This window comes from Escherichia sp. R1 (assembly GCF_003000935.1).
GTDB classification, from domain to species: domain Bacteria; phylum Pseudomonadota; class Gammaproteobacteria; order Enterobacterales; family Enterobacteriaceae; genus Escherichia; species Escherichia coli.
In genome coordinates, this window is the sequence record NZ_PSRU01000008.1 from 173015 (window position 1) to 216021 (window position 43007).

47 protein-coding genes, 1 other RNA gene and 1 pseudogene (1 of these 49 cut by a window edge) are annotated in these 43007 nt (G+C 49.8%); 31 read left to right on the plus strand and 18 right to left on the minus strand.

What is annotated here, in order from left to right; translation table 11 throughout:
• On the minus strand, nt 1–645 hold the 5' end (the start) of the coding sequence (uxaC, locus tag C4F37_RS12115; RefSeq protein WP_000187442.1) for a glucuronate isomerase. The gene continues 768 nt to the left of window position 1, outside the view; 645 of the gene's 1413 nt are visible here — the first part of the coding sequence; its start codon is at nt 643–645; its stop codon lies beyond the left edge, outside the window.
• Between the two features lie 482 nt (nt 646–1127).
• Here uxaC and exuT point away from each other — a divergent pair, with 482 nt between their 5' ends.
• The 13 genes from exuT to C4F37_RS12175 all read left to right on the plus strand — a co-directional run bounded on the left by exuT (nt 1128) and on the right by C4F37_RS12175 (nt 9171).
• A complete protein-coding gene (exuT, locus tag C4F37_RS12120; protein ID WP_001226465.1) occupies nt 1128–2426 on the plus strand; it encodes a hexuronate transporter ExuT in 1299 nt (432 codons plus the stop codon).
• 129 nt (nt 2427–2555) lie between these two features.
• The gene (gene exuR / locus C4F37_RS12125; RefSeq protein ID WP_000406488.1) at nt 2556–3332 is read left to right on the plus strand and encodes a transcriptional regulator ExuR; all 777 of its coding nucleotides are present in this window, start codon (nt 2556–2558) and stop codon (nt 3330–3332) included.
• A 239-nt stretch (nt 3333–3571) separates the two neighbouring features.
• Complete coding sequence (yqiM, locus tag C4F37_RS27810) at nt 3572–3655, plus strand: protein YqiM (protein WP_211180508.1); 84 nt, start codon at nt 3572–3574, stop codon at nt 3653–3655.
• 21 nt (nt 3656–3676) lie between these two features.
• Entirely contained in the window at nt 3677–4339 is a 663-nt protein-coding gene (gene yqjA / locus C4F37_RS12130; RefSeq protein ID WP_000422149.1) for a DedA family general envelope maintenance protein YqjA, read from the plus strand.
• A gap of 3 nt (nt 4340–4342) precedes the next feature.
• Nucleotides 4343–4726 carry an EnvZ/OmpR regulon moderator MzrA gene (mzrA, locus tag C4F37_RS12135; RefSeq protein WP_001166760.1) on the plus strand — a complete coding sequence of 128 codons (384 nt, stop codon included), beginning with the start codon at nt 4343–4345 and terminating at the stop codon, nt 4724–4726.
• Nucleotides 4727–4872: 146 nt separating this feature from the next.
• A complete protein-coding gene (gene yqjC, locus C4F37_RS12140; RefSeq protein ID WP_001295543.1) occupies nt 4873–5241 on the plus strand; it encodes a DUF1090 family protein YqjC in 369 nt (122 codons plus the stop codon).
• Between the two features lie 37 nt (nt 5242–5278).
• Nucleotides 5279–5584 carry a DUF883 family protein gene (locus C4F37_RS12145; RefSeq protein ID WP_000031415.1) on the plus strand — a complete coding sequence of 102 codons (306 nt, stop codon included), beginning with the start codon at nt 5279–5281 and terminating at the stop codon, nt 5582–5584.
• 2 nt (nt 5585–5586) lie between these two features.
• A complete protein-coding gene (locus C4F37_RS12150) occupies nt 5587–5991 on the plus strand; it encodes a phage holin family protein (RefSeq protein WP_000785722.1) in 405 nt (134 codons plus the stop codon).
• Nucleotides 5981–6280 carry a YqjK-like family protein gene (locus C4F37_RS12155; protein WP_000096091.1) on the plus strand — a complete coding sequence of 100 codons (300 nt, stop codon included), beginning with the start codon at nt 5981–5983 and terminating at the stop codon, nt 6278–6280. Before C4F37_RS12150 ends, C4F37_RS12155 begins: the two co-directional genes overlap by 11 nt.
• A 185-nt stretch (nt 6281–6465) precedes the next feature.
• On the plus strand, nt 6466–6858 hold the full coding sequence (locus C4F37_RS12160; protein ID WP_000732240.1) for a DoxX family protein: 393 nt from the start codon (nt 6466–6468) through the stop codon (nt 6856–6858).
• Nucleotides 6859–6927: 69 nt separating this feature from the next.
• Nucleotides 6928–7914, plus strand: coding sequence for a glutathionyl-hydroquinone reductase YqjG (gene yqjG / locus C4F37_RS12165; RefSeq protein ID WP_000531213.1), 987 nt, complete (start codon nt 6928–6930; stop codon nt 7912–7914).
• Between the two features lie 293 nt (nt 7915–8207).
• Nucleotides 8208–8573: a DUF805 domain-containing protein gene (locus C4F37_RS12170; RefSeq protein ID WP_000384145.1), complete on the plus strand. Its 366-nt coding sequence runs from the start codon at nt 8208–8210 to the stop codon at nt 8571–8573.
• Between the two features lie 241 nt (nt 8574–8814).
• On the plus strand, nt 8815–9171 hold the full coding sequence (locus C4F37_RS12175) for a DUF805 domain-containing protein (protein WP_001198807.1): 357 nt from the start codon (nt 8815–8817) through the stop codon (nt 9169–9171).
• A 50-nt stretch (nt 9172–9221) separates the two neighbouring features.
• On the opposite strand, the gene yhaJ is transcribed toward C4F37_RS12175, so the two are convergent.
• Nucleotides 9222–10118, minus strand: a complete 897-nt coding sequence (gene yhaJ, locus C4F37_RS12185) for a DNA-binding transcriptional regulator YhaJ (RefSeq protein WP_001041009.1) — start codon at nt 10116–10118, stop codon at nt 9222–9224.
• A gap of 104 nt (nt 10119–10222) precedes the next feature.
• On the opposite strand from yhaJ, the gene C4F37_RS12190 reads away from it, so the two are divergent.
• Complete coding sequence (locus C4F37_RS12190) at nt 10223–10924, plus strand: pirin family protein (protein ID WP_000633576.1); 702 nt, start codon at nt 10223–10225, stop codon at nt 10922–10924.
• A 22-nt stretch (nt 10925–10946) separates the two neighbouring features.
• Nucleotides 10947–11111, plus strand: coding sequence for a protein YhaL (gene yhaL, locus C4F37_RS12195; protein WP_001345966.1), 165 nt, complete (start codon nt 10947–10949; stop codon nt 11109–11111).
• Nucleotides 11112–11244: 133 nt separating this feature from the next.
• On the opposite strand, the gene cyuA is transcribed toward yhaL, so the two are convergent.
• From cyuA to tdcA, 9 genes are all read right to left on the minus strand, one after another.
• Nucleotides 11245–12555: a cysteine desulfidase gene (cyuA, locus tag C4F37_RS12200; RefSeq protein WP_000460499.1), complete on the minus strand. Its 1311-nt coding sequence runs from the start codon at nt 12553–12555 to the stop codon at nt 11245–11247.
• 27 nt (nt 12556–12582) lie between these two features.
• A complete protein-coding gene (locus C4F37_RS12205; RefSeq protein ID WP_000401598.1) occupies nt 12583–13914 on the minus strand; it encodes an amino acid permease in 1332 nt (443 codons plus the stop codon).
• 274 nt (nt 13915–14188) lie between these two features.
• On the minus strand, nt 14189–15553 hold the full coding sequence (gene tdcG / locus C4F37_RS12215; RefSeq protein WP_000622126.1) for an L-serine ammonia-lyase: 1365 nt from the start codon (nt 15551–15553) through the stop codon (nt 14189–14191).
• A 71-nt stretch (nt 15554–15624) separates the two neighbouring features.
• Nucleotides 15625–16014 (minus strand): enamine/imine deaminase, encoded by a 390-nt coding sequence (locus C4F37_RS12220; RefSeq protein WP_000719990.1) that lies wholly within the window; start codon nt 16012–16014, stop codon nt 15625–15627.
• 13 nt (nt 16015–16027) lie between these two features.
• On the minus strand, nt 16028–18322 hold the full coding sequence (gene tdcE / locus C4F37_RS12225; protein ID WP_000861734.1) for a 2-ketobutyrate formate-lyase/pyruvate formate-lyase: 2295 nt from the start codon (nt 18320–18322) through the stop codon (nt 16028–16030).
• A 33-nt stretch (nt 18323–18355) separates the two neighbouring features.
• The gene (gene tdcD, locus C4F37_RS12230) at nt 18356–19564 is read right to left on the minus strand and encodes a propionate kinase (RefSeq protein WP_001295545.1); all 1209 of its coding nucleotides are present in this window, start codon (nt 19562–19564) and stop codon (nt 18356–18358) included.
• Between the two features lie 25 nt (nt 19565–19589).
• Nucleotides 19590–20921, minus strand: coding sequence for a threonine/serine transporter TdcC (tdcC, locus tag C4F37_RS12235; RefSeq protein WP_000107723.1), 1332 nt, complete (start codon nt 20919–20921; stop codon nt 19590–19592).
• A 21-nt stretch (nt 20922–20942) separates the two neighbouring features.
• Nucleotides 20943–21932, minus strand: coding sequence for a bifunctional threonine ammonia-lyase/L-serine ammonia-lyase TdcB (tdcB, locus tag C4F37_RS12240; RefSeq protein ID WP_000548347.1), 990 nt, complete (start codon nt 21930–21932; stop codon nt 20943–20945).
• A 98-nt stretch (nt 21933–22030) separates the two neighbouring features.
• Nucleotides 22031–22969 carry a transcriptional regulator TdcA gene (gene tdcA, locus C4F37_RS12250; RefSeq protein WP_000104211.1) on the minus strand — a complete coding sequence of 313 codons (939 nt, stop codon included), beginning with the start codon at nt 22967–22969 and terminating at the stop codon, nt 22031–22033.
• A gap of 314 nt (nt 22970–23283) precedes the next feature.
• On the opposite strand from tdcA, the gene tdcR reads away from it, so the two are divergent.
• From tdcR to C4F37_RS12265, 3 genes are all read left to right on the plus strand, one after another.
• On the plus strand, nt 23284–23502 hold the full coding sequence (tdcR, locus tag C4F37_RS27815; RefSeq protein WP_001301311.1) for a transcriptional activator TdcR: 219 nt from the start codon (nt 23284–23286) through the stop codon (nt 23500–23502).
• A 255-nt stretch (nt 23503–23757) separates the two neighbouring features.
• A complete protein-coding gene (yhaB, locus tag C4F37_RS12260; protein ID WP_000675733.1) occupies nt 23758–24297 on the plus strand; it encodes a protein YhaB in 540 nt (179 codons plus the stop codon).
• A gap of 21 nt (nt 24298–24318) precedes the next feature.
• Nucleotides 24319–25506, plus strand: coding sequence for a YhaC family protein (locus C4F37_RS12265; RefSeq protein ID WP_001774050.1), 1188 nt, complete (start codon nt 24319–24321; stop codon nt 25504–25506).
• A gap of 500 nt (nt 25507–26006) precedes the next feature.
• Here C4F37_RS12265 and rnpB read toward each other — a convergent pair.
• The 5 genes from rnpB to garP all read right to left on the minus strand — a co-directional run bounded on the left by rnpB (nt 26007) and on the right by garP (nt 30698).
• An RNA gene (rnpB, locus tag C4F37_RS12270) (RNase P RNA component class A) lies at nt 26007–26383 on the minus strand.
• Between the two features lie 32 nt (nt 26384–26415).
• Nucleotides 26416–27561 carry a glycerate 2-kinase gene (gene garK, locus C4F37_RS12275; protein ID WP_001300387.1) on the minus strand — a complete coding sequence of 382 codons (1146 nt, stop codon included), beginning with the start codon at nt 27559–27561 and terminating at the stop codon, nt 26416–26418.
• 96 nt (nt 27562–27657) lie between these two features.
• Nucleotides 27658–28548 (minus strand): 2-hydroxy-3-oxopropionate reductase, encoded by an 891-nt coding sequence (gene garR / locus C4F37_RS12280; RefSeq protein ID WP_001303675.1) that lies wholly within the window; start codon nt 28546–28548, stop codon nt 27658–27660.
• Nucleotides 28549–28577: 29 nt separating this feature from the next.
• Nucleotides 28578–29348, minus strand: coding sequence for a 2-dehydro-3-deoxyglucarate aldolase (garL, locus tag C4F37_RS12285; RefSeq protein WP_001058209.1), 771 nt, complete (start codon nt 29346–29348; stop codon nt 28578–28580).
• A gap of 15 nt (nt 29349–29363) precedes the next feature.
• Nucleotides 29364–30698 (minus strand): galactarate/glucarate/glycerate transporter GarP, encoded by a 1335-nt coding sequence (gene garP, locus C4F37_RS12290; protein WP_000599636.1) that lies wholly within the window; start codon nt 30696–30698, stop codon nt 29364–29366.
• Between the two features lie 374 nt (nt 30699–31072).
• Here garP and garD point away from each other — a divergent pair, with 374 nt between their 5' ends.
• The 3 genes from garD (at nt 31073) to yhaV (ending at nt 33592) form a co-directional block, all read left to right on the plus strand.
• The gene (gene garD, locus C4F37_RS12295) at nt 31073–32644 is read left to right on the plus strand and encodes a galactarate dehydratase (protein WP_001273752.1); all 1572 of its coding nucleotides are present in this window, start codon (nt 31073–31075) and stop codon (nt 32642–32644) included.
• Nucleotides 32645–32792: 148 nt separating this feature from the next.
• On the plus strand, nt 32793–33128 hold the full coding sequence (gene prlF, locus C4F37_RS12300; RefSeq protein ID WP_001307405.1) for a type II toxin-antitoxin system antitoxin PrlF: 336 nt from the start codon (nt 32793–32795) through the stop codon (nt 33126–33128).
• Nucleotides 33128–33592, plus strand: coding sequence for a type II toxin-antitoxin system ribonuclease toxin YhaV (gene yhaV, locus C4F37_RS12305; protein ID WP_000347275.1), 465 nt, complete (start codon nt 33128–33130; stop codon nt 33590–33592). The genes prlF and yhaV overlap by 1 nt, the downstream gene beginning before the upstream one ends.
• Before the next feature lie 54 nt (nt 33593–33646).
• On the opposite strand, the gene agaR is transcribed toward yhaV, so the two are convergent.
• Nucleotides 33647–34456, minus strand: coding sequence for an aga operon transcriptional regulator AgaR (gene agaR / locus C4F37_RS12310; protein ID WP_000072187.1), 810 nt, complete (start codon nt 34454–34456; stop codon nt 33647–33649).
• Nucleotides 34457–34704: 248 nt separating this feature from the next.
• Between agaR and kbaZ the strand changes: the two genes are divergently transcribed.
• From kbaZ to C4F37_RS27550, 10 genes and pseudogenes are all read left to right on the plus strand, one after another.
• Nucleotides 34705–35985, plus strand: coding sequence for a tagatose-bisphosphate aldolase subunit KbaZ (kbaZ, locus tag C4F37_RS12320; protein ID WP_000681933.1), 1281 nt, complete (start codon nt 34705–34707; stop codon nt 35983–35985).
• 22 nt (nt 35986–36007) lie between these two features.
• A complete protein-coding gene (agaV, locus tag C4F37_RS12325; protein WP_001336162.1) occupies nt 36008–36481 on the plus strand; it encodes a PTS N-acetylgalactosamine transporter subunit IIB in 474 nt (157 codons plus the stop codon).
• Nucleotides 36482–36491: 10 nt separating this feature from the next.
• Nucleotides 36492–37271, plus strand: coding sequence for a PTS N-acetylgalactosamine transporter subunit IIC (gene agaW, locus C4F37_RS12330; protein WP_000406209.1), 780 nt, complete (start codon nt 36492–36494; stop codon nt 37269–37271).
• Entirely contained in the window at nt 37261–38139 is an 879-nt protein-coding gene (gene agaE / locus C4F37_RS12335) for a PTS N-acetylgalactosamine transporter subunit IID (protein ID WP_001295548.1), read from the plus strand. The genes agaW and agaE overlap by 11 nt, the downstream gene beginning before the upstream one ends.
• A gap of 17 nt (nt 38140–38156) precedes the next feature.
• A complete protein-coding gene (gene agaF / locus C4F37_RS12340) occupies nt 38157–38591 on the plus strand; it encodes a PTS galactosamine/N-acetylgalactosamine transporter subunit IIA (protein WP_000948824.1) in 435 nt (144 codons plus the stop codon).
• On the plus strand, nt 38588–39721 hold the full coding sequence (gene nagA / locus C4F37_RS12345; RefSeq protein ID WP_001326623.1) for an N-acetylglucosamine-6-phosphate deacetylase: 1134 nt from the start codon (nt 38588–38590) through the stop codon (nt 39719–39721). Before agaF ends, nagA begins: the two co-directional genes overlap by 4 nt.
• A gap of 350 nt (nt 39722–40071) precedes the next feature.
• Entirely contained in the window at nt 40072–41226 is a 1155-nt protein-coding gene (locus C4F37_RS12350; protein WP_001114869.1) for an AgaS family sugar isomerase, read from the plus strand.
• Between the two features lie 12 nt (nt 41227–41238).
• Nucleotides 41239–42099, plus strand: coding sequence for a tagatose-bisphosphate aldolase subunit KbaY (gene kbaY / locus C4F37_RS12355; RefSeq protein ID WP_000022766.1), 861 nt, complete (start codon nt 41239–41241; stop codon nt 42097–42099).
• Between the two features lie 166 nt (nt 42100–42265).
• Nucleotides 42266–42742, plus strand: coding sequence for a PTS galactosamine transporter subunit IIB (gene agaB, locus C4F37_RS12360; protein ID WP_000203711.1), 477 nt, complete (start codon nt 42266–42268; stop codon nt 42740–42742).
• Nucleotides 42743–42780: 38 nt separating this feature from the next.
• Nucleotides 42781–42879: pseudogene (locus C4F37_RS27550) on the plus strand (PTS galactosamine transporter subunit IIC); the annotation flags it as partial.
• A gap of 16 nt (nt 42880–42895) precedes the next feature.
• Here C4F37_RS27550 and C4F37_RS12365 read toward each other — a convergent pair.
• The coding region (locus tag C4F37_RS12365) for an IS1 family transposase (protein ID WP_001691633.1) at nt 42896–43007 on the minus strand (112 nt) is incomplete at its 5' end.

The window sequence follows — 43007 nt, forward strand, 5'->3', positions numbered from 1 at the left end:
AAAGCGGCGAATGTCGGTATCGGAAACTTCGCCCAGCTTCGCCATGTAGTCGTTAAAGGTCGCCTGTTCGATGTTGAAGGCTTTGTCCGGACGCCAGCTCGGCAGCACTTTGATGGTGAAAGAGCCGTCTTTGGCGATCTCTGCGTGATGCTCCAGAGAATCGATCGGGTCATCGGTGGTGCCGACCATTTTCACGTTCATCTGCTGCATGATGCCGCGCGCGGAGAAGTTATCCTGCGCCAGCAGTTCGTTACATTCGTTCCAGATTTCATCGGCAGTTGACGGAGAAAGCAATTTGCCAGTGATACCAAACGGACGGCGCAGTTCGAGGTGCGTCCAGTGGTATAACGGGTTGCCGATAGTGTGCGGAACAGTCGCCGCCCAGGCGTCAAATTTTTCACGGTCAGACGCATCACCGGTACACAGACGCTCGGCCACACCGTTGGTACGCATAGCGCGCCATTTGTAGTGATCGCCTTTCAGCCAGATGTCATACAGGTTTTTAAAACGATAGTCTTCCGCAATCTGCTGCGGCGGCAAATGGCAATGGTAATCGAAAATCGGCTGGTCTTTTGCGTAGTCGTGATACAGACGGCGGGCAAATTCGGTATCTAACAGGAAATCTTCAGTCATAAACGGAGTCATTTTCGTCTTCCTCTCAACGAGTGAGCTAGCTTGCTTATGGTGCGATGCTGACAAAGTTATCACACCAATTTCCAGAGTCCGAAGATATTTTCGTGAGTTAGATCAATAAACGTAGTTAAAAAAATTACTCTCAAAGTGGTAAATCTCGCTGCAGGCCGCGCCAGTACTGGCCTTGCTGTCGTCAGGTAATGTCCCTACAAATATTCCCACATTTGTGATGGCTCTCACCTTTTAAAGTTGTATGACAAGTTATCTTTCTGCCGTCGCAAATCATAAGTCGACGGAATGCAAATTGCCGATTCATTCATTTGTTAGATGAATCGGGTTAACCGGTACGGAAGCCGAATTAGCACGAAACTTTCATGGCAACGTTCGGGGCGTGCCGGTTTTTTTTCGGTTACCCGGTCGTAACTAACATCTTCAGCCTCTGGCGGGATGATGGCCGCGCTTCCTGCGGATATAACAAAACGATGAGGTTTTACATGCGTAAAATTAAAGGGTTACGTTGGTATATGATCGCACTGGTGACGCTCGGCACCGTGCTTGGTTACCTGACGCGTAACACTGTGGCGGCAGCTGCGCCAACTCTGATGGAAGAGTTAAACATCTCCACCCAACAGTATTCCTATATCATCGCAGCCTATTCTGCTGCTTATACGGTCATGCAACCGGTAGCAGGTTATGTACTGGATGTGCTGGGTACGAAAATCGGTTATGCAATGTTTGCTGTGCTGTGGGCCGTGTTCTGTGGTGCAACCGCGCTGGCAGGTAGCTGGGGTGGCCTGGCTGTTGCTCGTGGTGCGGTCGGTGCCGCGGAAGCAGCGATGATCCCGGCGGGTCTGAAAGCCAGCTCCGAATGGTTCCCGGCGAAAGAGCGTTCCATCGCAGTAGGCTACTTTAACGTAGGTTCTTCGATTGGTGCGATGATTGCGCCGCCGCTGGTGGTATGGGCAATCGTAATGCACAGCTGGCAGATGGCATTTATCATCTCCGGTGCATTGAGCTTTATCTGGGCGATGGCATGGCTGATTTTCTATAAACATCCGCGCGACCAGAAGCATCTGACCGATGAAGAACGCGACTATATTATTAATGGTCAGGAAGCCCAGCACCAGGTGAGCACGGCGAAGAAAATGTCCGTTGGTCAGATCCTGCGTAACCGTCAGTTCTGGGGTATCGCGCTGCCGCGTTTCCTGGCAGAACCGGCCTGGGGTACTTTTAACGCGTGGATCCCGCTGTTCATGTTTAAAGTTTACGGCTTTAACCTGAAAGAGATCGCGATGTTCGCCTGGATGCCGATGCTGTTTGCTGACCTCGGTTGTATCCTCGGTGGTTACCTGCCGCCGCTGTTCCAGCGTTGGTTTGGTGTGAACCTGATCGTTTCCCGTAAGATGGTCGTAACGCTGGGTGCAGTGCTGATGATTGGCCCGGGTATGATCGGCCTGTTCACCAACCCGTATGTCGCAATTATGCTGCTGTGTATCGGTGGTTTTGCCCACCAGGCACTGTCTGGCGCGCTGATTACGCTCTCTTCCGATGTGTTTGGTCGTAACGAAGTGGCAACGGCAAACGGTTTAACCGGGATGTCCGCATGGCTGGCAAGTACGCTGTTTGCGCTGGTTGTCGGTGCACTGGCTGACACCATCGGCTTCAGCCCGCTGTTCGCAGTTCTGGCAGTGTTCGACCTGTTAGGTGCGCTGGTTATCTGGACCGTGTTGCAGAACAAACCGGCGATTGAGGTGGCGCAGGAAACACATAACGATCCCGCACCGCAACATTAACGTTTCGTGTAAGTTTTAGTTTCCCTTCAAAGCCGCCTTCTCAGGCGGCTTTTTCATCACTGCGAGTAGAGCTAAACTCGCAAAAGTGGTATAACAAATATAGTCTGCCGTATCATGCCTGGAGCGCATATGGAAATCACTGAACCACGCCGTTTGTATCAACAACTTGCCGCTGACCTGAAAGAGCGCATCGAACAGGGCGTCTATCTGGTGGGTGATAAACTGCCTGCAGAACGCTTTATTGCCGATGAAAAGAACGTCAGCCGTACGGTAGTTCGTGAAGCCATCATCATGCTGGAAGTTGAAGGCTATGTCGAAGTGCGTAAAGGTTCAGGTATTCATGTGGTTTCCAACCAGCCGCGCCATCAGCAGGCGGCTGACAATAATATGGAATTCGCCAATTACGGTCCGTTTGAGTTGCTTCAGGCTCGCCAGCTCATCGAAAGTAATATTGCCGAATTCGCGGCAACTCAGGTAACGAAACAGGACATCATGAAACTGATGGCCATTCAGGAACAGGCGCGCGGCGAACAATGCTTCCGTGATTCCGAGTGGGATTTGCAGTTCCACATTCAGGTCGCTCTGGCGACGCAGAACTCCGCCCTGGCGGCTATCGTGGAAAAAATGTGGACCCAGCGTAGTCATAACCCGTACTGGAAAAAACTGCACGAACACATTGATTCCCGTACCGTCGATAACTGGTGTGATGACCACGATCAAATCCTCAAGGCGCTGATTCGCAAAGATCCTCATGCTGCTAAGCTGGCAATGTGGCAGCATCTGGAAAACACCAAGATCATGTTATTTAACGAAACCAGCGACGACTTCGAGTTCAATGCCGACCGCTATCTATTCGCCGAAAACCCGGTGGTGCATCTCGATACAGCCACCAGCGGCAGTAAATGAAATTCCTGTCCGACAGGCGCTGCAATGCGCCTGTTTGTCTCGTCGGTAAGCGAAAAGTATAAAGTGTCAGCCTGTGTAAATCCTCTCGCCACCCTCCCCTGCATTCAGCAAAATCAGACTCCACGGACATGTAATTTTGATAACGAACAACGTTGACCTTTGTTACAATTAGATTCAATTTGAATTTATGTTTTTGAATGCTTTCTTATCTCACGATTTAACAGGGAATAGTTCAGGCTGTGTTGATGTATCAAACCCGCAGAACATACCAAAACAGCAATAACATTGCGGTAGTGCATCTTTTAAAACCAGCGTGGCGTTAACCGATTCACCAGGAATAATGAATGGAACTTTTGACCCAATTGCTGCAAGCCCTGTGGGCGCAGGATTTTGAAACCCTGGCCAATCCATCGATGATTGGCATGTTGTATTTTGTCTTGTTTGTAATTTTGTTCCTTGAAAACGGCTTGCTTCCGGCGGCCTTTTTACCGGGCGACAGTTTACTGGTATTGGTCGGCGTGTTGATTGCGAAAGGCGCGATGGGCTATCCGCAAACGATTCTGCTGCTGACCGTTGCCGCCAGCCTCGGCTGCTGGGTCAGCTATATTCAGGGGCGATGGCTGGGCAATACCCGCACCGTACAAAACTGGCTATCTCATTTACCCGCGCATTATCATCAACGCGCACACCATCTTTTTCATAAACACGGTTTATCGGCGCTGTTAATTGGTCGCTTTATTGCGTTTGTCAGAACACTGCTGCCGACGATTGCCGGGTTATCAGGGCTGAATAACGCGCGCTTTCAGTTTTTCAACTGGATGAGCGGTCTGCTGTGGGTATTGATCCTGACAACTCTGGGTTACATGCTCGGCAAAACGCCGGTATTTTTAAAGTACGAGGACCAGCTGATGTCATGCCTGATGCTGCTCCCGGTGGTGCTGCTGGTGTTTGGCCTGGCAGGTTCTCTGGTCGTGTTATGGAAAAAGAAATATGGAAATCGGGGGTAAGGGATGCAAATACCTCGCATGTCGCTTCGCCAGCTAGCCTGGTCCGGCGCTGTTTTACTTCTGGTCGGCACGCTGTTGCTGGCCTGGTCCGCGGTTCGCCAGCAAGAGTCTACGCTGGCGATTCGTGCCGTTCATCAAGGCACAACGATGCCAGACGGTTTTTCAATCTGGCATCACCTTGACGCTCATGGCATTCCTTTCAAAAGTATCACCCCCAAAAACGACACTCTGTTAATTACATTTGACTCCAGCGACCAGAGCGCCGCCGCAAAAGCGGTCCTCGACAGAACATTGCCCCATGGCTACATCATTGCGCAGCAGGACAATAACAGTCAGGCTATGCAGTGGCTGACCCGGTTACGGGATAACTCTCATCGCTTCGGATAACTTCCTGTTATCCGAAACATATCACTCACTTTGGTGATTTCACCGTAACTGTCTATGATTAATGAGGCGGTGGTTAACACTACCGCTTCGTTGTCTGGACAATCGTTCCTTTGTAATAGGTCCGAATCACAATGGAAGGTTCAAGAATGAAATACCGCATCGCTTTAGCTGTTTCTCTCTTTGCTCTTAGTGCCGGTAGTTATGCCACTACCCTGTGTCAGGAAAAGGAGCAAAATATCCTTAAGGAGATCAGCTATGCCGAAAAACACCAAAACCAGAATCGTATTGACGGTCTGAATAAAGCCCTGAGTGAAGTCCGGGCCAACTGTTCAGATAGCCAGCTGCGTGCCGATCATCAGAAGAAAATCGCAAAGCAGAAAGATGAGGTGGCGGAACGCCAGCAAGATTTAGCCGAGGCGAAGCAAAAAGGCGATGCCGATAAGATTGCCAAACGCGAACGGAAACTGGCAGAAGCGCAGGAAGAGCTGAAAAAGCTGGAAGCGCGCGACTACTAACTCACAATAGTCACTACTTACTCACCTGGAGAAAACTATGTCGAAAGAACACACTACGGAACATCTGCGTGCTGAGTTGAAATCCCTTTCCGATACGCTGGAAGAGGTGCTTAGCTCATCTGGCGAGAAGTCGAAAGAAGAGTTGAGTAAGATTCGTAGCAAAGCGGAGCAGGCACTGAAACAGAGCCGTTATCGCCTGGGTGAAACCGGTGATGCCATTGCCAAACAAACCCGTGTCGCGGCGGCGCGTGCCGATGAGTATGTGCGCGAAAATCCGTGGACGGGCGTGGGCATTGGCGCTGCAATCGGTGTAGTGCTCGGCGTTCTGCTGTCGCGTCGTTAATTATGGCGGACACTCATCACGCACAAGGGCCCGGTAAAAGCGTTCTGGGCATCGGGCAGCGAATTGTTTCTATCATGGTTGAAATGGTAGAGACACGTCTGCGGCTGGCGGTGGTGGAGCTGGAAGAGGAAAAAGCGAATCTCTTTCAACTTTTACTGATGCTGGGCCTGACGATGCTTTTCGCTGCATTTGGTCTTATGAGCCTGATGGTGCTAATTATTTGGGCGGTTGACCCGCAATATCGCCTGAATGCGATGATTGCCACCACCGTGGTGTTGCTGCTACTGGCACTGATTGGCGGTATCTGGACGCTACGTAAATCGCGTAAGTCTACGTTGCTGCGCCATACACGCCATGAGTTAGCAAACGATCGGCAGCTGCTCGAGGAGGAGTCCCGTGAGCAGTAAAGTCGAACGTGAACGACGTAAGGCGCAACTGCTTAGCCAGATCCAGCAACAACGGCTGGATCTTTCCGCCAGTCGTCGTGAATGGCTGGAGACAACAGGCGCTTACGATCGTCGCTGGAATATGCTGCTAAGTCTGCGCTCCTGGGCGCTGGTTGGCAGTAGCGTGATGGCGATCTGGACGATTCGCCATCCTAATATGCTGGTCCGCTGGGCCAGACGCGGTTTTGGCGTATGGAGCGCCTGGCGTCTGGTTAAAACGACCCTCAAGCAGCAACAGCTTCGCGGTTAACTTCCCTCTGGCCGGAGCCATTCCGGCCTTATCCCTCAAATTTTTTGAAGATTTTTGACAGTTTTCCTTGCTAACAATCATCATTCACCACGTTTATGATTCTCTCCATCGACAGCAACGACGCTAATACCGCGCCATTGCACAAAAAAACAATCAGCAGCCTGAGTGGCGCAGTGGAGAGTATGATGAAAAAATTAGAAGATGTTGGTGTACTGGTAGCGCGCATTTTAATGCCGATTCTGTTTATTACCGCTGGCTGGGGAAAAATTACTGGCTACGCGGGTACCCAACAATATATGGAAGCAATGGGCGTCCCGGGTTTTATGCTGCCGCTGGTGATTCTGCTTGAGTTTGGTGGTGGTCTGGCAATCCTGTTCGGTTTCCTGACTCGCACCACAGCCCTGTTTACTGCGGGCTTTACGCTGCTGACGGCATTTTTATTTCACAGCAACTTTGCTGAAGGCGTCAACTCGCTGATGTTCATGAAAAACCTGACAATTTCTGGCGGATTCCTGCTGCTGGCAATTACCGGTCCGGGCGCGTATAGCATCGACCGCCTGCTGAATAAAAAGTGGTAAGCACGCGCTATACTTAACGATAAAAAACGAGGAGGAAGCTCCTCGTTTTTGCTATTGGAGGAGAGAAAAATGGGTCAACTGATTGACGGCGTCTGGCATGACACCTGGTACGATACCAAATCTACCGGCGGTAAATTTCAACGTTCAGCTTCCGCATTTCGTAACTGGCTCACTGCCGATGGCGCTCCTGGCCCCACTGGCACAGGCGGTTTTATCGCAGAGAAAGATCGTTATCATCTCTATGTTTCACTCGCCTGCCCGTGGGCGCACCGCACACTGATCATGCGCAAACTCAAAGGACTGGAACCGTTTATTTCCGTTTCCGTAGTGAACCCGCTGATGCTGGAAAACGGTTGGACCTTTGATGACAGTTTTCCGGGAGCAACCGGAGACACGCTCTATCAAAATGAATTTCTGTATCAGCTTTATCTCCACGCCGATCCACACTACAGCGGACGAGTTACTGTTCCCGTGCTGTGGGACAAAAAGAACCACACCATCGTCAGCAACGAATCAGCAGAAATCATCCGCATGTTCAATACCGCGTTTGATGCGCTGGGCGCGAAAGCGGGTGATTACTACCCTCCAGCCCTGCAAACAAAAATTGACGAACTTAACGGCTGGATTTATGACACCGTTAACAACGGCGTGTATAAAGCTGGTTTTGCCACCAGCCAGGAAGCTTACGACGAGGCGGTGGCGAAAGTGTTTGAATCGCTGGCACGACTGGAGCAGATTTTAGGCCAGCATCGTTACCTGACCGGCAACCAGCTAACCGAAGCCGATATTCGCCTGTGGACTACGCTGGTGCGTTTTGATCCGGTGTATGTGACCCACTTCAAGTGTGATAAGCACCGCATCAGCGATTACCTGAATCTGTACGGTTTTCTGCGCGATATCTACCAGATGCCGGGGATCGCCGAAACAGTCAATTTCGATCATATCCGTAATCATTACTTCCGCAGCCATAAGACCATCAACCCTACGGGGATTATTTCAATTGGTCCGTGGCAGGATCTCGATGAACCGCATGGACGAGATGTTCGCTTCGGTTAAAAAAAGGCACCTTACGAGGTGCCTCTGATAATTAGCTAAGTGCATGTTGTTCATGTCGGATGTGGCATGAACGCCTTATCTGACATACAAAACATTGTACATTCAATAGATTGCATAACCCGCGCAGACCAGATAAGCGTAGCGCATCTGGCGATTTTGCGCTTGTCATCAGTCTTAGCGCGCCTTCACGGCACTTTATTAATTCCTTGAACGAATATTTACTGCCATTTCATTCACGTCTATTCTTAATTTGCTGCTTTAAAAACAAGTGATTGAGCAAAATTGAGGCAAAAATGGACTGGTATCTGAAAGTACTAAAAAATTATGTCGGTTTCCGGGGTCGTGCGCGGCGCAAAGAGTACTGGATGTTTATTCTGGTCAACATCATCTTTACGTTCGTGCTGGGGCTGCTGGATAAAATGTTAGGCTGGCAACGCGCTGGTGGCGAAGGCATCCTGACGACAATCTACGGTATTCTGGTGTTTTTACCGTGGTGGGCGGTTCAGTTCCGCCGCCTGCACGACACCGACCGCTCGGCGTGGTGGGCACTGCTATTCTTAATCCCGTTTATCGGCTGGCTTATTATCATCGTCTTTAACTGCCAGGCGGGTACGCCAGGCGAAAACCGCTTTGGACCAGATCCAAAACTGGAACCTTAAAACAAATCTGCTCGCCGGATGTCTGACTCATCCGGCTTTTATCATTATGTTGATGAATGAATAATTTACTAATGTTTATTTAAAATATTTCAATGTCGTTATATAAATTACCTATAAAAAATAACCATGTATTTATCTTAAATATCAAAACCTTTATAACATCCGAAAAAGAAAGATACGAATAGCATTTACACAATACCCGGAATAGACTTTCGTCACTTTTAATTAAAGGGATGTTTTTATGCAGTGGTATTTGTCCGTATTAAAAAATTATGTTGGTTTCTCTGGTCGCGCACGTCGTAAAGAGTACTGGATGTTTACTCTGATTAACGCCATCGTCGGCGCTATTATCAATGTCATTCAATTGATTTTAGGTCTGGAGCTTCCATATCTGTCTATGCTTTATTTGCTGGCAACCTTCCTTCCCGTCCTTGCGCTTGCTATCCGTCGCTTACACGATACCGACCGTTCAGGTGCCTGGGCCTTGCTCTTTTTTGTTCCGTTTATTGGCTGGCTCGTGCTTCTGGTTTTTTTCTGCACAGAAGGTACTTCTGGCAGCAATCGTTACGGAAACGATCCGAAGTTTGGTTCAAATTAATCTTAGAATTGGGGCGATATTTCGCCCCTTTTTATTAACAATAATAAATATTATTTTCCGTTAAAAAGTTTGGGAATTTCCCGCAGACACCAGGATTTCGCTTCCCCCATACTGTCACGACGCCAGGCCATAATAATATCGATCTCGCTGGTCGATTCCGGGCTGACGACACGCAACCGCCCTTCCGCAATATCTTTTTCGACCATAGGATACGGCATCGTCGCCACGCCAAGCCCCGCCAGTAATGCCTGACGTTTATCTTCAATCGTGCTCACCGTTAAGCGCGGCTGTTTGTCCAGCAGCTGTACGGTCAACACCGGGCGCTCACGAGCGGTATCCGCCACCGCAATTCCACGATATTTCACACGCGTCACTTCAGATAACGGTTCCGGCTCCTGATGAATCGGGTGATCAGGCGCGGCAACGTAGACGTTCATTAACGTATAGAGCTTGCGCGAGTTGATCTCCGACGAGGAACGAAAATGCATATCCGGCGCGATAACAATATCCGCCCGCCCCTGCTCCAGCCGTTCCCACGCCCCCGCCAGCACTTCTGTGATGATTGCCAGTTGGGTATTGGCTTTTGCCGCCAGTTTGTCGATTAACGGGAAAAAGGCAGGTGTCGGTACCAGCGCTTCGGTCACAATGGTGAGATGCGTTTCCCAACCGCGCGCGAGAGCTTCCGCATCAGTAGTCAGTTTATCTGCGGCTTCCAGCAAAACGCGCCCTCGCTCCAACAACATCCTCCCGACATTGGTGAATTTGGTACGATGGCCCGAGCGGTCAAACAGCACCACATCCAGCTCTTCTTCCAGTTTTTGCATGGTGTAGCTAAGTGCGGAAGGCACGCGTCCCAGCTCATCCGCCGCCGCCGCAAAACTGCCCCGGCGATCGATCGCATCCATAACCCGTAGTGCTTCCAGCGTTAATGCCCTTTCTTTGGCCATTTCGTTCTCATTCAGGAAATTTGAACATACCGGGCAGAATATCTGGCTAACAATGTAGCGTCCAGCCCCTTACCATAAAAGGAAGTAAAGAGAGGTCAAGAATTATGATTACTACCCGAACTGCCAGGCAGTGTGGACAAGCAGACTACGGATGGTTGCAGGCCCGGTATACTTTTTCCTTTGGACACTACTTCGACCCGAAATTGTTAGGCTATGCCTCCCTGCGTGTGCTTAACCAGGAAGTGCTGGCCCCAGGTGCCGCCTTTCAGCCGCGAACCTATCCCAAAGTCGATATTTTAAATGTGATTCTGGATGGAGAAGCAGAGTATCGCGATAGCGAAGGCAATCATGTTCAGGCCAGCGCCGGAGAGGCGTTGCTGCTCTCTACCCAGCCGGGTGTCAGCTATAGCGAACACAATCTCAGCAAAGACAAACCGTTAACGCGAATGCAGCTTTGGCTGGACGCCTGCCCGCAGCGAGAGAATCCGCTGATTCAAAAGCTGGCGCTTAATATGGGCAAGCAGCAATTAATCGCCTCGCCAGAGGGTGCGATGGGAAGCCTGCAATTACGCCAGCAAGTGTGGCTGCACCATATCGTGCTCGACAAAGGCGAAAGTGCGAATTTCCAGTTGCATGGGCCACGCGCGTATTTGCAATCGATTCACGGGAAATTTCATGCGCTTACGCATCATGAAGAGAAAGCGGCGCTGACCTGCGGTGATGGGGCGTTTATTCGTGACGAGGCTAACATTACGCTGGTTGCCGATTCCCCACTGCGCGCTTTGCTGATAGATTTGCCTGTCTAGTTGTTTTTACAGGGAGATGATGATGAGTAAAAAATTGGCCAAAAAGCGCCAGCCGGTGAAGCCCGTGGTGGCGAAAGAACCTGCTCGCACCGCCAAAAATTTTGGCTATGAAGAGATGTTGAGCGAGCTGGAAGCTATCGTCGCGGATGCTGAAACGCGTTTAGCCGAGGATGAAGCTACCGCGTAAAGACAGGTTGCCGGATGCGGCGAAAACGCCTTATCCGGCCTACAAAATCCAACAACATTAACGAATTAAACAACCCGTAGGCCGGACAAGATGCGCCAGCATCGCATCCGGCACGATCCCCAAAACCTGGCGTTTATCTGGCCTTGCTCGCCATAATCTCGATAATCTGCCGATCCGTTTGCTGCATCGAATGGCTTGCTAACGCACACAGGTTGGCAATCGACTGCTCAACATCATGCGCCACAATCCCTTCATTGCCGGTCACGGCGGTATCATCCAGCGCCATTAACACCGCTTTCCACGCAGCCGAAGCACTGGTCGAAACCTTCATCGCGCAGCTGTTCGACGCACCATCGCAAATCATGCCGCTGACATCGCCGATCATACTGCTGATCGCCATCGAGATGGTTTCATAACGCCCATCCACCAGCCATGCCATCCCGGCGGCGGCCCCCATTGCTGCGGTCGTTGCGGCACACAGCGCAGACAAACGCGGTAACTGGTTATGGATGTAAATTGCGCTCAAATGCGAAAGCATCAGCGCACGCGCCAGCCGTTCATCATCCGCTCCGAAGTGTTCTGCTACCACCACCACAGGCATTGTTGCGGTAATCCCCTGGTTACCCGAGCCGGAGTTACTCATAGCCGGAAGCGTAGCGCCGCCCATACGCGCATCGGATGCCGCGCTGGTACGAATCACAATGGATGAAGAGAGATCTTTCGCCAGCAAACCGCGCTCGCACTGTTTTTCCAGCGTCGCGCCAATATGCAGCCCCCACTTACCGCTCAAACCTTCCTGCGATAACGCACAATTTAGCTTCGCGGAATCGAGAATAAAGCGGATCGCCGCAAACGGGACTTCATTGACGAACTTCAGGATCTCAGCCAGCGTCGTTCTGGAAAGCACCGTCAGCGGAGACTCTTGCTCGCCCTCTGCCACACACGCCTGCTGGGTAAACACCACACCATCGTGCGTCTCGATATGCACAATGTTGGTATGCCCGCCGACGATGGTGACACACGCCCACTTCTCACCGTTCCAGACTTTGGCGCGTGAGAAGAGGATTTCATCGCAAGGTTCCTGGATCTTAACGGAGACTTTCCCCGCCGCCAGCAGTGCTTTGGCATCGGCAATTGCCTGCGCTGTTGCGTCTTTCAGCACTTCCAGCCCGGCGTTGGCATTTCCACCTAACGCCCCCAGCGCCGCCGCAATCGGCAGCCCCACCATTCCCGTGCCGGGAACGGTGACGCCCAGACCGTTCTTCATCAGATTTGGCGAAACCCAGGCTTCTACACGTTCAACCGGACCTTCCAGTTCTGCCGCAGCAACCGCCGCCGCCAGCGCCAGTGAAATCGGTTCAGTACATCCCAGCGCCGGTTTTACTTCCTCCTGAACGGCGAGGATGTAACGCTGCCATAACGGATTTAAAGTCGAATCAAACATATTAAAAACCTTAAAATTTCAGGTAAATCAAGAAAATGCCAGGAACGGAGAAACACACAGCAACAAACCAGTGACGATAATCAGGTACAGAGACATCCCTTTGTATTTGTGCAATGCTGGTACTTTGTAAACCAGCCACGCCGGGATCAGGCACCCTACCATGCCGAAAATCGGGCTACAGATAGAGGTGAAGCTCAACACCGGTGCGTTCAGTACGATGGCGCTCCAGGCCAGCAAAATGGCGAAAATCATGATGCCGCGCTGAACGAGATTTTCGTTAATCTTCTCGGCAGGCATCTTGCGACGCAGGATGTTCATTACGATCCCTTGCGTTGCTTCGCGAAAGCCTAAATAGACGCCAAAGAATGCAGTCATGACAGCAAAGATATTGAGAATGACGCTGACCACTTTCACCCACGCTGCGCCGTCACCGCTAATAAACTGTGCGGCAATCGCCAGCGCGGAAATATTCTGCTCATAGGCTTTTACCGCTTCGTCATGTCCCATCGCCAGCGTGAACGACACGGCGTAGAAAAAGACGGTGACAAACAAAATGCCAAACGCGATATTCATTGCCCGCAATGCTTTATGCCGCGCCACTTCAATTGATTTTTCCCGCGAGCGATAAGAGATCACCATCGGACTTAACGTCTGGATAAACAGAATCGACGTCAGGGTAAACGGCAGCGTAATAATGGCGTTTTTCACCAGCAGCCCCAGCGGCGGTAGCGAACCGACGTTATACAGATGCCACATTCCCACCATCGACACGCCCAGCGCCGCGACCACCAGCAGCTTGGTCAGCACCATGCCGGTCGAAATTTTGAATAACAATTTCTCGCCGCGTGAGGAGATCGCCACCAGAATGCAAATCAGTACCAGACCATAAAAGGGACTGTCTGACAGCAACCCTTCCGTCACGCCGAAGGTATGCAGGTAGGAAGCACTATCGTTGGTGATGGCGGTGGAATAGACGAACATCCAAATCACCAGCATTACGAAATAGAGCGCACCTAACAGGATGCCCCAGTTTTTACCTAAATAACCGCTAATGACGCTCGGGTAATCTTTACATTCTGGTGATTCTGCCAGCGTATTAATAAACAATCGCTGAAACAGATACATTGCCGGGTAACCAATCACCGATGAGAGCAAAAATACCCACAATCCCATCAAACCGACCTGCACCGGGAGAAAAACAATCCCCGCGCCAATCGCCATCCCGATACTCATAATCACCCAGCCGGTGTCAGTACTGTCGAATTTGATCGCTTCTCGCCACTCGCTCTCACTCATTCCAGCACGACCCGCCGGGGTCGAAGCGTCTGCAATGACGCCTTTATTCGATGCAATTTCCATAATTTCTCGCTCAATATTTTGTAGGGCTTATTATTTTTTTCCGAGCCGCATCAAGGCGATATGCGGTCTACGTTTTTGCAGGCGAGTTATTAGAATAAAGAAATGATACGCGCGAGGTCAGAGAAAATCTTCACAATCAAGACTTTGAAATAACGGAGATGGATAAGAATTTTCTACTAAATTAATCGCAGGAGAATATTCATTCTCTATTTGCGGCAGATCACAAAAAAAAGGTGCACATTTGTGCACCCAAGGATGAAAGCTGACAGCAATGTCAGCCGCAGACCACTTTAATGGCCAGTCCTCCGCGTGATGTTTCGCGGTATTTATCGTTCATATCTTTGCCGGTTTCATACATCGTCTCGATCACTTTATCGAGTGAAACACGCGGTGCCGAGGTGCGGCGCATCGCCATCCGCGCGGCGTTTACTGCTTTCACGGCATTAATGGCATTACGTTCAATGCACGGGATTTGTACCTGTCCGGCAACCGGATCGCAGGTCAGCCCAAGGTTATGCTCCATCGCGATTTCCGCCGCATTGCATACCTGCGCCGGACTGCCGCCCAGTAGTTCAGTTAACCCTGCCGCCGCCATTGAACAGGCCACGCCAATCTCCCCCTGACAGCCGACTTCCGCGCCAGAGATGGAGGCGTTCATTTTATACAGCGCGCCAATAGCCCCCGCGGCCAGAAAATAGCGGGCAATTGACCGCTCGTTTACCGGACGACGGAACTTATCGTAATAAGCCAGTACTGCCGGAATAATGCCGCACGCACCGTTAGTCGGTGCCGTTACCACGCGCCCGCCAGCTGCGTTTTCTTCACTAACCGCCAGCGCGTACATGTTGATCCAGTCGATGACATTCATCGGATCGTTAGAGATGTTATCGCTGGAAACCAGCTGACGACGCAGCGCTACGGCACGGCGCGGCACATTGAGCGGACCAGGCAGCACGCCTTCAGTGTTCATCCCACGTTCAATACCGTCATGCATCACTTGCCAGATACGGGCAAAACCGGCGTCAATTTCCGCTTTGCTGCGCAGCGCTAGCTCGTTGTGCATCATCAGACCAGATATAGACAGGCCGTTGTAATCACACATTTTCAGCAGTTCACCTGCTGAGTGGAAATCGTAAGGTACGGACGTTTCGACATCGTGCGACAGGCCGAAGTGTTCTTCTTCGACAATAAACCCGCCGCCGACAGAGTAATAGGTTTTACTTAATAGCTCTTCCTGTCCCTTCCAGGCAGTGATCCGCATTCCGTTCTCATGGCGAGGCAACATTTCGGGATGGAAGATAATGTTCTTTGCTACAGGAAAATCAACAATATGCGCACCAGATGCCACTGGCAGCCGCCCGCTGCGCGTTACTAACTCTATAAATGCAGGGATCTCATCAATGACAACATCCTGCGGACTGTTTCCTGCCAGTCCCATGATGATGGCGACATCCGTGGCATGGCCTTTGCCCGTCAGTGACAACGACCCGTACAGATCGACCACAATATGGCTCGTCGCGGTTAATAAGCCGCTACTTTCCAGCCGATCAATAAAACTTTTTCCGGCATTCATTGGCCCCACGGTATGCGAACTGGAGGGACCAATCCCAATTTTGAAAATATCGAATGCACTAATCATATCCACACCCTCGGATTGCCGTTCAGTGAAGTGGAGCGGAACGACCTTACGACCGTCCCGCTCACGAGGCTTTACGCACTACGTACTGCGATGGCTTCAATTTCCAGCTTCACATCTTTCGGCAAACGCGCGACCTGCACACAGCTCCGGGTCGGATAGGTCGCCTGATGCTCATCGAAGAACTGCTTATAGACTTCGTTGATGGTGGCAAAATCATTCAGATCGGTGATAAACACGGTCATCTTGATGATATCGCCCACGCTCAGCCCGGCAGCAACCACGATCGCTTTGACGTTTTCGAGGCTTAAACGCGCCTGATCTTGCACATCAGCCGGGATCTCACCGGTCTGTGGGCAAACCGGTATTTGCCCGGAGGTGAAGACCATGCTGCCTAAATCAACGCCCTGAACATAAGGGCCGATTGCGCCTGGGGCACGTTGCGTTTCGATAATCTTTTTCATACATCCTCCGGCGTCAGAGCGCCTGGGTAAAGGTACGTGAAATAACATCCTGTTGCTGTTCACGGGTCAGTGCGTTGAAGCGCACGGCGTAGCCAGAGACACGGATTGTCAGGTTAGGATATTTTTCCGGGTGCTCGATGGCATCCAGCAGCATTTCCCGATTCATTACGTTGACGTTGAGGTGTTGACCGCCTTCGACATCCGCTTCGTGGTGGAAATACCCATCCAGCAGGCCGACAAGGTTGGTTTTACGTACTGGATCTTCTTTGCCCAGCGCCGCAGGAACGATTGAGAAGGTGTACGAGATCCCATCTTTGGCGTAGGTGAACGGCAGTTTCGCCACCGACGTCAATGAGGCCACGGCACCTTTGCGGTCACGACCATGCATCGGGTTAGCGCCCGGCGCGAACGGTGTTCCGGCGCGACGACCGTCCGGCGTATTACCGGTTTTCTGGCCGTACACCACGTTAGAAGTGATAGTCAGAATCGACTGGGTAGGGACGGCGTTGCGATAGGTTGGCAGCGCTTTAATTTTCTTCATAAAGCGTTCAACCAGGTCGCAGGCAATGCTGTCTACGCGCTCGTCGTTGTTGCCGTACTGCGGATATTCACCGTCGATTTCAAAGTCCACCGCCAGGCCGTTTTCGTCACGGATTGGTTTCACGCGGGCATATTTGATGGCAGACAGGGAGTCCGTCGCCACCGACAGGCCCGCGATGCCGCATGCCATAGTGCGATAGACATCACGATCGTGCAGCGCCATCAGCGAAGCTTCGTAGCTGTACTTGTCGTGCATGTAGTGAATGATATTCAGCGCGCTGATGTACTGCACCGCCAGCCAGTCCATGAAGTGATCGAGGCTGTCCATCACTTTGTCGTAATCCAGCACGTCGTCCATCAGCGGTGCTGTTTTCGGCCCGACCTGAATCTTCAGCTTCTCGTCCACCCCGCCGTTAATTGCGTAGAGCAGCGTTTTCGCCAGGTTAGCGCGTGCACCAAAGAACTGCATTTGCTTACCAATCACCATTGGGCTGACGCAGCAGGCAATCGCGTAATCGTCGCTGTTGAAGTCAGTACGCATCAGATCGTCATTTTCATACTGCAAGGAAGAGGTGACGATCGACACCTGCGCGGCATATTTTTTGAAGGCAATCGGTAATTCTTCCGACCAAAGAATGGTCAGGTTAGGTTCCGGTGCCGGCCCCATAGTGTGCAGGGTGTGCAAATAGCGGAAGGAGTTTTTGGTCACCAGCGTACGACCGTCCAGCCCCATCCCGCCGATCACTTCCGTCGCCCAGATTGGGTCGCCGGAGAACAGCGAATCAAATTCCGGTGTACGCAGGAAGCGTACCATACGGATCTTCATGATGAAGTGATCGATCAGTTCCTGTGCCTGCTGCTCATTGAGTACGCCAGCTTTAAAGTCGCGCTCAATGTAGATATCGAGGAACGATGCCGTGCGGCCCAGCGACATCGCGCCGCCATTTTGCGATTTCACTGCCGCCAGATAAGCGAAGTAGAGCCACTGCACCGCTTCCTGCGCATTCTGCGCCGGGCGAGAGATATCAAAGCCATATTTCGCCGCCATTTCCTGAATCTGCAACAGCGCATGACGATGCTCTGCCAGCTCCTCACGCAGACGGATGGTGGCTTCCAGATCCTCGCCTTTTTCCAGACGAGACTGGAGATCGGCAAATTGCAGTTCGCGTTCACGTACCAGATAACTGATGCCATACAGCGCTACGCGGCGATAGTCACCGATAATGCGCCCACGGCCATAGCCATCTGGTAAACCGGTCAGCACGCCAGATTTACGGCAGCGCAGCATATCCGGTGAGTAAACATCAAATACGCCCTGGTTATGGGTTTTACGCAGATCGGTAAACAGATATTCAAATTCACTGTCCATTTCTCGGCCATAGGCGTGGAATGAACTTTTAATCATATTAATGCCACCGAACGGGTGTAGCGCACGTTTCAACGGCGCATCCGTTTGCAGGCCAACAATTTTTTCCAGCGGCTGGTTAATATATCCCGCATCATGAGCGGTAATTGTGGTGGCAATATTGGTATCGAAATCAACCGGCGCGTGGGTTGCATTTTCGATACGGATGCCTTCCATTACTTTTTCCCACAATTCCGTGGTGGCAGGCGTCGCTTCGGCGAGGAAAGATTCATCGCCTTCATACGGTGTATAGTTATGTTGAATAAAATCGCGGACATTAATTTCGTTTTTCCAGTCCGTACCTTTAAAGCCAAGCCATGCGTCGGCGTACAGCTTATCGCTGGTATCAATATCTACCTTCATGAAAAATAATCTCTCTACAATACTTCAACTAAATTATGCAAATTCTGCGGGCGCGTTAACTTTGCCTAAATGAATGGCATCCAAAGCAATCATTTTTTCTTCGTTAGTCGGAATAACGGCACAAATGACACGCGCATTTTCACTGGAAACAATTCGCTCACCACAGGAGTTAGAGCGATTATTCATTTCTGTATCAATCTCTAAGCCTAATACAGCCAAATGTTCCATGACCAGACGACGAATTAAGCTTGAATTCTCTCCTATTCCGCCGGTGAATATAATTCCATCCAGGCGACGTAATGAAGCTGCGTGTCCGGCAATATGACGGGCAATTCGGTGAACAAAGGTTTTAATTGCCAGTTGCGCGCGTTCGTGACCTTCATGCCAGGCTTTTTCCAGAACACGTAAATCCGAAGAAAGACCGGAAATACCTAATAATCCCGACTCTTTATTCACTACGCGTTCCAGGTCACCCAGGCTCTGGTTGGTTTGGCTGGCGACCCAGGACATCGCACCAAAGTCGACATCGCCACTGCGGGTACCCATCATCAAGCCTTCCAGCGGCGTCATTCCCATTGAGGTATCAACACTCTGACCGTTGCGAACCGCGCAGATTGACGCGCCATTGCCAAGATGCGCCACAACCAGGCCGGAGTCATCTTCCGCCAGATTCAGCAGCGAATGTGCGCGCTGGGAAACATAGCGGTGCGACGTGCCGTGGAAACCATAACGGCGTACACCTAACTCTTCATAATATTTCCACGGCAGGCCGTATAAATAAGCTTCCGGAGCCATCGTCTGGTGGAAACTGGTATCAAATACCGCCACCTGAGTTACGCCCGGAAATAATTGCTGCGCCGATTCAATACCACTTAAATTGGCGTAATTATGCAGGGGTGCCAGTGGAGAAACGCGACGGATATTATCAATGACTTCATCGGTAATAATGGCGGACTCGGTAAAAATACTGCCGCCGTGAGCGATGCGGTGGCCAATTAAGGCCACACTGTCATTTAAATTCCGTTTTTCCAGTTCAAATGCAATTGCCTTCAATGCACCTTCGTAGCTGTGGTGAGCCAGCGGTGCTGGCTCTCCCCCATTTACGGATAAGAATGCATTTTCCGAGTTAATACCGTCGGCAATACCTGACATTAATACTTCACAGTCGCTGGCATCGAGCACGGAAAACTTAATCGAAGACGAACCACAGTTAATAACCAAAACAACCGGAAATTCATTCATCTCTTTTCTCATCCTGAGTTACGGATTAAAACAGTTTGTATACGATGTTCAGGATGGTCAGCAGACCAATCACGGTAACAAACACGTTATCCAGACGACCACGGTATTTCGCCAGAGACGGCGCTTTACGGATGGCATACATCGGCAACAGGCACAGCAGGGATGCGATAATCGGTGCGCCCATGGCTTCAATCAGGTCAAGGATGTTCGGGTTGGCGTAGGCAACAACCCAGGTGGAGCCCATGATGAAGATCATGCTGATAGTGTTCAGTTTACCCAGCGACACTTTAGTTTTGTCGCCTTTATAACCAAACTTCAGGACCAGGCCATTCAGACCTTCCAGCGTTCCCAGATAGTGACCGAAGAAAGATTTGAAGATAGCCACGAGTGCGATGATGGAAGCCGCATATTCCAGTGTAATCGCGAACGTTGTTTTGGTACCGGTCATGGACGCAAAGTGGTTAGCCAGATAAGAAAGCACTGGAATATTCTGCGCTTTGGCTTCCGCCATGTTGGCCGGAGACAGAGTAAACAGGCAGCTAAAGGCAAAGAACATCACCACTGCAACCATCAGCATGCTGGCACGAGAAATGATTTGGGAACATTTACGTTCGGTGAAGTCGCGACCGAAGTCTTTCTCATACTCTTCACGCTTAGAAACCACGAAGGAAGAGACGATTGGCGAGAAGTTAAAGGAGAAAACCATGATGGAAATCCCCAGCCAGACAGTGATCAGGATACCGTCATGACCGGTTAACGACAGCGAACCGAGGTCAACCTGGTCGATAACTGCAGAGTTCCAGTAAGGGATCAGCGACAAAGAAATCAGCACCAGGCTGGCGATAAACGGCCATACCAGGTAGCTCATCACTTTAACCATCAGATCCTTACCAAACCAGATGACGAAAGCCATCAGCAGCAACAGGAACAGCGCCACAAAGCCGCGATTCAGCGGTGCAAAGCCGAGCTGGTTTTCCCAGAACGTCATAAAGGTATTGGTAATAGTAACGCCATAAATCCACAGCAGTGGGCAAATCGCGAAGAAGTACAGGAACGTGATAACCACGCCGCCAGTTTTACCAAAATGCTCTTCCACCGTTTCCGTAATGTTGCCGGAAGGGTTAGAGCCAGAAAGACACAGACGCGCCAGCGCCCGGTGGCAATAAAACGCGATGGGGTATGCCAATACCAACATCAGAAGAATCGGGATCAGTCCGCCAAAACCTGCGCGGATAGGGAAGAACAGCACCCCGGCGCCGATTGCCGTACCAAACAAGCCTAACGTCCATGTGGTATCTGATTTACGCCAGGACGATTGTTTTGTCTGGCTGGATACAATGCTATCTGAAGTACTCATATCCTATCCTCAACGAATTAATTAAGCGTCAACGAAACCGGTGATTTGAGAGACGCGAGAAAGATCGATATTGCCGCCGGAAATAATACTGACGGTTTTTCTGTTTTGAATATATTGGTCTAATTTACCGCTTAATAATGCAGCACATGCCAGAGCGCCTGCGCCTTCGGTGACGACTTTATTGCGCTGAATTAAGGCAATCATACTGTTTCTGATTTCGTCTTCGCTGACCAGCACGATGTCATCGACTAATTCACGAACGATTTCGTAAGTTAAATTACCCGGGCGGGAGACATCACAACCATCCGCCAGGGTGCCGGTAGTTCGGTGCGTGGTTATTTCTCCGGAGTGGAAAGAAGCCGCCATGCCGTGAACGTTTTCAGACTGTACGCCAATAACACGAATGGTCGGGTTAATAGATTTAATTGCCACCGCAATACCAGCAATTAAACCGCCACCACCAATTGGCACAATCACGTTATCGACATCATAGAGATCTTCCATAATTTCCAGACCAATCGTTCCCTGGCCAGCAATCACTTTCGGATCATCGTAAGGTGGGATAAAAATACGGCCTTCCATTTCGACAATTTCGCTCACTTTAGCGATAGTGTCGTTGAAGTTATCACCATGCAGAACGACTTCTGCGGAGTAGTCGCACGTTGCCGCTACTTTGGATTTTGGCGCACCTTTTGGCATCACCACTTTACCGTCGATACCCAGCATCGCGCAGGAGAGGGAAACCCCTTGCGCATGGTTGCCCGCAGAACAGGCCACCACGCCTTTGCGTTTTTCCGCATCGGTCAGTGAACTTAATTTATTAAATGCGCCACGAATTTTAAATGAACCCGTACGCTGCATATTTTCAAACTTCAGGAATATTTCACCTTTGCAACGTTCACTAAAATAGTTGGAGCGAGGCATGCCTGTTTTATAAATTCGCCCAGCCAGTCGTTGTTTCGCTTCAATAATGTCATCAATAGCAACCGGCAGATCGTATGTAATATGCATTATAAAACCTCTTCGCCTGAATTAAATATGTAGGTAACCGTAACCGACACCTGCAAGACAGACAGGTGGATTATTTATGTTTAAATAAAAACAAATAACTAACCAACTTCTATTAATTGCCTTCGTCTACACCCATTATAAGATGAATACTCTTTGGCTAATTCCACCAAAACCGATGCTGCTTTTTTAATACGATAATTTTTCGACCATACCGCGGCATATTGTGCCACAGGTAATGTTTCTTCAACCGGAATAGTAATAAATTGATTAGAACCAAAAGGTGACGTCATATCACAAGGAATTACAGTTAAGAAATCAGCATTGAGAACAAGATTATAAATTGTCACGACTGAGTCGGTTTTAACGATGTTTTCAATACTGATGCCATTTCTTTGTAACGTAGTAAGCAGTTCGCTGTAGTACCCCATATTAGTTTGTGGCAACACCCACTGTTCGTTCTTCAACGACTCCAGCGTGGTGGTGCCGGTGCATGTTCGGGACTTACTGGCTACCAGTACAAACTCGGACTCGAACAGCGGCTCAACATGTAAATCCTGAAGCTTCATTTCTGCACTTAACGTACCAATCGCAAAATCCAGTCGACCGTCGCGGATTGCCGGTAAGAACGAAGACAGTTGCGCTTCATACATAGAAACCTGCGCTTTCGGGAACACCTCTTTGAACTTGTTGATCATCCCTGACATAAAAGTAAAACCAATCAATGAAGGAAAACCAAATGAGACTTCCACCACCGCCTCAGAAGACATACCGCTTATCTCATTAACCATATTTTTCATTTCACGGGTAATGGATTCGGAACGGGAGAGTAACAATTGACCGGCAGGTGTTAATGTTACACCGGTATTTTTCCGCACCACTAATTCCACACCAAAATAATCTTCAATATCGTTAATGATTTTACTGACGGCCGGTTGAGTTAACCCTAATTCTTTTGCAGCCGAGCCGATAGAACCACTTCTAATGACTTCCTGAAAGACTACCAGGTGCTGCGTTTTCGGAAGAAGAATAGTGCTCATAACGACCTACGTTAATTACCTCATTGACGGCATGAAGTGTATCAAAATGAAATGAACAGGATATGTGCGACCACTCACAAATTAACTTTCAATACTTTCCAGAGTATCGTTATTACAATTAAATACCTTTAAATATCAACAAGTTAAAGTATAAAAATCAGCATAACCCCTGATTTTTGTCAAAAAAAATGACGGGGATAACCATATTTTATGGCGATAACATCATTCGTTATGTGGTTAATACAAAAAAGGGGCTGAGACCATATTTCAAGCAATTACCGGATAATTACCAGGCAAAATTTGAGTTAAATTTAATGAGCAAGTTCTCAAATTTTATTATAAATAAACCATTTTCAGTGATAAATAATGCGGCATGTCACATTTTTTCACGCTATTTGTTGGAGAACAAACATTTATTTTATCAATATTTTAAAATTTCGAATACATGTATTGATCATCTCGAACAATTGATTAACGTCAACTTTTTCTCTTCTGACAGGACGTCATTTTGTGAATGCAATCGTTTTCCATAAATTCTTCTCCCCTCATAGGCGACGAATAGCATTTTGTGTTGAGGATCACAAAACGAATAATTGCTGATCGCCGCGATAAGGTCAGACAAAGACAACAAGGGAAATTTTCACAGAGCTTTTGATCGGCGTAGGCCACAGAATGTTGCTTCGTTTACTGTAACGCCGGGTAAATGAGCGTTTTTTGATAGTGCGAAAGAACCCTGCGAGGAAAATAAGCATCTATTATTGTTTGTCATGATGACAAGGCAGGCATCAATGAAAGGCTTCCCAATTGCGCATATTTTTCACCCTTCAATCCCGCCAATGCACGCAGTGGTTAACAATCACAATAGAAATATTGATTATTGGACGGTAAAAAGAAAGTTTGCAGAAATTGTCTCCACCAATGACGTTAATAAAATTTACAGTATAAGTAATGAACTGCGGAGAGTATTATCTGCAATAACTGCATTGAATTTCTATCATGGCGATGTTCCTTCTGTCATGATCCGAATCCAACCGGAAAATATGAGTCCATTCATTATAGATATTTCTACAGGAGAACATGATGATTATATCATACAAACATTAGATGTAGGCACTTTTGCACCTTTTGGTGAACAATGTACTTGCTCAGCCGTCAATAAAAAAGAGCTGGAATGTATTAAGGAGACGATTTCTAAGTATTGTGCAAAATTCACCCGAAAAGAAGCCATCTTAACCCCCCTTGTGCACTTTAATAAAACCAGCATTACTTCAGATTGTTGGCAAATTCTCTTTTTTTCACCCGATCATTTTAATAATGATTTTTATTGATTATTTATAAAGGATAAAATAATGTTCCCTGTTTCATCAATTGGTAATGATATTAGTAGTGATTTAGTCCGTCGAAAAATGAATGACCTTCCTGAAAGCCCAACAGGAAATAACCTCGAAGCACTAGCACCAGGTATAGAAAAACTAAAACAGACCTCTATTGAAATGGTCACTTTACTTAACACGTTACAACCTGGTGGAAAATGCATTATCACTGGTGATTTTCAAAAAGAATTAGCGTACTTACAAAATGTAATTCTTTATAATGTCTCGTCTCTTCGTCTGGATTTTTTAGGTTATAACGCCCAAATTATTCAACGATCGGACAATACTTGTGAACTTACCATTAATGAACCGTTAAAAAACCAGGAAATATCCACAGGTAATATCAATATTAATTGCCCATTAAAAGATATTTACAATGAAATCAGGAGGTTAAACGTAATTTTTAGTTGTGGGACTGGAGATATCGTTGATCTATCCTCTCTGGACTTACGTAATGTCGATTTAGATTATTATGATTTCACAGATAAACATATGGCTAATACTATTTTAAATCCTTTTAAATTGAATTCAACAAATTTTACTAATGCCAACATGTTTCAGGTTAATTTTGTTAGTTCAACACAAAACGCCACAATCCCCTGGGATTATTTACTAAAAATAACGCCTGTTTTAATAAGCATTAGCGATATGTATTCTGAAGAAAAAATCAAGTTTGTCGAAAGTTGTTTAAATGAGCCTGGAGACATTACCGAAGAACAATTAAAAATTATGAGATTTGCAATTATAAAATCTATACCAAGGGCAACTCTTACAGATAAATTAGAAAATGAATTAACAAAAGAAATATATAAAAGCTCATCGAAAATCATCAATTGCTTGAACAGAATTAAATTACCAGAGATGAAAGAATTCTCATCAGAAAAAATATATGATTACATCGATATAATCATTGAAGATTATGAAAATATCAAAGAAAATGCTTATCTGGTCGTCCCCCAAATTAATTATACTATGGATTTAAACATAGAAGACTCTAGCTCAGAAGAGTTACTTTCAGATAATACCCTCGAGAAAGACGAAAATTCTCCGGACAATGGCTTTGAGGTCGGGGAATATAACACATATGAAGCATATAACTCAGAGAAGCAATATTTTACCAGAGAGGACTATACGTATGATTACGACCTTTTAAATGCAATATAGACTTAATAACTTCTTACAAAGTCTATTATTAATACCGTAGATATTTATTCATCTTACCCTGTGCACCAAAAGCAAAAACTCACTGACGCGGGTTTGAAACTGATGGCAACCGCAAAAATGCCTGATGCGCTACGCTTATCAGGCCTACGCCATCTCTGCAATATATTGAATTTGCGTGCTTTTGTAGGCAGGATAAGGCGTTCACGCCGCATCCGGCATGAATAAAGCGCACTCAACAATCTGAAACCCGCCGGAACGGTTTATTACGTACATCAGGTAAAACTGACCGATAAGCCGCTTTCTTTTGGGTATAGTGTCGTGGACAGTCATTCATCTTTCTGCCCCTCCAAAAGCAAAAACCCGCCGAAGCGGGTTTTTACGTAAACCAGGTGAAACTGACCGATAAGCCGCTTTCTTTTGGGTATAGCGTCGTGGACAGTCATTCATCTTTCTGCCCCTCCAAAAGCAAAAACCCGCCGAAGCGGGTTTTTACGTAAATCAGGTGAAACTGACCGATAAGCCGGGTTCTGTCGTGGACAGTCATTCATCTAGGCCAGCAATCGCTCACTGGCTCAAGCAGCCTACCCGGGTTCAGTACGGGCCGTACCTTATGAACCCCTATTTGGCCTTGCTCCGGGTGGAGTTTACCGTGCCACGGACTGTTACCAGCCGCGCGGTGCGCTCTTACCGCACCCTTTCACCCTTACCTGATCCCGCTTGCGCGGGCCATCGGCGGTTTGCTCTCTGTTGCACTGGTCGTGGGTTTCCCCCCCAGGCGTTACCTGGCACCCTGCCCTATGGAGCCCGGACTTTCCTCCCCTCCGCCCGTCTCCCCCGAAGAGGACGACGACGAAGCGGCGACTGTCTGGTCAGCTTCGGCGCGCAGTATAGAGGGTTTGCGCGCCCTTGTCACCCCGCGTTGCGCATTCCAATCGCCAGTGTCGCGGCGATATTACGTGAAGCACGGCAGATATTGTCATAAGCCCCGCGGAATGCTTCGTCCAACGTACCTATGCTGGTCAATACGCTGAAGACCGCATCAATGCCATGCTGATGTACAACGCCAACATCATCGGTCAGGCTACCCGCAATGCCAATCACCGGTTTATGGTACTTCTTCGCCACGTTTGCGACACCAATCGGTACCTTCCCGTGAATACTCTGGCTGTCAATACGCCCTTCACCGGTGATCACCAGCGTACAATCGTGAATATGTTCCTCCAGATTCAGCGCCGTAGTGACGATTTCAATACCACTTTTCAGTTCCGCACCAAGAAACGCCATTAGCGCCGCGCCCATACCACCCGCAGCTCCTGCACCGGGGACATCTTTCACATCAACATGCAGCGCTTTTTTAATGACCTCGGCATAGTGAGAGAGGTTATTGTCCAGCTCAACAATCATCGCTTCACTGGCTCCCTTTTGTGGGCCAAAGATGCGCGATGCGCCGTTATCGCCCACCAGCGGATTGGTGACATCACAAGCGACGCGAATGACGCAATCTTTTAAGCGCGGATCGAGGCCGGAAATATCAATATCATTCAGAGTATTAAGACTACCGCCGCCAAAACCAATTTCATTGCCGTTGGCGTCGCATAATTTCGCCCCCAGCGCCTGTACCATGCCTGCGCCGCCATCATTTGTAGCGCTGCCGCCAATGCCGATAATAATGTTTGTCGCACCGCTCTCCAGCGCCTGCAGGATTAACTCGCCTGTGCCGCGTGAAGTGGTCACGAGTGGATCGCGTTTTTCCGCAGGTACCAGCTCCAGCCCACTGGCCGCCGCCATTTCAATAAACGCGGTTTTGCCATCGCCGGAGATCCCCCAACTGGCATTCACTTTCTCGCCCAGCGGCCCTGTAACCCAGGCGTGACGTTCAGCCCCCTGGGTGGCTGCAATCATCGCTTCCACCGTTCCTTCGCCACCGTCGGCAACCGGAACAGAAACGTACTGTGCATCAGGAAAAATTTCCCGAAATCCTTTTTCTATCGCCTGCGCAACCTCGCTGGCAGATAAACTTTCTTTATAAGAGTCTGGGGCGATTACGATTTTCATACCTATGCCTGTTACCACATGACGCCGGAGGGCGTTTCTCTTATTCGGCCTGGATTCCAGGCCCGGATTGCAATACGCCATCCGGGCACGACGTCATTAACGAGTAACTTCGACTTTCGCCAGTTTTTCGTAGTAGCACGCCAGGGCGCTATGATCCGCCGTTCCTAAACCATCTGCTCGCAGTGCCTGCATCATCTCCATAACCGCAGCTGTGAGCGGCAGTTGTGCGCCGACGCCGTGAGAAGTATCCAGCGCATTCGCCAGATCCTTAATATGCAGATCAATACGGAAGCCCGGCTTGAAGTTGCGGTCCATCACCATCGGCGCTTTGGCATCCAGCACGGTACTGCCCGCCAGTCCACCGCGAATTGCCTGATAAACCAGGTCCGGGTTAACGCCCGCTTTAGTTGCCAGCGTTAACGCTTCTGACATCGCGGCAATATTCAGCGCCACAATGACCTGATTTGCCAGTTTGGTGACGTTACCTGCACCGATTTCCCCGGTATGCACCACGGAACCCGCCATCGCTTTCATCAAATCATAGTATTTGTCGAAAATAGCCTTGTCGCCGCCCACCATCACTGACAGCGTACCGTCGATGGCTTTCGGTTCACCGCCGCTCACCGGAGCATCCAGCATATCAATGCCTTTCGCTTTCAGCGCTTCGCTGATTTCACGGCTTGCCAGCGGTGCGATAGAACTCATATCGATCAATACCGTACCTGGCTTCGCGCCTTCAATAATGCCATTCTCACCCAGCGCCACCTCTTTCACATGAGGGGAGTTTGGCAGCATGGTTATGATGACGTCGCACTGTTCAGCGATCGCTTTAGCCGTAGACGCTGTTTCTGCACCTGCAGCAATCACGTCAGCAATAGCTTCTGGGTTACGGTCAGCAACCACCAGCGAGTAACCTGCTTTCAGAAGGTTTTTACTCATTGGTTTACCCATAATCCCCAGGCCAATAAAACCAACTTTCATAGTCATATCAATCATCTCTCTTGTTGCGGTGGTGGTTATTTTTTAAAGGTATCAGCCAGTTTCTGAGTGGCAGAGCGGAAGACGCCGAGATCGCTGCCGACAGCCACAAACGTCGCGCCCCATTCCAGATAACGACGCGCATCGGCTTCGACCGGCGCGAGGATACCGCTGGGTTTGCCGTGCGCGCTGGCACGGTTAAAAATGTGCTGAATTGCTTTTTGTACATCCGGGTGTGATGCATTGCCGAGATGGCCTAATGCCGCGGCCAGATCGCTGGGGCCGACGAAGATGCCGTCTACGCCTTCGGTAGCGGCAATGGCATCGACGTTATCTACGCCCTGCTGACTTTCTATCTGGACCAGAATAGTGATGTTCTTGTTCGACTGAGCGAAATAATCCGCCACGGTGCCAAACATATTGGCGCGGTGAGAAACGGAGACGCCGCGAATGCCTTCCGGTGGGTAACGGGTTGATGCCACCGCCAGCTCTGCTTCCTCTTTTGTTTCTACAAAAGGAATCAGGAAGTTATAGAAACCGATATCCAGAAGACGCTTAATAATTACCGGCTCGTTGGTCGGCACTCGCACTACTGGCGCGCTGGCGCTGCCTTTCAAGGCCATTAACTGCGGAATAAACGTGGAGATATCGTTTGGCGCATGTTCGCCATCCAGCACCAGCCAGTCAAACCCAGCCAAACCAAGAACTTCAGTGCTAATCGGGTTAGAGAGTGCTGACCAGCAACCAATTTGTACCTGTTTCGCAGCCAGTGCGGCTTTGAATTTATTCGGGAAAACATCGTTATTCATCGCTTATACCTTTGCTTATTTCTGCAATTCCATACGTTTAATGTCGCCAACTACGAAGAGGTAGCAGACCATCGCCATCAGCGCTGAACATCCCACGAAAACCAGTGCTGCATTGAAGGAGTGCAGTTCACTTACCAGGTAGCCAATCACCAGTGGAGTGACAATGGAGGCAACATTGCCAAAGACGTTAAAGACGCCGCCGCAGAGGCCAACAATCTCTTTCGGCGCGGTGTCAGAAATCACCGGCCAGCCCAGCGCACCAAATCCTTTGCCAAAGAAAGCCAGCGCCATCAGCATGACCACCAGCGTGGTGTTGTTGGTGTAGTTACATAAGATGATGGTGGAAGCCAGCAACATTCCCAGCACAATCGGTAGCTTACGTGCCAGGGTCAGGGATAAACCGCGTTTGATCAGATAATCCGAGAAGACACCTCCCAGCACGCCGCCCGCAAAACCACACAGTGCTGGAATCGAGGCGACCAGACCCACTTTCAGAATCGACATGCCTTTTTCCTGCACCAGATAAATCGGGAACCAGGTGAGGAAGAACCAGGTGATGGTGTTGATAAAATATTGTCCGAAAAATACGCCCAGCATCATGCGGTTAGAGAGCAATTGCTTGATGTAATGCAGTTTGGGTCCGCTTGCTGCCGCACTGCCCGGCTTTTTGTGGTCCATATCGACCACCGCGCCATTTTCAGAGATAAACTTCAGCTCTTCCGCAGACATACGTGGGTGATCTGTCGGGTTATGAATCAACTTGATCCACAGCGCCGTCAGCACAAAACCAATCACCCCCATAACGGTAAAGACGTGCTCCCAGCCCCAGGCGAAAGTCAGCCAGCCAAGCAGCGGCGAAAAGAGCGCCAGCGAGAAATATTGCGCCGAGTTAAAGATGGCGGAGGCAGTACCACGTTCTTTCGTCGGGAACCAGGCGGCGACAATTCGGGCGTTCGCCGGGAATGATGGCGCTTCCGAGAAGCCGAGCATAAAGCGCATAAAGAACATGGAGATCCCTGCCCAGGCCAGCGGGAACATATCAACAAAGCCTTGCAGGAAGGTGAATAGCGACCAGAAAAAGAGGCTGTAGGTGTAAACTTTTTTCGAGCCAAACTTATCAAGCAGCCAGCCGCCGGGGATTTGCATCAGCAAGTAGGCCCAGCCAAAAGCGGAGAAGATGTAACCCATCGAAACCGCACTTAACTGCAACTCTTTTGCCACTTCGGTACCAGCAATAGACAGCGTTGCACGATCGGCGTAGTTAACGGCGGTAACAATAAAAATAATCAGTAATATTAAATAGCGGGTATGCACGCCTTTCTTTTTTTCGTCAACGGTGTCCAGAATCATTTTATTTACCTCGGGTACTTATGCTGATTTTTATTATTATGGGGAAGGTGTTATTTATGAGTTTCATTTATGCCGTAACGACAATGAACTCGGGAATTAGTATAAGCAGCGCGAGAATAATAATCATTGTGCAAATGCTAATTTAATTAATACTATTTAAATATTATTTTGAGCATATGCACATAAGGTTGCGCGCTAAAGCACAGATTTGCGCTTTACCTTACCGGGCGGCACTGCAATCCCTGAAATGATTGACATTGATCACATTTCTGCGTTTAAACTCCTGACATTCTTATTTCACCCAATGAAGTCATTTATTTTTAAATGAGACCAGGTCCTCATTTTAATAACCCCTGGCTGGAGAATATTGCACAATGGCCAACATCGAAATCAGACAAGAAACGCCAACTGCGTTTTATATAAAAGTTCACGACACAGATAATGTGGCAATTATTGTTAATGATAATGGCCTGAAAGCAGGAACGCGTTTTCCGGATGGGCTGGAATTAATTGAACATATTCCCCAGGGGCATAAAGTCGCATTGCTGGACATTCCGGCTAATGGTGAAATTATTCGTTATGGCGAAGTGATTGGTTACGCCGTGCGTGCAATCCCACGCGGAAGCTGGATCGACGAATCAATGGTTGTACTACCGGAAGCGCCGCCGTTACACACGCTGCCACTGGCAACCAAAGTCCCGGAACCCTTACCGCCGCTGGAAGGATACACCTTTGAGGGCTATCGCAATGCCGATGGCAGCGTGGGCACCAAAAACCTGCTCGGTATCACCACCAGCGTCCACTGTGTGGCAGGCGTGGTGGACTATGTAGTAAAAATCATTGAACGCGATCTGCTACCGAAATACCCGAACGTCGATGGCGTGGTGGGGCTGAATCATTTGTACGGTTGTGGCGTGGCGATTAACGCACCGGCGGCAGTTGTACCTATCCGTACCATTCACAATATTTCGCTGAATCCTAACTTTGGCGGCGAAGTAATGGTGATTGGCCTGGGTTGTGAAAAGTTGCAGCCTGAGCGCCTGCTGACTGGAACGGATGATGTGCAAGCTATTCCAGTAGAAAGCGCCAGCATTGTCAGTTTGCAGGATGAAAAGCATGTCGGTTTTCAGTCCATGGTCGAGGATATTTTGCAGATCGCCGAACGCCATCTACAAAAACTGAATCAACGGCAGCGAGAAACCTGCCCGGCTTCAGAACTGGTCGTTGGTATGCAGTGCGGTGGCAGCGATGCGTTTTCTGGTGTAACGGCAAACCCGGCGGTTGGCTATGCGTCTGATCTACTGGTGCGCTGCGGCGCAACGGTGATGTTTTCAGAAGTAACGGAAGTGCGTGACGCGATCCATCTGCTGACACCACGCGCAGTGAACGAAGAGATCGGCAAACGGCTGCTGGAGGAGATGGAGTGGTACGATAACTATCTCAATATGGGAAAAACCGACCGCAGCGCCAACCCTTCGCCGGGCAACAAGAAAGGCGGTCTGGCAAACGTGGTAGAGAAGGCACTCGGCTCCATTGCTAAATCGGGTAAAAGCGCAATTGTTGAAGTGCTGTCGCCCGGTCAACGCCCGACTAAACGCGGATTAATTTACGCCGCGACGCCAGCCAGCGATTTTGTCTGTGGCACGCAACAGGTGGCTTCGGGTATCACAGTGCAAGTGTTTACGACCGGTCGTGGTACGCCGTACGGCCTGATGGCGGTACCCGTCATTAAAATGGCAACCCGCACCGAGCTGGCGAACCGCTGGTTTGATTTAATGGATATTAATGCGGGCACCATCGCTACCGGCGAAGAAACTATTGAAGAGGTGGGCTGGAAGTTGTTCCACTTTATTCTCGACGTCGCCAGCGGGAAGAAGAAAACCTTCTCGGATCAATGGGGGCTGCATAACCAGCTGGCGGTGTTTAACCCGGCACCGGTGACCTGATTTCTTTTGGAACGTCCCTCGCAAAACATGGCCTTAGTGCCATGTTTTTATTGTTTAAAGCCCCCACGTCCATTAATAATGCATTTGCATTACCTTAGTTCAAGCTTATAATTTGAGCAGAAAACAGGCTGTAAAAGGACAGTGAATCATGCCCGCTAATGCTCGCTCTCACGCTGTACTGACCACTGAATCAAAGGTCACGATACGCGGACAAACAACTATCCCCGCGCCAGTGCGTGAGGCCTTAAAACTGAAGCCAGGCCAGGACAGCATTCATTACGAAATTCTGCCTGGTGGGCAAGTATTTATGTGCCGACTGGGAGATGAACAGGAGGATCATACTATGAATGCATTTTTGCGTTTTCTGGATGCAGATATCCAGAACAACCCGCAAAAAACTCGTCCATTCAACATTCAACAAGGAAAGAAACTTGTCGCTGGCATGGACGTCAACATTGATGATGAGATTGGCGACGACGAATAATGGATTTTCCACAAAGGGTTAATGGTTGGGCGCTATATGCTCATCCCTGTTTTCAGGAAACCTACGACGCTTTAGTTGCCGAAGTCGAGACATTAAAGGGAAAAGTTCCTGAAAATTATCAGAGAAAAGCCGCCACAAAGTTATTGGCGGTAGTCCATAAAGTGATTGAGGAGCATATCACGGTCAATCCATCATCACCGGCATTCCGTCATGGCAAGTCGTTAGGCTCTGGGAAAAATAAAGACTGGTCACGGGTAAAATTTGGTGCTGGTCGTTATCGTCTCTTCTTTCGTTATAGTGAAAAAGAGAAAGTCATCATTCTGGGATGGATGAACGATGAAAACACTCTGCGCACCTACGGTAAAAAAACAGATGCCTATACCGTATTCAGCAAAATGTTAAAAAGAGGACATCCTCCTGCCGACTGGGAAACCCTCACCCGAGAAACAGAAGAAACCCATTGATGGTGTTCACAATGCCCGCCGAACGCATTCGTGTTGACCAGCGGGCATCCTTTCTCACTCCCCGACCAGAATCACTTCAACCCCAGCCTTTCGCAGTCCTTCCAGGCTATCCGCAGGAATGCCTTCATCAACAATGATCATGTCGATACGTTGAGTATCAATGATCTTATGTAAACTGGAACGATTGAACTTACTGGAATCGGTGACCACGATGATCCGTTCCGCAACTTCGCACATCCGACGGTTTAAACGAGCTTCATCTTCATTATGTGTGCTGACGCCGCGCTCCAGATCGATCGCATCTACACCAAGAAACAGCATATCGAAGTGGTAATTTTGCAGCGATTGCTCAGCCTGATCGCCGTAAAAAGATTGCGACTGACGGCGCAAATGCCCGCCGGTCATCAGCAGCTCAACGCCTTCCGCTTCCAGCAACGCATTAGCCACGTTCATACCGTTGGTCATCGCAATTACGTCAGTGTGCTTGCGCATCAGACGAGCAATCTCAAAAGTGGTGGTCCCGGAATCGAGGATAACCCGATGACCTGGCTGAATCAACTCAACGGCAGCTTTCGCAACGCTGCGTTTCATCGCGGTGTTCAGTGCGCTTTTATCTTCCACTGATGGCTCGACTGACGGCGTCGTGCTATCGCAGATCAACGCGCCACCATAGGCACGCACAGCGATCCCCTGCTTTTCCAGAAACGCCAGATCGTTGCGGATCGTCACAGTAGATACGCCATACAATGCCGACAGATCGTTAACCTGCACACTCCCTTGCTGTCGCAGACGCTGAATGATCTGTTCTCGTCGCTCGCTGGTGCCAGTCACTCGCTTCTCACCTGAAGCGTCGGTATTACTCATAGTAAGTCCTTTCGTAAAACTTTCGTTTCATTTCGTTTTGCCTATTAACGCCTTTCTATTAAGCAAATGCAAGCCCACCTTGCCCATTGACGCAAGCTACTCTCGTTTCAGTGACTTTCATTATGTTTCTTTTGTGAATCAGATCAGAAAACTATTATCTTTCGTTTTATTTTTATCTCACCATGACGCAGTATCAACTGAAACAAAACGAAAGATTAATATCGCAGTAATCTGAACTGGAGAGGAAAGTGAAACATCTGACAGAAATGGTGAGACAGCACAAAGCGGGCAAAACAAATGGAATTTATGCCGTTTGTTCCGCACATCCGCTGGTGCTGGAGGCTGCAATCCGCTACGCCAGTGCAAACCAAACGCCGTTACTGATTGAAGCAACCTCCAATCAGGTAGACCAGTTCGGCGGTTATACCGGAATGACGCCCGCCGATTTTCGCGGCTTTGTTTGTCAGCTCGCCGACTCGTTGAATTTCCCGCAGGATGCGTTGATTCTGGGTGGCGACCATCTGGGGCCAAACCGCTGGCAAAACCTGCCTGCCGCTCAGGCAATGGCCAATGCCGATGATTTGATTAAAAGCTACGTGGCGGCAGGATTCAAAAAAATCCACCTTGATTGCAGCATGTCCTGTCAGGACGATCCGATTCCCTTAACTGATGACATCGTGGCTGAACGCGCCGCCCGTCTGGCGAAAGTGGCGGAAGAAACCTGTCGTGAACACTTTGGCGAAGCCGATCTGGAGTATGTCATTGGTACCGAAGTGCCGGTACCTGGCGGCGCGCATGAAACCTTAAGCGAGCTGGCGGTCACCACGCCGGATGCCGCCCGCGCCACGCTGGAAGCCCATCGTCACGCCTTTGAAAAGCAAGGTTTGAATGCCATCTGGCCACGCATCATTGCCCTGGTGGTTCAACCCGGCGTCGAATTCGATCACACCAACGTTATTGATTATCAGCCCGCCAAAGCGAGCGCCTTAAGCCAGATGGTCGAAAACTACGAAACGCTGATTTTCGAAGCGCACTCTACCGATTATCAAACGCCGCAATCGCTGCGCCAGCTGGTGATTGACCACTTTGCCATTCTGAAAGTTGGCCCAGCGCTGACCTTCGCCCTGCGTGAAGCTCTGTTCTCTCTGGCGGCGATTGAAGAAGAACTGGTGCCAGCGAAAGCCTGTTCTGGTCTGCGTCAGGTGCTGGAAGACGTGATGCTCGACCGCCCGGAATACTGGCAAAGCCACTACCACGGTGACGGCAACGCGCGTCGTCTGGCGCGTGGTTATAGCTACTCGGATCGCGTGCGCTATTACTGGCCGGACAGCCAGATTGATGACGCTTTCGCTCATCTGGTACGTAATCTGGCGGATTCACCAATTCCGCTGCCGCTGATCAGCCAGTATCTGCCGCTGCAGTACGTGAAAGTTCGCTCCGGCGAGCTGCAGCCAACGCCACGGGAACTCATTATCAACCATATTCAGGACATCCTGGCGCAGTACCACACAGCCTGTGAAGGCCAATAAGCAAAACAAAGAGGAACACGCTATGCCAAATATTGTTTTAAGCCGGATTGATGAACGCTTGATTCACGGTCAGGTCGGCGTTCAATGGGTCGGATTTGCGGGGGCAAATCTGGTGCTGGTAGCCAACGATGAGGTTGCCGAAGATCCGGTACAACAAAACCTGATGGAAATGGTACTGGCAGAAGGGATCGCCGTACGTTTCTGGACGCTGCAAAAAGTTATCGACAACATTCATCGCGCCGCCGATCGACAGAAAATCCTGCTGGTTTGTAAAACACCCGCCGATTTCCTGACGCTGGTGAAAGGTGGCGTTCCGGTGAATCGCATTAACGTTGGCAATATGCACTACGCCAATGGCAAACAACAAATCGCCAAAACGGTTTCTGTGGATGCGGGCGATATCGCAGCATTTAACGACCTGAAAACCGCTGGGGTGGAATGCTTCGTTCAGGGCGTCCCGACAGAGCCTGCTGTGGACCTCTTTAAATTACTTTGAGGGATTCATCATGGAAATCAGCCTGTTGCAGGCATTTGCGTTGGGCATTATCGCCTTTATCGCTGGCCTGGATATGTTTAACGGCCTAACCCATATGCACCGCCCGGTGGTCCTCGGCCCGTTGGTCGGGCTGGTACTTGGCGATCTGCATACCGGAATTTTAACCGGCGGTACGCTGGAACTGGTGTGGATGGGGCTGGCCCCGCTGGCGGGCGCACAGCCGCCTAACGTGATTATCGGTACTATCGTCGGCACGGCGTTTGCCATTACTACTGGCGTGAAACCCGATGTCGCAGTAGGTGTCGCCGTACCTTTCGCTGTCGCAGTACAGATGGGGATTACCTTCCTGTTCTCGGTGATGTCCGGCGTGATGTCTCGCTGCGACCGGATGGCGGAGAACGCCGATACTCGCGGCATTGAACGCGTGAACTATCTGGCACTGCTGGCACTCGGCATTTTCTATTTTCTCTGCGCTTTCCTGCCTATCTACTTCGGCGCGGAACATGCAAAAACCATCATTGATGTCCTGCCGCAACGATTAATCGACGGCCTCGGCGTCGCGGGCGGCATCATGCCAGCAATCGGTTTTGCCGTGCTGCTGAAAATCATGATGAAAAACGTCTACATCCCCTACTTCATCCTGGGCTTTGTTGCCGCCGCCTGGCTCAAGTTACCAGTGCTGGCTATTGCTGCCGCTGCGCTGGCGATGGCGCTGATCGACTTGCTGCGTAAATCTCCTGAACCGACTCAACCTGCGGCACAGAAAGAGGAATTTGAAGATGGCATCTAATCAAACCACCCTGCCGAACGTCAGTGAAAACGAAGAAACATTGCTGACTGGCGTCAATGAAAACGTGTATGAAGATCAGAGCATTGGCGCGGAGCTGACGAAAAAAGATATCAACCGCGTCGCCTGGCGTTCCATGCTGTTACAAGCGTCTTTTAACTACGAACGTATGCAGGCTTCTGGCTGGTTGTACGGTCTGCTGCCTGCTCTGAAAAAGATCCACACTAATAAACGCGACCTGGCGCGCGCCATGAAGGGGCATATGGGTTTCTTCAATACCCATCCGTTTCTGGTGACGTTTGTTATCGGCATTATCCTTGCGATGGAGCGTTCTAAGCAGGACGTTAACAGTATTCAGAGCACCAAAATTGCCGTCGGTGCGCCGCTTGGCGGGATTGGCGATGCAATGTTCTGGCTAACGCTACTGCCGATTTGTGGCGGGATTGGAGCCAGTCTGGCATTGCAAGGCTCCATTCTTGGCGCAGTCGTCTTTATTGTGCTGTTCAACGTGGTACACCTGGGGCTGCGTTTTGGTCTGGCGCATTATGCTTACCGCATGGGCGTGGCGGCGATTCCACTGATTAAAGCGAATACCAAAAAAGTCGGCCATGCTGCGTCTATCGTTGGGATGACGGTAATCGGTGCGCTGGTGGCAACCTATGTTCGTTTAAGCACCACGCTGGAAATCACGGCGGGCGACGCAGTGGTTAAGTTACAGGCTGATGTTATCGACAAACTGATGCCGGCCTTCTTACCGTTGGTCTACACCCTGACCATGTTTTGGTTGGTACGCCGCGGCTGGAGTCCGCTGCGTCTGATTGCAGTTACCGTGGTTCTCGGCATCGTCGGTAAATTCTGCCATTTCCTTTAAATACAATGAGGTATTAGATGTTAAGTATTATTTTGACAGGGCATGGCGGGTTTGCCAGCGGCATGGAAAAAGCAATGAAGCAAATTCTCGGTGAGCAATCGCAGTTTATCGCCATCGATTTTCCGGAAACCTCAAGCACCGCGCTGCTTACATCGCAGCTTGAAGAGGCCATCGCCCAACTGGATTGTGAAGACGGCATTGTTTTTCTGACGGATTTGCTGGGCGGCACGCCGTTTCGCGTAGCTTCAACGCTGGCGATGCAAAAACCGGGCTGTGAAGTGATCACCGGCACCAATTTGCAACTGCTACTGGAGATGGTGCTGGAGCGCGAAGGGTTAAGCGGTGAAGAATTCCGTGTACAGGCGCTGGAGTGTGGACACCGAGGGCTGACCAGTCTGGTGGACGAGTTAGGCCGCTGCCATGAAGAATGTCCGGTCGAGGAAGGAATATGACACACGTTCTGCGCGCCAGAAGGCTGCTGACTGAAGAGGGATGGCTCGATGACCATCAGTTGCGTATTGCTGACGGTGTCATCGCAGCAATCGAACCGATTCCAGCGGGCGTGACTGAACGCGATGCGGAACTGCTCTGCCCTGCTTACATCGACACCCATGTACACGGTGGTGCGGGCGTTGATGTAATGGATGACGCGCCGGATGTACTCGACAAGCTGGCAATGCACAAGGCACGCGAAGGTGTCGGCAGTTGGTTACCGACCACCGTAACCACGCCGCTTAATACCATTCATGCGGCGCTGAAACGTATTGCTCAACGTTGCCAACGCGGCGGACCTGGTGCGCAAGTGCTGGGGAGTTATCTCGAAGGACCGTACTTCACGCCGCAGAATAAAGGCGCGCATCCGCCGGAGTTGTTTCGCGAGCTTGAAATTGCCGAGCTGGATCAGTTGATTGCCGTTTCTCAGCACACCTTACGTGTGGTAGCGCTGGCACCGGAAAAAGAAGGGGCATTGCAGGCCATCCGCCATCTTAAACAGCAAAACGTAAGGGTGATGCTGGGGCATAGCGCGGCGACCTGGCAACAAACCCGCGCCGCATTTGATGCTGGTGCCGACGGCCTGGTGCATTGCTATAACGGGATGACAGGTTTACATCACCGCGAACCGGGAATGGTTGGCGCGGGATTAACGGACAAGCGCGCCTGGCTGGAACTGATAGCCGATGGTCATCATGTGCATCCGGCGGCAATGTCGCTGTGTTGTTGCTGTGCGAAAGAGAGAATCGTACTGATCACCGACGCGATGCAGGCAGCTGGGATGCCGGATGGTCGCTATACGTTATGTGGTGAAGAAGTGCAGATGCACGGTGGCGTTGTCCGTACCGCGTCTGGTGGGCTGGCGGGCAGTACGCTGTCTGTTGATGCGGCAGTGCGCAATATGGTCGAGTTGACGGGCGTAACGCCTGCGGAAGCCATCCATATGGCGTCGCTGCATCCGGCGCGAATGCTGGGTGTTGATGGTGTTCTGGGATCGCTTAAACCGGGCAAACGCGCCAGCGTCGTTGCGCTGGATAGCGGGCTACATGTGCAACAAATCTGGATTCAGGGTCAATTAGCTTCGTTTTGATAGTTTGCTCCTTTATTGGGCCTTCACTTCCCCCGTAAGGCCTTTCTTTTTCTTTCGTTTTGATCTGTGCAGCGGTGTCGGATGCGACGCTAACGCGTCTTATCCGACCTACAGTTGGTGACCGCAAGGCCGGATAAAGCGTTTGCGCCGCATCCAGCAATCCCTTTTGCTTCCTTTATCTTTTCTTTCAACGATCACAAATTTCGTTTTATTTCTTTTTTCTCCATTGAACTTTCAGTTTCTTTTCTATAGATTTTAATCAACGAAAGACATCACCAAGTGAAATGAAACGAAAGGCAAGTGAAAGCGACAACGCCCGACGTCAAGTTCATCAGACTAAGGATTGAGTTATGCCAGAAAATTACACCCCTGCTGCCGCCGCAACCGGTACATGGACTGAAGAAGAGATCCGCCATCAGCCTCGCGCATGGATCCGTTCACTCACCAACATCGACGCGCTACGTTCCGCGCTCAATAACTTCCTTGAACCGTTACTGCGCAAAGAGAATCTGCGGATCATCCTGACCGGAGCCGGAACGTCGGCATTTATCGGTGACATCATCGCGCCGTGGCTCGCCAGCCATACCGGTAAAAACTTCAGCGCCGTACCGACCACCGATCTGGTCACCAATCCGATGGACTACCTGAACCCAGCTCATCCGCTGCTGTTGATCTCCTTCGGTCGATCCGGCAACAGCCCGGAAAGCGTCGCAGCCGTGGAACTGGCAAATCAATTTGTACCGGAATGCTATCACCTGCCGATCACCTGCAACGAAGCGGGCGCTCTTTACCAAAACGCGATCAACAGCGATAACGCGTTTGCCCTGCTGATGCCCGCAGAAACGCACGATCGCGGCTTTGCGATGACCAGCAGCATTACCACCATGATGGCCAGCTGCCTCGCGGTTTTCGCACCTGAGACGATCAACAGCCAAACCTTCCGCGACGTGGCGGATCGTTGCCAGGCGATCCTGACCTCACTGGGCGATTTCAGCGAAGGTGTGTTTGGTTACGCACCGTGGAAACGGATCGTTTATCTCGGTAGCGGTGGCTTACAGGGCGCAGCACGCGAGTCGGCGCTGAAAGTGCTGGAACTGACGGCGGGTAAACTGGCGGCCTTTTATGATTCTCCAACCGGATTCCGTCATGGACCAAAATCGCTGGTCGATGACGAAACGCTGGTGGTGGTATTTGTCTCCAGCCACCCTTACACCCGTCAGTATGATCTTGATCTGCTGGCTGAACTTCGCCGTGACAACCAGGCAATGCGTGTAATCGCCATCGCCGCGGAAAGCAGCGACATCGTCGCTGCCGGTCCACATATCATCCTGCCACCGTCACGTCACTTTATCGACGTTGAGCAGGCATTTTGCTTCCTGATGTACGCCCAGACGTTTGCACTGATGCAGTCGCTGCACATGGGCAATACGCCGGATACCCCATCAGCCAGTGGCACCGTTAACCGCGTGGTGCAAGGCGTAATCATTCATCCGTGGCAGGCATAAGAGGATCGCATTATGAGCATTATCTCCACTAAATATCTGTTACAGGACGCCCAGGCCAATGGCTACGCGGTGCCTGCTTTTAACATTCATAACGCCGAGACGATCCAAGCGATCCTCGAAGTGTGCAGTGAAATGCGATCGCCGGTGATCCTCGCCGGAACGCCGGGGACCTTTAAACACATCGCGCTGGAAGAGATCTACGCCCTGTGTAGCGCCTATTCCACAACCTACAACATGCCACTGGCGCTGCATCTCGACCACCACGAATCGCTGGATGATATTCGCCGTAAAGTCCACGCAGGTGTGCGCAGTGCGATGATCGACGGCAGCCACTTCCCGTTTGCCGAGAACGTGAAGCTGGTGAAATCGGTTGTTGACTTCTGCCACTCACAAGATTGCAGCGTGGAAGCAGAACTGGGCCGCCTGGGCGGTGTTGAAGATGACATGAGCGTTGACGCCGAAAGTGCATTCCTGACCGATCCACAAGAAGCTAAACGCTTTGTCGAACTGACTGGCGTCGACAGCCTGGCGGTAGCGATTGGTACGGCGCACGGCTTATACAGCAAAACGCCGAAGATTGATTTCCAGCGGCTGGCGGAAATTCGTGAAGTGGTGGATGTTCCTCTGGTGCTGCATGGTGCCAGCGATGTTCCGGATGAATTTGTCCGTCGCACTATTGAACTTGGCGTCACAAAAGTGAACGTTGCCACAGAATTAAAAATAGCCTTCGCTGGCGCGGTTAAAGCCTGGTTTGCGGAAAATCCGCAGGGTAATGATCCTCGTTATTATATGCGCGTCGGAATGGATGCGATGAAAGAAGTTGTCAGAAATAAAATTAATGTCTGTGGTTCAGCGAATCGAATTTCAGCATAATCATTAGTTTTTTATGATTTATCCCAATGTACTTCCCGATTAATATCGGGGAGTGCCTTAATGGAAAAGGAGATAACTAAACCTTAATAAATACATCACTACAATATCGCAACAATAATATATTTAAAAAAATTATATTATTCAACTTTATGGTGAGGATTACACAATGACCAGTCCAAATATTCTCTTAACCCGTATTGATAACCGTCTGGTTCACGGTCAGGTTGGCGTGACCTGGACATCCACCATCGGTGCAAATCTGCTGGTAGTCGTGGATGATGTTGTCGCTAACGATGATATTCAACAGAAATTAATGGGTATTACCGCGGAAACCTACGGCTTTGGCATTCGTTTCTTTACTATCGAAAAAACCATTAACGTCATCGGCAAAGCTGCACCACATCAGAAGATCTTCCTGATTTGCCGTACGCCACAAACGGTACGTAAATTGGTAGAAGGTGGTATTGACCTGAAAGATGTCAACGTCGGCAATATGCATTTCTCGGAAGGGAAAAAGCAAATCAGCAGTAAAGTTTATGTCGATGACCAGGATCTCACGGACTTACGTTTTATTAAACAACGTGGCGTGAATGTTTTCATTCAGGACGTCCCTGGCGATCAAAAAGAACAAATCCCTGACTAAATCTAAAATCGCCTTAATATTGGTTTGAGGTAATAAAAATGCATGAAATAACCCTACTTCAGGGATTATCCCTGGCGGCGTTAGTTTTTGTTCTGGGGATTGATTTTTGGCTGGAAGCCTTATTTTTATTCCGCCCGAGGTAATGACTCCAACTTATTGATAGTGTTTTATGTTCAGATAATGCCCGATGACTTTGTCATGCAGCTCCACCGATTTTGAGAACGACAGCGACTTCCGTCCCAGCCGTGCCAGGTGCTGCCTCAGA

Bases quoted from the DNA above. Each gene is read 5' to 3' on its own strand.
- exuT (WP_001226465.1), top strand. From the start codon at position 1,128: ATGCGTAAAATTAAAGGGTTACGTTGGTATATGATCGCACTGGTGACG.
- exuR (WP_000406488.1), top strand. From the start codon at position 2,556: ATGGAAATCACTGAACCACGCCGTTTGTATCAACAACTTGCCGCTGAC.
- yqjA (WP_000422149.1), top strand. From the start codon at position 3,677: ATGGAACTTTTGACCCAATTGCTGCAAGCCCTGTGGGCGCAGGATTTT.
- mzrA (WP_001166760.1), top strand. From the start codon at position 4,343: ATGCAAATACCTCGCATGTCGCTTCGCCAGCTAGCCTGGTCCGGCGCT.
- yqjC (WP_001295543.1), top strand. From the start codon at position 4,873: ATGAAATACCGCATCGCTTTAGCTGTTTCTCTCTTTGCTCTTAGTGCC.
- C4F37_RS12145 (WP_000031415.1), top strand. From the start codon at position 5,279: ATGTCGAAAGAACACACTACGGAACATCTGCGTGCTGAGTTGAAATCC.
- C4F37_RS12150 (WP_000785722.1), top strand. From the start codon at position 5,587: ATGGCGGACACTCATCACGCACAAGGGCCCGGTAAAAGCGTTCTGGGC.
- C4F37_RS12160 (WP_000732240.1), top strand. From the start codon at position 6,466: ATGAAAAAATTAGAAGATGTTGGTGTACTGGTAGCGCGCATTTTAATG.
- yqjG (WP_000531213.1), top strand. From the start codon at position 6,928: ATGGGTCAACTGATTGACGGCGTCTGGCATGACACCTGGTACGATACC.
- C4F37_RS12170 (WP_000384145.1), top strand. From the start codon at position 8,208: ATGGACTGGTATCTGAAAGTACTAAAAAATTATGTCGGTTTCCGGGGT.
- C4F37_RS12175 (WP_001198807.1), top strand. From the start codon at position 8,815: ATGCAGTGGTATTTGTCCGTATTAAAAAATTATGTTGGTTTCTCTGGT.
- yhaJ (WP_001041009.1), bottom strand. From the start codon at position 10,118: ATGGCCAAAGAAAGGGCATTAACGCTGGAAGCACTACGGGTTATGGAT.
- C4F37_RS12190 (WP_000633576.1), top strand. From the start codon at position 10,223: ATGATTACTACCCGAACTGCCAGGCAGTGTGGACAAGCAGACTACGGA.
- yhaL (WP_001345966.1), top strand. From the start codon at position 10,947: ATGAGTAAAAAATTGGCCAAAAAGCGCCAGCCGGTGAAGCCCGTGGTG.
- cyuA (WP_000460499.1), bottom strand. From the start codon at position 12,555: ATGTTTGATTCGACTTTAAATCCGTTATGGCAGCGTTACATCCTCGCC.
- C4F37_RS12205 (WP_000401598.1), bottom strand. From the start codon at position 13,914: ATGGAAATTGCATCGAATAAAGGCGTCATTGCAGACGCTTCGACCCCG.
- tdcG (WP_000622126.1), bottom strand. From the start codon at position 15,553: ATGATTAGTGCATTCGATATTTTCAAAATTGGGATTGGTCCCTCCAGT.
- C4F37_RS12220 (WP_000719990.1), bottom strand. From the start codon at position 16,014: ATGAAAAAGATTATCGAAACGCAACGTGCCCCAGGCGCAATCGGCCCT.
- tdcE (WP_000861734.1), bottom strand. From the start codon at position 18,322: ATGAAGGTAGATATTGATACCAGCGATAAGCTGTACGCCGACGCATGG.
- tdcD (WP_001295545.1), bottom strand. From the start codon at position 19,564: ATGAATGAATTTCCGGTTGTTTTGGTTATTAACTGTGGTTCGTCTTCG.
- tdcC (WP_000107723.1), bottom strand. From the start codon at position 20,921: ATGAGTACTTCAGATAGCATTGTATCCAGCCAGACAAAACAATCGTCC.
- tdcB (WP_000548347.1), bottom strand. From the start codon at position 21,932: ATGCATATTACATACGATCTGCCGGTTGCTATTGATGACATTATTGAA.
- tdcA (WP_000104211.1), bottom strand. From the start codon at position 22,969: ATGAGCACTATTCTTCTTCCGAAAACGCAGCACCTGGTAGTCTTTCAG.
- tdcR (WP_001301311.1), top strand. From the start codon at position 23,284: ATGAGCAAGTTCTCAAATTTTATTATAAATAAACCATTTTCAGTGATA.
- yhaB (WP_000675733.1), top strand. From the start codon at position 23,758: ATGAAAGGCTTCCCAATTGCGCATATTTTTCACCCTTCAATCCCGCCA.
- C4F37_RS12265 (WP_001774050.1), top strand. From the start codon at position 24,319: ATGTTCCCTGTTTCATCAATTGGTAATGATATTAGTAGTGATTTAGTC.
- garK (WP_001300387.1), bottom strand. From the start codon at position 27,561: ATGAAAATCGTAATCGCCCCAGACTCTTATAAAGAAAGTTTATCTGCC.
- garR (WP_001303675.1), bottom strand. From the start codon at position 28,548: ATGACTATGAAAGTTGGTTTTATTGGCCTGGGGATTATGGGTAAACCA.
- garL (WP_001058209.1), bottom strand. From the start codon at position 29,348: ATGAATAACGATGTTTTCCCGAATAAATTCAAAGCCGCACTGGCTGCG.
- garP (WP_000599636.1), bottom strand. From the start codon at position 30,698: ATGATTCTGGACACCGTTGACGAAAAAAAGAAAGGCGTGCATACCCGC.
- garD (WP_001273752.1), top strand. From the start codon at position 31,073: ATGGCCAACATCGAAATCAGACAAGAAACGCCAACTGCGTTTTATATA.
- prlF (WP_001307405.1), top strand. From the start codon at position 32,793: ATGCCCGCTAATGCTCGCTCTCACGCTGTACTGACCACTGAATCAAAG.
- yhaV (WP_000347275.1), top strand. From the start codon at position 33,128: ATGGATTTTCCACAAAGGGTTAATGGTTGGGCGCTATATGCTCATCCC.
- agaR (WP_000072187.1), bottom strand. From the start codon at position 34,456: ATGAGTAATACCGACGCTTCAGGTGAGAAGCGAGTGACTGGCACCAGC.
- agaV (WP_001336162.1), top strand. From the start codon at position 36,008: ATGCCAAATATTGTTTTAAGCCGGATTGATGAACGCTTGATTCACGGT.
- agaW (WP_000406209.1), top strand. From the start codon at position 36,492: ATGGAAATCAGCCTGTTGCAGGCATTTGCGTTGGGCATTATCGCCTTT.
- agaE (WP_001295548.1), top strand. From the start codon at position 37,261: ATGGCATCTAATCAAACCACCCTGCCGAACGTCAGTGAAAACGAAGAA.
- agaF (WP_000948824.1), top strand. From the start codon at position 38,157: ATGTTAAGTATTATTTTGACAGGGCATGGCGGGTTTGCCAGCGGCATG.
- nagA (WP_001326623.1), top strand. From the start codon at position 38,588: ATGACACACGTTCTGCGCGCCAGAAGGCTGCTGACTGAAGAGGGATGG.
- C4F37_RS12350 (WP_001114869.1), top strand. From the start codon at position 40,072: ATGCCAGAAAATTACACCCCTGCTGCCGCCGCAACCGGTACATGGACT.
- kbaY (WP_000022766.1), top strand. From the start codon at position 41,239: ATGAGCATTATCTCCACTAAATATCTGTTACAGGACGCCCAGGCCAAT.
- agaB (WP_000203711.1), top strand. From the start codon at position 42,266: ATGACCAGTCCAAATATTCTCTTAACCCGTATTGATAACCGTCTGGTT.